The 57671-nt window shown below is 73.4% G+C and carries 47 protein-coding genes, 3 tRNA genes and 1 CRISPR repeat array (1 of these 51 running past the window's edge); of the genes, 39 read left to right on the forward strand and 11 right to left on the reverse strand.

Features of this window, described 5'->3' with window-relative positions; all coding sequences use genetic code 11:
* The 4 genes from C892_RS0119080 to C892_RS0119095 all read left to right on the forward strand — a co-directional run.
* The coding region (locus C892_RS0119080; protein WP_017558483.1) for an LVIVD repeat-containing protein at positions 1-789 on the forward strand (789 nt) is incomplete at its 5' end.
* Between the two features lie 136 nt (positions 790-925).
* Positions 926-2332 carry an LVIVD repeat-containing protein gene (locus tag C892_RS0119085; RefSeq protein ID WP_017558484.1) on the forward strand — a complete coding sequence of 469 codons (1407 nt, stop codon included), beginning with the start codon at positions 926-928 and terminating at the stop codon, positions 2330-2332.
* 177 nt (positions 2333-2509) lie between these two features.
* Positions 2510-3859 carry a bifunctional folylpolyglutamate synthase/dihydrofolate synthase gene (locus C892_RS0119090; protein WP_017558485.1) on the forward strand — a complete coding sequence of 450 codons (1350 nt, stop codon included), beginning with the start codon at positions 2510-2512 and terminating at the stop codon, positions 3857-3859.
* Positions 3859-4236: a DUF4233 domain-containing protein gene (locus C892_RS0119095; protein WP_017541507.1), complete on the forward strand. Its 378-nt coding sequence runs from the start codon at positions 3859-3861 to the stop codon at positions 4234-4236. Before C892_RS0119090 ends, C892_RS0119095 begins: the two co-directional genes overlap by 1 nt.
* A gap of 110 nt (positions 4237-4346) precedes the next feature.
* Here the strand turns inward: C892_RS0119095 and C892_RS0119100 are convergent, their stop codons facing one another.
* The 3 genes from C892_RS0119100 to C892_RS0119110 form a co-directional block, all read right to left on the reverse strand.
* Positions 4347-4766: a PIN domain nuclease gene (locus tag C892_RS0119100; RefSeq protein WP_239647444.1), complete on the reverse strand. Its 420-nt coding sequence runs from the start codon at positions 4764-4766 to the stop codon at positions 4347-4349.
* Positions 4766-5020 (reverse strand): type II toxin-antitoxin system VapB family antitoxin, encoded by a 255-nt coding sequence (locus C892_RS0119105; RefSeq protein WP_017541509.1) that lies wholly within the window; start codon positions 5018-5020, stop codon positions 4766-4768. The genes C892_RS0119100 and C892_RS0119105 overlap by 1 nt, the downstream gene beginning before the upstream one ends.
* Positions 5021-5161: 141 nt before the next feature.
* Positions 5162-6616, reverse strand: a complete 1455-nt coding sequence (locus C892_RS0119110; protein ID WP_017558487.1) for an aminotransferase-like domain-containing protein — start codon at positions 6614-6616, stop codon at positions 5162-5164.
* Between the two features lie 246 nt (positions 6617-6862).
* On the opposite strand from C892_RS0119110, the gene C892_RS31620 reads away from it, so the two are divergent.
* The gene (locus C892_RS31620) at positions 6863-8734 is read left to right on the forward strand and encodes a protein kinase domain-containing protein (RefSeq protein WP_017558488.1); all 1872 of its coding nucleotides are present in this window, start codon (positions 6863-6865) and stop codon (positions 8732-8734) included.
* Between the two features lie 77 nt (positions 8735-8811).
* Here C892_RS31620 and C892_RS0119120 read toward each other — a convergent pair whose 3' ends face one another.
* A complete protein-coding gene (locus C892_RS0119120; protein WP_017558489.1) occupies positions 8812-9219 on the reverse strand; it encodes a RidA family protein in 408 nt (135 codons plus the stop codon).
* Positions 9220-9321: 102 nt separating this feature from the next.
* Here C892_RS0119120 and C892_RS0119125 point away from each other — a divergent pair, with 102 nt between their 5' ends.
* From C892_RS0119125 to C892_RS0119200, 16 genes are all read left to right on the forward strand, one after another.
* Positions 9322-9699, forward strand: a complete 378-nt coding sequence (locus C892_RS0119125; RefSeq protein WP_239647445.1) for a winged helix-turn-helix transcriptional regulator — start codon at positions 9322-9324, stop codon at positions 9697-9699.
* Between the two features lie 253 nt (positions 9700-9952).
* A complete protein-coding gene (gene ndk, locus C892_RS0119130) occupies positions 9953-10363 on the forward strand; it encodes a nucleoside-diphosphate kinase (protein ID WP_017541515.1) in 411 nt (136 codons plus the stop codon).
* A 191-nt stretch (positions 10364-10554) separates the two neighbouring features.
* A complete protein-coding gene (locus C892_RS0119135; RefSeq protein WP_026124486.1) occupies positions 10555-11589 on the forward strand; it encodes a rod shape-determining protein in 1035 nt (344 codons plus the stop codon).
* A gap of 1 nt (position 11590) precedes the next feature.
* Positions 11591-12511, forward strand: coding sequence for a rod shape-determining protein MreC (gene mreC / locus C892_RS0119140; protein WP_017558491.1), 921 nt, complete (start codon positions 11591-11593; stop codon positions 12509-12511).
* Complete coding sequence (gene mreD, locus C892_RS0119145; RefSeq protein WP_026124487.1) at positions 12508-13074, forward strand: rod shape-determining protein MreD; 567 nt, start codon at positions 12508-12510, stop codon at positions 13072-13074. The genes mreC and mreD overlap by 4 nt, the downstream gene beginning before the upstream one ends.
* Positions 13062-15251, forward strand: coding sequence for a penicillin-binding protein 2 (mrdA, locus tag C892_RS0119150; protein WP_017558493.1), 2190 nt, complete (start codon positions 13062-13064; stop codon positions 15249-15251). The genes mreD and mrdA overlap by 13 nt, the downstream gene beginning before the upstream one ends.
* 8 nt (positions 15252-15259) lie before the next feature.
* Positions 15260-16441, forward strand: coding sequence for a rod shape-determining protein RodA (rodA, locus tag C892_RS0119155; RefSeq protein WP_017558494.1), 1182 nt, complete (start codon positions 15260-15262; stop codon positions 16439-16441).
* A 57-nt stretch (positions 16442-16498) separates the two neighbouring features.
* Complete coding sequence (locus tag C892_RS0119160; RefSeq protein ID WP_026124488.1) at positions 16499-18448, forward strand: TIGR03960 family B12-binding radical SAM protein; 1950 nt, start codon at positions 16499-16501, stop codon at positions 18446-18448.
* Positions 18449-19011: 563 nt separating this feature from the next.
* The gene (locus C892_RS0119165) at positions 19012-19749 is read left to right on the forward strand and encodes a TIGR03936 family radical SAM-associated protein (protein ID WP_026124489.1); all 738 of its coding nucleotides are present in this window, start codon (positions 19012-19014) and stop codon (positions 19747-19749) included.
* Positions 19750-19869: 120 nt separating this feature from the next.
* Entirely contained in the window at positions 19870-23238 is a 3369-nt protein-coding gene (locus C892_RS0119170; RefSeq protein WP_017558496.1) for an Rne/Rng family ribonuclease, read from the forward strand.
* A gap of 253 nt (positions 23239-23491) precedes the next feature.
* Positions 23492-23800, forward strand: coding sequence for a 50S ribosomal protein L21 (rplU, locus tag C892_RS0119175; RefSeq protein WP_017541524.1), 309 nt, complete (start codon positions 23492-23494; stop codon positions 23798-23800).
* Positions 23801-23814: 14 nt separating this feature from the next.
* Complete coding sequence (gene rpmA, locus C892_RS0119180; protein WP_017541525.1) at positions 23815-24075, forward strand: 50S ribosomal protein L27; 261 nt, start codon at positions 23815-23817, stop codon at positions 24073-24075.
* A 174-nt stretch (positions 24076-24249) separates the two neighbouring features.
* A CRISPR array of direct repeats spans positions 24250-24888; the repeat unit is 29 nt; unit sequence CTGCTCCCCGCGCACGCGGGGATGGACCC.
* A gap of 388 nt (positions 24889-25276) precedes the next feature.
* On the forward strand, positions 25277-26647 hold the full coding sequence (gene obgE, locus C892_RS0119185; protein ID WP_017541526.1) for a GTPase ObgE: 1371 nt from the start codon (positions 25277-25279) through the stop codon (positions 26645-26647).
* 137 nt (positions 26648-26784) lie between these two features.
* The gene (proB, locus tag C892_RS0119190) at positions 26785-27996 is read left to right on the forward strand and encodes a glutamate 5-kinase (RefSeq protein WP_239647451.1); all 1212 of its coding nucleotides are present in this window, start codon (positions 26785-26787) and stop codon (positions 27994-27996) included.
* A 1153-nt stretch (positions 27997-29149) separates the two neighbouring features.
* Positions 29150-30406 carry a glutamate-5-semialdehyde dehydrogenase gene (locus C892_RS0119195; RefSeq protein WP_026124490.1) on the forward strand — a complete coding sequence of 419 codons (1257 nt, stop codon included), beginning with the start codon at positions 29150-29152 and terminating at the stop codon, positions 30404-30406.
* A gap of 220 nt (positions 30407-30626) precedes the next feature.
* On the forward strand, positions 30627-31442 hold the full coding sequence (locus C892_RS0119200) for an SAM-dependent methyltransferase (RefSeq protein ID WP_017558499.1): 816 nt from the start codon (positions 30627-30629) through the stop codon (positions 31440-31442).
* 68 nt (positions 31443-31510) lie between these two features.
* Here C892_RS0119200 and C892_RS0119205 read toward each other — a convergent pair whose 3' ends face one another.
* A complete protein-coding gene (locus C892_RS0119205; protein WP_017542099.1) occupies positions 31511-32572 on the reverse strand; it encodes a M48 family metallopeptidase in 1062 nt (353 codons plus the stop codon).
* Positions 32573-32806: 234 nt separating this feature from the next.
* Between C892_RS0119205 and nadD the strand changes: the two genes are divergently transcribed.
* The 4 genes from nadD to C892_RS0119225 all read left to right on the forward strand — a co-directional run bounded on the left by nadD (position 32807) and on the right by C892_RS0119225 (position 34717).
* Positions 32807-33472: a nicotinate-nucleotide adenylyltransferase gene (gene nadD, locus C892_RS0119210; RefSeq protein WP_017558500.1), complete on the forward strand. Its 666-nt coding sequence runs from the start codon at positions 32807-32809 to the stop codon at positions 33470-33472.
* The gene (gene rsfS, locus C892_RS0119215; protein WP_017558501.1) at positions 33469-33861 is read left to right on the forward strand and encodes a ribosome silencing factor; all 393 of its coding nucleotides are present in this window, start codon (positions 33469-33471) and stop codon (positions 33859-33861) included. The genes nadD and rsfS overlap by 4 nt, the downstream gene beginning before the upstream one ends.
* A 38-nt stretch (positions 33862-33899) precedes the next feature.
* A complete protein-coding gene (locus C892_RS0119220; RefSeq protein ID WP_017558502.1) occupies positions 33900-34526 on the forward strand; it encodes a histidine phosphatase family protein in 627 nt (208 codons plus the stop codon).
* Between the two features lie 118 nt (positions 34527-34644).
* A tRNA-Ala gene (locus C892_RS0119225) sits at positions 34645-34717 on the forward strand.
* A gap of 371 nt (positions 34718-35088) precedes the next feature.
* On the opposite strand, the gene C892_RS0119230 is transcribed toward C892_RS0119225, so the two are convergent.
* Positions 35089-35382 (reverse strand): GroES family chaperonin, encoded by a 294-nt coding sequence (locus C892_RS0119230; RefSeq protein ID WP_017542128.1) that lies wholly within the window; start codon positions 35380-35382, stop codon positions 35089-35091.
* Between the two features lie 250 nt (positions 35383-35632).
* Here C892_RS0119230 and C892_RS0119235 point away from each other — a divergent pair.
* A tRNA-Ala gene (locus tag C892_RS0119235) sits at positions 35633-35705 on the forward strand.
* 71 nt (positions 35706-35776) lie between these two features.
* Here C892_RS0119235 and C892_RS0119240 read toward each other — a convergent pair.
* Positions 35777-36814 (reverse strand): LacI family DNA-binding transcriptional regulator, encoded by a 1038-nt coding sequence (locus C892_RS0119240; RefSeq protein ID WP_239647446.1) that lies wholly within the window; start codon positions 36812-36814, stop codon positions 35777-35779.
* 151 nt (positions 36815-36965) lie between these two features.
* On the opposite strand from C892_RS0119240, the gene C892_RS0119245 reads away from it, so the two are divergent.
* The 8 genes from C892_RS0119245 to C892_RS0119280 all read left to right on the forward strand — a co-directional run bounded on the left by C892_RS0119245 (position 36966) and on the right by C892_RS0119280 (position 47351).
* The gene (locus C892_RS0119245) at positions 36966-38609 is read left to right on the forward strand and encodes an HAD-IA family hydrolase (RefSeq protein ID WP_017558504.1); all 1644 of its coding nucleotides are present in this window, start codon (positions 36966-36968) and stop codon (positions 38607-38609) included.
* A 65-nt stretch (positions 38610-38674) separates the two neighbouring features.
* Entirely contained in the window at positions 38675-39613 is a 939-nt protein-coding gene (locus C892_RS0119250) for a DUF8171 family membrane protein (protein ID WP_017558505.1), read from the forward strand.
* Positions 39610-41349, forward strand: coding sequence for an ABC transporter ATP-binding protein (locus C892_RS29225; RefSeq protein ID WP_017558506.1), 1740 nt, complete (start codon positions 39610-39612; stop codon positions 41347-41349). Before C892_RS0119250 ends, C892_RS29225 begins: the two co-directional genes overlap by 4 nt.
* Positions 41333-42163 carry an energy-coupling factor transporter transmembrane component T family protein gene (locus C892_RS0119260; protein WP_017558507.1) on the forward strand — a complete coding sequence of 277 codons (831 nt, stop codon included), beginning with the start codon at positions 41333-41335 and terminating at the stop codon, positions 42161-42163. The genes C892_RS29225 and C892_RS0119260 overlap by 17 nt, the downstream gene beginning before the upstream one ends.
* A gap of 87 nt (positions 42164-42250) precedes the next feature.
* Positions 42251-42323, forward strand: a tRNA-Ala gene (locus C892_RS0119265).
* Positions 42324-42638: 315 nt separating this feature from the next.
* Positions 42639-44126: a hypothetical protein gene (locus C892_RS30090; RefSeq protein WP_152513430.1), complete on the forward strand. Its 1488-nt coding sequence runs from the start codon at positions 42639-42641 to the stop codon at positions 44124-44126.
* Between the two features lie 197 nt (positions 44127-44323).
* On the forward strand, positions 44324-45121 hold the full coding sequence (locus C892_RS0119275; RefSeq protein WP_239647447.1) for a DUF427 domain-containing protein: 798 nt from the start codon (positions 44324-44326) through the stop codon (positions 45119-45121).
* Positions 45122-45290: 169 nt separating this feature from the next.
* Positions 45291-47351, forward strand: a complete 2061-nt coding sequence (locus C892_RS0119280) for an ATP-dependent DNA helicase (RefSeq protein ID WP_017558509.1) — start codon at positions 45291-45293, stop codon at positions 47349-47351.
* Between the two features lie 450 nt (positions 47352-47801).
* Here the strand turns inward: C892_RS0119280 and C892_RS0119285 are convergent, their stop codons facing one another.
* From C892_RS0119285 to C892_RS0119295, 3 genes are all read right to left on the reverse strand, one after another.
* Entirely contained in the window at positions 47802-48329 is a 528-nt protein-coding gene (locus C892_RS0119285; protein WP_017539275.1) for a DUF6315 family protein, read from the reverse strand.
* Positions 48330-48434: 105 nt separating this feature from the next.
* Positions 48435-49730, reverse strand: coding sequence for an AI-2E family transporter (locus C892_RS0119290; protein WP_017558510.1), 1296 nt, complete (start codon positions 49728-49730; stop codon positions 48435-48437).
* Between the two features lie 72 nt (positions 49731-49802).
* Positions 49803-50150 (reverse strand): hypothetical protein, encoded by a 348-nt coding sequence (locus tag C892_RS0119295; RefSeq protein ID WP_017558511.1) that lies wholly within the window; start codon positions 50148-50150, stop codon positions 49803-49805.
* Positions 50151-50322: 172 nt separating this feature from the next.
* Here C892_RS0119295 and C892_RS0119300 point away from each other — a divergent pair, with 172 nt between their 5' ends.
* Positions 50323-51786, forward strand: coding sequence for a hypothetical protein (locus tag C892_RS0119300; protein ID WP_017558512.1), 1464 nt, complete (start codon positions 50323-50325; stop codon positions 51784-51786).
* A gap of 536 nt (positions 51787-52322) precedes the next feature.
* Here C892_RS0119300 and C892_RS0119305 read toward each other — a convergent pair.
* Positions 52323-53075, reverse strand: a complete 753-nt coding sequence (locus tag C892_RS0119305) for a glutamate racemase (RefSeq protein WP_017558513.1) — start codon at positions 53073-53075, stop codon at positions 52323-52325.
* A 468-nt stretch (positions 53076-53543) separates the two neighbouring features.
* Between C892_RS0119305 and C892_RS0119310 the strand changes: the two genes are divergently transcribed.
* The 4 genes from C892_RS0119310 to C892_RS0119325 all read left to right on the forward strand — a co-directional run.
* Entirely contained in the window at positions 53544-54965 is a 1422-nt protein-coding gene (locus tag C892_RS0119310) for an FAD-binding oxidoreductase (RefSeq protein WP_017558514.1), read from the forward strand.
* An 80-nt stretch (positions 54966-55045) separates the two neighbouring features.
* On the forward strand, positions 55046-56305 hold the full coding sequence (locus C892_RS0119315; protein ID WP_017539280.1) for an SAM-dependent methyltransferase: 1260 nt from the start codon (positions 55046-55048) through the stop codon (positions 56303-56305).
* A gap of 85 nt (positions 56306-56390) precedes the next feature.
* Complete coding sequence (locus C892_RS0119320) at positions 56391-56897, forward strand: hypothetical protein (protein WP_017558515.1); 507 nt, start codon at positions 56391-56393, stop codon at positions 56895-56897.
* A gap of 59 nt (positions 56898-56956) precedes the next feature.
* On the forward strand, positions 56957-57671 hold the 5' portion of the coding sequence (locus C892_RS0119325) for a cytochrome P450 (protein ID WP_017558516.1). It continues 542 nt past the right edge of the window; the window shows 715 of its 1257 coding nt (coding positions 1-715); it begins with the start codon at positions 56957-56959; its stop codon lies beyond the right edge, outside the window.

The raw sequence follows: 57671 nt of genomic DNA on the forward strand, positions 1-57671 counted from the left end.
ATCTCGGTCATCGAGGTGCCCAAGGACGACCCGCAGGACGCGTCGGTCGTGTCCGAGCCGGTGCTCTTCCCCGACGGCGGGAACCCTCCGGGCACGCCGACCCGGGAGACCTCCGGGTGCCACGACATCACCGTCTACGCCGAGAGGGACATCGCCGCCGGGGCCTGCATGGGCGACGGCGTCGTCATGGACATCAGTGACCCGGTGAACCCCGAGGTGATCGAGACGGTGCGGGATGAGAACTTCGCGTTCTGGCACTCGGCGACGTTCACCAACAAGGGCGACGCGGTGATCTTCACCGATGAGCTCGGCGGCGGCGCCGGTGCCACCTGCAACCCCGAAATCGGCCCCGAGCGCGGCGCCGACGCGATCTACGAGCTGAAGGTGAAGAAGGGCAAGGGGGGCGGGCCCGCCCGAGCGGACCTGGCCTTCCAGAGCTACTTCAAGATCGACCGCCACCAGGAGGACACCGAGAACTGCGTGGCGCACAACGGCTCGCTGATTCCGGTCAAGGGCAAGAACTACTTCGTGCAGGCCTGGTACCAGGGCGGGGTGTCGGTCATCGACTTCAACGACCTGGAGGACCCGAAGGAGATCGCCTACTTCGACCGCGGCCCCTTCGAGGAGGACCTGAGCGGCTCGTGGTCCGCCTACTACTACAACGGCCACATCTACTCCTCCGAGATCCAGCAGGGGTTCGACGTCCTGAAGGTGGACGACAAGCGCCTGAAGCGCGCCGAGAAGGTGCGCTTCGACGAGCTGAACCCGCAGAACCAGCCCCGCTACTGACGGACCCGCACCACCGATCCCCACCTCCCGCCGTCCGCCCGCCCCGCGACCCGGGGCGGGCGGCGCACGAACGGGGCCGGGCGGGCCCGCACGCGTCCGCACGGCCCCTCATCTCCCACGGAACGAGGAGTTCTGCATGTCGCTATCCCCCAAGCGCAGACGGTTCGGGCGCCTCGGCGCCGCCGTCGCCGGCGCCGCGGGCCTGGCGCTGAGCCTGGCCCTGGCGCCTCCCGCCGCGGCGGACACCCCGCCGGCCGACGCGGTCACCAGTGACAACGTCGAGCACGTGGCGCACCTGCCCAAACCCGCGGGCCTGGAGAGCACCAACTCGGACCTGGCCTTCACCGGCGACTACGCCATCGGGGGCAACTACAACGGGTTCGCCATCTACGACATCTCCGAGCCGGAGGAGCCCGAGATCGTCAGCACGGTGCTGTGCCCGGGCGGGCAGGGCGACGTGTCGGTCAGCGGGGACCTGCTCTACTTCTCGGTGGACTACCCGCGCGAGAGCGAGGACTGCGGCGCGGCCGCGAGCACCCCGGCCGACGCCGACGCCTTCGAGGGCATCCGGGTCTTCGACATCTCCGACAAGGAGGAGCCGCGGTACGTCTCGGCCGTGGCCACGGCGTGCGGGTCGCACACCAACTCCCTGATCCAGGGCGAGGAGACCGACTACATCTACGTGTCGTCGTACTCGCCGAGCGACCGGTACCCGAACTGTGAGCCGCCGCACGACCAGCTCTCGGTCATCGAGGTCCCCAAGGACGCGCCCGAGGACGCCAACCTGGCCAGTGAGCCGGTCGTCTTCCCCGAGGGCGGCAACCACGACCAGGACGGCCTGCTGCTGCCCACCACCGGGTGCCACGACATCACGGTGTGGGCCGAGAAGGACATCGCCGCCGGGGCCTGCATGGGCGACGGCGTGATCATGGACATCAGCGACCCGCTCCAGCCCGAGGTGATCGAGACGGTGCGGGATGAGAACTTCGCGTTCTGGCACTCGGCGACGTTCACCAACAAGGGCGACGGGGTGATCTTCACCGACGAGCTGGGCGGCGGCGGCGCGCCGACCTGCACGCCCGAGGTCGGCCCGGAGCGCGGCGCCGATGCGATCTTCAAGCTGAACGCCAAGGAGGCCAAGGGCGACAAGCCGGCCAAGGCCAAGCTGAAGTTCCGCAGCTACTACAAGATCGACCGGCACCAGGGCGACGAGCAGAACTGTGTGGCGCACAACGGCTCGCTGATCCCGGTCAAGGGCAAGAACTACTTCGTGCAGTCCTGGTACCAGGGCGGCGTGTCGATCATCGACTTCAACAACCTCAAGAAGCCCGAGGAGATCGGCTACTTCGACGCCGACGACCGGGTCGACGGGGAGGTCGAGGTCAACACGAACACGTGGTCGACGTACTACTACAACGGATACATCTACTCCTCCGACATCAGCCGGGGCTTCGACGTCCTGAAGGTGGACGACAAGCGCCTTGAGAAGGCGGAGGACGTCGAGATGGACGAGTTCAACCCGCAGAACCAGCCGCAGTACTAGCGGTACCCACCCACCGGGATACCGGTGGGACGTGAGGAAACGAAGGGCCGCCGCCCCGCCGGGGCGGCGGCTCGCCGCGGTTCTCCGCCCCGGGGTGTCACCCGCGGGGTGAACCGGGCCACGGGTCGGCGTCTTCTACGCTGGGCCTGTGAGCATCCCGACCCCAATCACCGCGCCATGAGCAGCAAGCAGAGCGTCCACGACCGCTACACCCGGATCATCGCCGAGATCATGGGACGGCGCGTCGAAACCGACATCGACCCGACCACGGAGCGGGTGCGGGAGGTCCTCGACCTCATCGGCGACCCGCAGCGCAGCTACCGGGTCATCCACCTGACCGGGACCAACGGCAAGACGTCCACGGCCCGGATGATCGACGCGCTGCTGCGCGAGCGCCACCTGCGGGTGGGCCGCTACACCAGCCCGCACCTGCGGACCGCCCGCGAGCGGATCGTGCTGGACGGGGACGCCGTCTCCGAGGAGGCGTTCATCGACGCCTACGAGGACGTCATCCCCTATATCCGCATGATCGACGAGCGCTCCGAGGTGCCGCTGTCCTTCTTCGAGGTCATGACGGTCATGGCCTTCGCCGTGTTCGCCGACGCCCCGGTGGACGTCGCGGTGGTCGAGGTCGGCCTCGGCGGCACCTGGGACGCCACCAACGTCGCCGACGGCGACGTCGCCGTGGTCACCCCGATCGGCATCGACCACACCGACTTCCTCCCGGACACCGTCGAGGGCATCGCCGAGGAGAAGTCGGGCATCATCAAGCCCGGGTCCATCGCGGTCCTGGCCCAGCAGCAGCTCCCCGCCGCCGAGGTGCTCATGCGCCGGGCGGCCGAGGTGGGCGCGACCGTGGCCCGGGAGGGCCTGGAGTTCGGCGTCACCCACCGCGACGTGGCCATGGGCGGGCAGATGGTCAGCGTCAAGGGGCTGCGCGGGGGCTATGAGAACCTCTTCCTGCCGCTCTACGGCGAGCACCAGGCGAGCAACGCCGCGGTGGCCGTCGCGGCCGTGGAGGCGTTCGCCGCCCCGGCCGAGGGCGACGACGAGCTCGACCCGGAGATGATCGGGCAGGCGCTGGCGGGGGTGGAGTCCCCGGGGCGCATGGAGGTGGTGCGGCGCGGGCCGACGGTGATCGTCGACGCGGCGCACAACCCGGCCGGCATGACCGCCTCGGTCGCCGCCGTCGAGGAGTCGTTCGGCTTCACCCGGCTGATCGGCGTGCTGGCGGTGATGGAGGACAAGGACGTCGAGGGCATCCTCGAACCGCTGGAGCCGCTGGTGACCGAGGTGGTGGTCACCCGCAACTCCTCGCCGCGCTCGCTGACGGCCGAGGACCTGGGCGACATCGCCGAGGGGATCTTCGGCAGCGAGCGGGTGCACGTGGCCTCCCGCCTGGACGACGCCATCGACCGGGCCATCGCCCTGGCCGAGGACACCGCGGAGTTCTCCGGGACGGGCGTGCTGATCACCGGGTCGGTGGTGACGGCGGGCGACGCCGGCCACCTGCTGAAGGGGGACTGATGCGGACCATCTGCGCGGTGGTGCTCGCCTTCGAGGTGATCGTGATCGGGCTCGCCGTGCCGGTCGCCATCCAGCTCAGCGGCTTCTCCCCGGCGGTGGCCGGCGCGGTGTGGGGCGGACAGGCCCTGGCCGCGCTGGTCCTGGCGGCCCTGCAGCGCTTCACCTGGGCGCACTGGGCCGGGTGGGTCCTGCAGGGCACCCTGGTGGCCACCGGGTTCCTGGTGCCGGGCCTGTGGGTGCTGGGCATCATCTTCGGCGGCCTGTGGGTGGCCGGGGTGATGCTCGGCAGGAAGACCGACGCGATGAAGGCACGGGCCCAGGCCGCAGCAGAGGCGAACGGTGCAGGCGGACCCGCAGGAGCCGCCGAGGCGGGCTGAGCCCGGCGGCCGTGACCACGAAGGCGGGGGCGGTGCCGACCAGGGCACCGCCCCCGCCTTCACGCATGTACCACCGCCTCCGGCCCTCCGAGGCGAGGACGGGGAGCCGTTCAGATGCTGCCCTTGGGGGCCGCCCACTCCACCGGCTGCCCTGTGACTTCCGCGATCCGGTCGTAGTCGGCGTCATAGTGCAGGACGACCGCGCCGTTCTCCTCTGCCGTCGCGGCGATGACCAGGTCCGGGAGCCGGAAGTTCCGGTGGCGGCTGTAGGCCGCCAGTTCGCGGTGGACGTCCATGGCGCGGTCCATGGCCGTGCGTGTCACGTCCATCCAGCGCTGAGAGTGCAGTGCGTCCCATAGGGTCTCGTACGCCTTGGGGTCCGGAGCGTTGTTGAGGTACTCCAGAGCGACCATCTGGCAGGCGGCCAACCGACCGCTCAGCATCAGGTCGTCGAACCGCCTCTTCACCCCGGCATGGCGTGCCCGGAGAACATAGACCGAGGTGTCAGCGAGGTACACGGTCCCCGCCATCACCCGGCTTTCCTCTCGCGAGCCTCCTCTGCAAGGCGGGACAGATCGCGTCCACCTCCATATCCGAAGGAAGCCGACGACCCCTCGAAGTCCATGTCGACCTCGTCGAAGGCCTCGATCGCGGCCTTCGCCTTCCTGCGATCGGCAAAGCTCGCAAGGGCCGCGTTGATCGTGGCGACCTTCGTGCCGGTCCCCAACTCCTCGCGAGCGGCCTCCAGCCACTCATCGTTGACATCGATCGTGATCCGAGTCATGCACCAATTCTAAGGGGGGGAGGTGGAGGTTCTGGTGACAGATTGGCGCTGAAGTTGGTGTCACCAGTGTTGTCGGCGAGGCACCAATGGTTGGTCCGAGGTATTCGTTCGGGAGTGCCCCCCGCTGTGCGGACGCCCCCCTCATACGACCACCGCGCCCAGGGACATCGGGCGGGGGGCTCCCCGCGGGGCCGTGTAGGCGTTCCAGGCCTCGGCCAGGCGCCGTACGCCTTCGGTCAGGCGTTCCGGTGCGGGCGAGAACGGGAGCCGCAGCCGGTCCCCGCTGCCGCCCGAGGCGTCGATGGCCGGGCCGGGCAGGACCGCTACCCCGTGGCCGATCGCCACCTGGGCGAAGGAGGCGGCGTCGCCGCGCGGCAGGCGCACCCACAGGGTCTGCCCGCCCTGCACCGGCGGGCACTCCCACTCCGGCAGCAGCCGCCCCAGCTCGGCCCGGAGCAGGTCGTGGCGCTCGCGCAGTACCCCGGTGCGCCGCAGCCGCACCCGGTCGAAGTCCTCCAGCAGCCGCATCGCCGCCAGCTGCGAGGCCACGTCCCCGCCGAGGTCCCGCATCGACTTCAGCCGCGCCAGCCGCAGCACCAGCTCCTCGCGGGCCCGCAGCCAGCCCACGCGCAGGCCGCCCCACACCGACTTGCTCAGCGAGCCGACCTCCACGGCCTCACCGTAGGCCGCCAGCGACGGAGGGGCGGGGGAGCCGTCCAGCGCCAGGTCGGCCGCGACCCCGTCGTCCACCAGCACCGTCCCGTACCGGGCCGCCGCCCGGACCAGCCGGCGCGCCGCCGCCGGCGGCAGCACCGAGCCCGTCGGGTTCTGGTGGCGCGGCACCGTGTAGGCCAGCGCCGGGCGGTGCTCGGCCATCAGCCGCTCCGCCCGGTCCACGTCCAGCCCCTCCGGGCCGGAGGCCACCGGCAGCACCGACGCCCCCGCCGCCCGGAGGACGTCCAAGGCCCCGGCGTAGGTGGGCGCCTCCACCACGACCCCGTCGCCCGGCGCCACCAGGTGCTCGACCAGCAGCGACAGGGCCTGCTGGGCCCCGTTGGTGACGAGTACCTGCCCCGGCTCCGTCGGCAGCCCCTGGTCGGTGTAGCGCGCGGCCACCGCCTCCCGGAGCCGGGCCAGCCCCGCCGGGTGGTAGCCCAGATCGACCGGGCCGGGGAAGGCGAGGCCCGTATAGGCCCGCTCCACCTCGGGCGGGGGCTCCTCCGGGGCCGCGCAGCTCAGCACGATCGTGCCGTCCTGCGGCTCCAGCAGGTGCAGGAACATCGGGTTCTCGGGGCCGCCGTCCGCCGCCGGGGGCAGCGGCACGGCCTGGGCCACCCGGGTCCCGCTGCCCTGGCGCCGCTCGATCCGCCCCTCTCCGCGCAGCTCCTCGTAGGCGGCCACCACGGTGGTGCGCCCCACCGCCAGCGCCGCGGCCAGCGCCCGGTCCGGCGGCAGGACCGTCCCGGCCCGCAGCGTCCCCTCCTCGATCAGCCGCCGCAGCCGCCCCGACAGCAGCAGGTACAGCGGCCCCCGCCCCGCCGACCAGCGGCCCAGCAGCGCCGCCAGCCTCCGCGCGTCCACCTTCTCGGCTCCCATGGCGAACCATTGTGCCTTGATTGGCCCTGTACCGGCGGACCAATACGCGGTGGCATGGAGGCATGGAGCCCGCCGACACCGCAGGCCCCCGGCGCCGTCTGACCGAGGGGCGGCCGATGGCGCCCCGGGGCGCCGCCGGGGCCGGGAACGCCTGCGTGGCAGGGGATGCGGAGGCTGGTCAACGATCGGCCCGTTTGCCATGATGCACAGACCCCCGGCCCTTGGGCCCGACGTGGTGGAGGTCTCGTGCTCGGTCCCCTGCGTGACAGTGATCCGCGCCGGATCGGTCCCTACCGCATCCGTGCGCGCCTGGGCGCCGGCGGGATGGGGGAGGTGTTCCTGGGGCGCTCCAAGGGCGGCCGGCCGGTCGCGGTCAAGGTCGTCCGCGACGAACTCGCCGACGACCGCGGGTTCCTGCGGCGGTTCGGGCGGGAGGTGGAGGCCGCCCGCCGTGTCGGCGGCCACTACACCGCCCAGGTGGTCGACGCCGACACCGGCGGCACCCCGCCGTGGTTCGCCACGGCCTACATCGCGGGCCCGTCCCTGCAGTGGGCCGTCGACCGGCACGGCCCGCTGCCGGCGGGGTCGGTGACCGCCCTGGGGGCGGGCCTGGCGGAGGGGCTGGCCACCGTGCACGCCAAAGGCCTGGTGCACCGCGACCTCAAACCCGGCAACGTCATCCTGGCCGGGGACGGGCCCCGGCTGATCGACTTCGGCATCGCGCGGGCGATGGACTCCACGAGCTACACGCAGTCGCGGAGCGTGCTGGGCACGCCGGCGTTCATGTCGCCCGAGCAGGCGCGCGGGGAGGAGACCGGTCCCGCCAGCGACGTGTTCTCCCTGGGGAGCGTGCTGGCCTACGCCGTCACAGGCACCGGTCCGTTCGGGGCGGGTGCGCCGCACGCGGTCACCTACCGCATCGTGCACGAGCCCCCGGTCCTGGACGGCGTGCCCGGCGCCCTCGGCGCACTGGTGAGGTCCTGCCTCGAAAAGAGACCGGAGGGCAGGCCCTCCACGGACGAGGTGCTGGACGCGCTCTCCTCATCGGGCGAGGCCGGACAGGAGTGGGCGGACGGGCAGTGGGTGCCCGAGGCCGTTACCGAGGTCATCACCTTGGAGGCGACGAGGGCCCTGACGCTGGTCGGGGCCGGTCCGTCCAAAGCCGGCCCGAAGGGCGGCAAGCAGGGGAGGCAAGGGCCGAAGCCGCAGCGCGATGCGGAACCGAAGAGGGAGCGGGCGCCGGAGCGAAAGGCGGCGCCACCGCCAGGCTCCAAGAGCGCGAAGAAGCCGATCTCCCTCGGGGCGACGAAGGTGAACTGGGGCTTCACGGCCGTGAACTTCCGGGGACGCCACTACGAGCGGTTCACCGCGACGTTCCCGCCCGGAGGCACCAAGGGCGGGGGGAAGGTCAAGGGCACCTCCGTCTACACCGACGACTCCTCGGTGGGCCATGCCGCGGTCCATGCAGGGCTGATCACCCTGAAGCACGGAGGAACGGTCACTTTCGAGATCCGGCCGGGCGAAGAGGCCTATGCCGGTTCTCTGCAGCACGGTGTCGTGTCGGGCAAGGCCGGCCGCTCGCCGGGAAGCTTCGTGTTCCCCAAGGCGAAAAAGCAGGTGGCGGGCCAGAGGCCTCCCTCGTCCGTGGCCTCGAGCGCCCCCAAGGCCGCCACGGCGCCGAGCACCTCCGGCAGTGGCACGGCCGAAGGAACGGCCTCCCAGAACCAGTCGTCCAACGGCGGCTGGTGGCTGGCGGCGGGAGCGGCCGTGCTGGCGGTTCTCCTCTACGGGTACCACCCCGGCTTCTCCGGCTGGGCCAACCAGTGGGTCAACAGCGGCACCGACGACATACAGGTGGGCGACTGCATCGACCGCCTCTCTTCCACCACCCTGGTCGAAGTGCCCTGCTTCTCCGCCGCGGCCTCGCTCCGGGTCGCCGCCCTTCGCCCGATGAGCCAGGACAGCCTCTCTCCGGAGTACACCCCGGTCAGGTTCCAGGGCAGCACCATCGGGAGGAGGCATGTCTGCCAAGGCGTCGACGGTTGGACGGAGGGGGTGGACTCCGACTCGACGATCCGCCTCACCGACACCGTCGCGTGCGTGGTGCTCGACTTGTGACGGGGTGACCGAGGGGACCTCGCGAATCCGCCTTCCAGCGGACCCTGAGGCGTGCCTCCCCCTCCGCAGACCCCCGTTCAGTCGGTGACCGCCGTGGCCTCGATCTCGACCAGGTGGTCGGGGACGTCCAGCGCGGCGACGCCGATGACCGAGACCGGCGGCACCGGGGCCGACCCCAGCGCCTTCGCGGCGCGTTCGACGCCCTCCTGGAACGCCGGCATCAGGTCGGGCGACCAGTCCACGACGAACACCCGCAGCCGCGCGACGTCGTCGAAGCCCGCCCCCGCCTCGGCCAGGCCGGCGGCCACGTTCCGGTAGCACTGCTCGATCTGCGCGGCGAGGTCGCCCCGGCCGACGGTGGCCTGGTCGGCGTCCCAGGACACCTGCCCGGCCACGGAGACGATCCTCGACCCGGTGGCCACCGACACCTGGCGGTACAGGCCGATCTTCGGCAGGGCTTCGGGGGACAGCAGCGTGACGGCCATGTCGGTCCTCTCGTCTTCACTCTCTTGCGGTTACCCGGGAACCGTAAGAGAGTGAGCGGCGACATGGAAGAACGCACTTTCCAGTGACGGAGGAACCCGGTGGTGACCGAGCAGTACAGCGGCTCCGAGGGCGATGCGGACCTGCGCCGGGCGGACTCCCTGGCGCGCGAGATCTTCTCCGACGTCGCCAACAAGTGGGCCCTGCTGATCATCGAGGCGCTGGGGGAGCGGACCCTGCGCTTCAGCGAGCTGCGCACGGAGGTCGAGGGCATCAGCCACAAGATGCTCACCCAGAACCTGCGCATGCTGGAGCGCAACGGCCTGGCCGAGCGGACGGTCCACCCCACCGTCCCGCCGCGCGTCGACTACGCCCTCACCGGCCCGGGGCGCGCCCTGCGGGAGACGGTCGACATGTTCTGCGACTGGACCCGCGCCCACCTCGCCCACATCGAGGACTCCCGGACGCGGTTCGACGCGTGAGGGCGCGGCCCTCCCCGGGCGCGGTGCGGCGCCGGGTTCCGGCGACGGGTTCCGGCCCCGGGTTCCGGGGCCGGCACCCGGGGCCGGCATTACGGGCCGCCCCGAACCGGCCTCGGGAGCCCCGGCGCGCCGGTAAAGTTGCGCTCACCGGGGCCGACGGCGCACCCCCGGCCCGGGCCGACCGCCCGCCGAACGGTGCGAACCGAAACCGCCGGCCGCGCCGCATGACGCCTACACCCCTGAGGAGTACCACGTGGAGCGCACCCTTGTCCTGATCAAGCCCGACGGCGTGCGGCGGAGCATCATCGGCGAGGTCATCTCCCGGATCGAGCGCCGCGGCCTGAAGATCGCCGCGATGGACCTGCGCACGCTGGACGAAGAGACCGCCAAGACCCACTACGAGGAGCACGCCGAGCGCCCGTTCTTCCCCTCGCTGGTCGAGTTCATCACCGGCGGCCCGCTGGTGGCCATGGTCGTCGAGGGCGAGCGCGCCGTGGAGGCCTTCCGCGCCCTGGCCGGCGCCACCGACCCGGTCTCGGCCGCCCCCGGCACCATCCGCGGCGACTTCGCCCTGGAGGTCCAGGCCAACATCGTGCACGGCTCGGACTCGACCTACTCGGCCGAGCGGGAGATCAAGCTCTTCTTCCCCGAGCTGCAGGACTGACACCTCTCGGCCCTGCGGGCCGACGTCCCCGCCGCGCGCGTCCTCAGCGTTGCAACGATTCGGTGTGTTTGCGTAACGAGGCAACTCCCCAGCGTTACGATACGGGTGCTGGATCCACATCCGTGCTGGAACGAGACCCTATTGCCCGCCCCGTGCGCGACGCGCCGATTCGGTGCCGCTGAGGACGATTCATGACCACAAATCTCGCCTTTCTCGGCCGCGACATGGCGGTCGATCTCGGTACCGCCAACACGCTCGTCTACGTGCGCGGCCGGGGCATCGTGCTCAATGAGCCCTCCGTCGTCGCGCTCAACACCTCGACGGGCAAGATCGTCGCGGTCGGCGTCGAGGCCAAGCAGATGATCGGCCGGACCCCCTCCAACATCACCGCGGTCCGGCCCCTCAAGGACGGCGTGATCGCCGACTTCGAGATCACCGAGCGCATGCTGCGCTACTTCATCCAGAAGATCCACCGCCGCCGCCACTTCGCCAAACCGCGCGTGGTCGTGGCCGTGCCCAGCGGCATCACCTCGGTCGAGCACCGCGCCGTCAAGGAGGCCGGCTACCAGGCCGGCGCCCGGCGGGTGCACATCGTCGAGGAGCCCATGGCCGCCGCGATCGGCGCCGGGCTGCCGGTGCACGAGCCCACCGGCAACATGGTCGTCGACATCGGGGGCGGTACCACCGAGGTCGCGGTGATCTCCATGGGCGGCATCGTCACCTCCCAGTCCATCCGCGTCGGCGGGGACGAGCTCGACCAGGCGGTCATGACCTCGGTCAAGAAGGAGTTCTCCCTGATGATCGGGGAGCGCACCGCCGAGGAGCTCAAGTTCGCCATCGGCTCGGCCTACCCGACCGGCGCCGAGGAGCTGCACGCCGAGGTGCGCGGCCGCGACCTGGTCACCGGGCTGCCCAAGACGGTGGTGCTCTCGGCCGCCGACGTGCGCCAGGCCATCGAGGAGCCGGTGACCTCCATCATCGACGCCGTGCGCACCACCCTGGACAAGTGCCCGCCGGAGCTGTCCGGCGACATCATGGACCGCGGCATCGCCGTCACCGGCGGCGGCGCCCTGCTGCGCGGCCTGGACGACCGGCTGCGCCACGAGACCGGCATGCCCATCCACCTGGCCGAGAACGCGCTCGACTCGGTCGCCATCGGCTCGGGCACCTGCGTGGAGAACTACGAGCGCCTGAACCAGGTCCTCGTCCCCGAACGGCGGCGCTGAGATGCGGCGCGACGGCCCCCGCCCGCGCCTGGTGCTGGTCCTGCTGGTGGCGGCGTCCATCGCGCTGATGGTGCTGGACGGCCGCCCGGGGACCGACCCGGTCACCGCCGCAGGCCGCGCCGCGGCCGGCGCCGCCTTCGGCCCGGTCGCCGGGGCGGTGTCGGCCGCCGCCCGGCCCGTCGCCGACGGCTACCGCGCGCTCGCCGCCGCGCCCGGCGCCCAGGAGCGGATCGAGGAGCTGGAGGCGCGCAACCGGCGGCTGTCGGCCGAGCTCGACGCCGCCGAACAGGACGGGGTCCGCTCCGAGCGCCTCGCCGATCTGCTGCACCTGTCCGGGCTGGGCGGGTACGAGGTCGTCCCCGCCCAGGCGGTGACCCGGATGGGGTCGGGCGGCTACGCCGAGACCGTCACCCTGGACGTGGGCGCCCGCGACGGCGTCGCCCCCGACATGACCGTGGTCGACGGCCACGGCCTGGTCGGGCGGGTGATCCGGGCCTCGCACGCCACCTCCACCGTGCTGCTGTTCACCGACGGCGCCTCCTCGGTGGGCGCCCGCATGGAGGGCTCCCGGGAGATCGGCGCCGTGCACGGCAAGGCGCACGAGCTCGACGGGCGCGCCCCGGCCGTGCTGGAGCTCATGCAGGCCGACGCCCGCATCGAGGAGGGCGACCGGGTGGTGACCATGGGCTCGCACAACGACGCCCCCTTCGTGCCCGGCGTCCCGCTGGGCACGGTGACCCGGGTGCGCGACACCCCGGGGGCGCTCAGCCGCACCGCCGAGCTGCGCCCCGCCGCCGACCTGGGCGCCCTGGACGTGGTCGGGGTGGTCGTGGCCGGCCCGGCCGAGGACCCGCGCGACTCGGTGCTGCCGGAGAAGCCGGACGGCGACGCCGCCCGTGCGCCCCGGGAGGTGGGCCGATGAAGGGCGTGGTGACCGCGCTGCTGGTGGCGGCGGTGGTCCTGGTCCAGGCGGCGGTGGTCAACCGGCTCCCGCTCCCCTGGGGGGTGGGGCCCGACCTGGTGGTGCTGGCAGTGGCCGCCGTCGCGCTGCGCACCGGCCCCGCAGGGGCGGCCGCCACCGGGTTCTGCGCCGGACTGGCGGTGGACCTGCTGCCGCCGGCCGACCACGAGGCGGGCCGCTACGCGCTGCTGTACTGCCTGGCCGGGTACCTGGTCAGCCGCTACGGATGGGTGGAGGGCCGCGGGCGCGCCCGGGTCTACGGCACGGCCGCCGTGGCCGCGCTGGGCACCGCCGCCGGGTTCGCGCTGCTGGGCACCGTGCTGGGCGACCCCCGGGTGAGCCTGGCGGCGGCCGCGTTCGCGGTGCCGGTCTCGGCGCTGGAGACGGTGGTGGTCGGCCCCCTGGTGCTGGCCCCGATGGGGCGGATCCTGCGGGCGGTCTCCCCGGACGCCTACGTCGGCGCCTACCCCGACCTGCCCGCACCGGTCAGAAGCGGCGGAGGGATCGGCGGATGGCGCGGATGAGGCGGCGGCCGGGCGGACGCCCCGGGCGGCGCACGGCCCCGGGGGCGCCGGGCGGGGCCCCGGCCCCGCGCGCGGCGCCCGGCAGGGCCGGGCTGATCCTGGCCCAGGTGCTGGTGGTGGCGCTGTTCGCGGTGCTCGGCGCGCGGCTGTGGTACCTGCAGGTGCCCATGGGCGAGCACTTCGCCCGGCTGGCCGCCGCCGACCGCACCCAGGAGCTGGTGGTGCCCGCGACCCGCGGGCAGATCCTCGACCAGTCCGGCCGCCCGCTGGTGCGCAACCGCACCGCGCTGGTGGTCTCGGCCGACTGGCACGCCCTGCAGGCCATGCCCGACCAGGGCGCCGACGTGCTGGCGCGGGTCGCCGAGGCGGTGGGCGAGCCCGTAGAGGAGATCCGCGCGCGCACCCGGCTGTGCGGGCCGGAGGTGAGCCGGCCCTGCTGGCCCGGCTCCCCCTACCAGCCGGTCACCCTGGCCGACGACGTCGACGCCAGGGCCGCGCTGCAGATCCTGGAGCGCCGCGAGGACTTCCCCGGCATCTCCGCCCAGCAGCTGGCGGTGCGCGACTACCCGCACGGCGAGCTGGCCGCCCAGGCGCTGGGCTACCTGCAGCCGGTCACCCAGGAGGAGCTGGAGGCCCGCGAGGAGCTGCGCAAGCAGTTCAGCGGGGTGGACCAGGTGGGCCGGGACGGCCTGGAGGCCACCTACGACGCCGAGCTGCGCGGCACCGCCGGGGTGCGCACCCTGGCGGTGAACAACCGGGGCGAGGTGACCGGGGTGGTCGACGAGCAGCGCCCCGAGCCCGGGATGCACCTGGTCTCCACCATCGACCAGCGGGTGCAGAAGACCGTGGAGGACGCGCTGCGGCGCGGCATCGACCGGGCGCGCAAGGCGGGCCACCCGGCCTCCTCGGCGGCCGGGGTGGTGATGGACGTGCGCACCGGCGGACTGGTGGCCATGGCGAGCCTGCCGAGCTACGACCCCTCGGTCTGGCAGGGCGGCATCGACCAGGAGACCTTCGACGAGCTGCTCAGCGAGAAGGCGGGGGAGCCGCTGAACTCCCGGGTGATGCAGGGCCAGTACCCGCCGGCCTCCACCTTCAAGGTCTCCTCACTGGCGGCGGGCGTGCGCGGCGGGAAGCCGCTGCGCGGCACCTACTCCTGCCCCTCCTCCATCTCGGTGGGCAACCGCTCCTTCGAGAACTATGAGGGCTCCTCGCACGGCTCCCTGAGCCTGCACCGGGCCATCGTCGTCTCCTGCAACACGGTCTTCTACCAGATGGCCTACGACGAGTGGCGCTCCGACGAGCGCAAGAAGAAACCGGACGACGTCTTCGCCCGCACCGCCGAGGACTTCGGCTTCGGCGCGCCCACCGGCATCGACCTCCCGCACGAGGCCGCCGGCCGCATCCCCACCCGCGAGTGGAAGAGGGAGCTGTGGGAGGCCACCAAGGAGGAGAGCTGCGAACGCGCCGAGAGCGGCTACCCCGGTGTGGCCGAGGACGACCCCGGGCGCGCGTCCTACCTGAAGAAGGTCGCCGAGGAGAACTGCACCGACGGCTACCGGTGGCGCGCCGGCGACGCGGTGAACTTCGCCATCGGGCAGGGCGACGTGCTGGTGACCCCGCTGCAGCTGGTGCGCGCCTACGCCGCGGTCGCCAACGGCGGCACCCTGTGGGAGCCGCGCGTGGGCAAGGCGCTGGTCTCCGCCGACGGCGAGCGGGTCGAGGAGATCGAGCCGCAGAAGGCCGGTGACCTGGAGGTCGACGGCGAGGTGGTGTCCTACCTGCAGAAGGCGCTGACCGCGGTGCCCGAGCAGGGCACCGCCTCGGGGGCCTTCGGCGGGTTCCCCCAGGACCAGGTGTCCATCGCCGGCAAGACGGGGTCCGGATCGGCCCTCGACAGCGACTCCACCGCCTGGTTCGCCTCTTATGCCCCGGCCGACGACCCCGACCTGGCCGTGGTCGTGGTGGTGCCCAAGGGCGGCACCGGCGGCGAGACCGCCGCCCCCATCGTCCGGGAGATCTACGAGGGGGTCTACGGCTTCACCCGGGACGAGGAGGACGCCGGCGGCAAGAGCGTCGAGGGCGGCGATCCGGACCTTCCCGGCGGGGAGCCCCGCCGGGGGGAGCTGCCCCAGGTGCGGCCCGACGGCACCGTCGACCTGGCGGCGGGGGAGTGAGCGCGGCGATGTCCACCACGCACACCGCGCCCGAACCGCTGGGTCCGGGCCCCGCCGGCCGGGTGGCGCGCGCCGTCGCCGGGGCGCGACGGCGACGGCTGGACTGGGTGCTGGTCGGCACGGTGCTGGCGCTGACCGGGATCGGCGCGCTGCTGCTGGCCGCCGCCACCTACGAGCCCGGCCACCCGGAGAGCCCGCTGGCCTATCTGGAGCGCCACCTGCTGCACGTGGCGGTGGCGGTCGCCGTCGGGGCGGCGGTGGCCTTCGTGGACCACCGCAAGCCGCGTGCCTACGCCCCGGTCGTGTTCGCGCTCTCGGCCGTCCTGCTGGCGCTGGTGCTCAGCCCGCTGGGCCAGGTGGTCAACGGCTCGCGCTCGTGGGTCGCGCTCGGCCCGGTCCAGCTCCAGCCCTCGGAGTTCGCCAAGGGCGCGCTGGTGCTGATGATCGCCGTGCTGCTGGGCGAGCCGCGCGACGGCGAGACGGCGCCCACCAGCCGCGACGTGCTGTTCAGCCTGGCCGCCCTGGCGGTGCCGCTGGGGCTGGTGATGCTCCAGCCCGACCTGGGCACGGGCATGGTGGTGGGCACCACCTACCTGGCGATGCTGGCGCTGTCGGGGGCGCCGCTGCGGTGGATCCTGGCGCTGCTGGGCTGCGGGGCGGCCGCGGGCTTCTCGGTGTGGTGGTTCGGCCTGCTCAAGTCCTACCAGCTGGCGCGCTTCACCAGCTTCCTGGACCCCTCCGCCGACCCGCGCGGCACGGGCTACAACGCCACCCAGGCGATGAACGCGGTCGGCTCGGGCGGGATCAGCGGCTCCGGGCTCTTCCAGGGCCAGCTGACGGCCGGGCGGTTCGTGCCCGAGCAGCACACCGACTTCATCTTCACCGTGGCCGGGGAGGAGCTGGGCTTCGTCGGAGGCATCGCCGTCATCGGGCTCCTGGCGCTGATGCTGCTGCGGATCCTGCGCATCGCCGCCGGGTGCGAACAGCCCTACGGCCGGCTGGTGTGCGTGGGGGTGGCCGCCTGGTTCGCCTTCCAGAGCTTCATCAACATCGGGATGACCCTGGGCATCACGCCGATCACCGGGATCCCGCTGCCCTTCGTGTCCTACGGTGGCAGTGCCACCATCGCCAACATGGCGGCGGTGGGGCTCGTCCTGGGCGTGAACGCGCGCGACCGGGGCTTCGAGTAGGACGGCATACCCTGAGAGGGCACGTGCCGCACATCCGACCCCGGAGGCGACAGACCCATGTCCTTCACTGCCGGTGAGAGCGTCCTTCCACGTCTGGAGCCCTTTCTGCCCCAGGTGCAGAAGCCGGTCCAGTACGTCGGCGGCGAACTCAACTCCGTCGCCAAGGACTGGGAGGGCGCCGAAGTGCGCTGGGCCCTGATGTACCCGGACGCCTACGAGGTGGGCGTGCCGAACCAGGGCGTGCAGATCCTCTACGAGGTCCTCAACGAGCGCGAGGGGGTGCTCGCCGAGCGCACCTACGCGGTCTGGCCGGACCTGGAGGAGGTCATGCGGGAGCACGGCATCCCGCAGTTCACCGTGGACGCCCACCGCCCGGTCGGCGGCTTCGACGTGCTCGGGGTCAGCTTCGCCAGCGAGATGGGCTACACCAACCTGCTCACCGGGCTGGACCTGGCCGGGATCCCGCTGCACGCGGCGGACCGCACCGGCGACCACCCGGTGGTGCTGGGCGGCGGGCACGCCGCGTTCAACCCCGAGCCCGTCGCCGACTTCCTGGACGCCGCGGTGCTCGGCGACGGCGAGGAGATCGCCCTGGCGATCACCGAGGTCGTGCGGGAGTGGAAGCGCGAGGGGCGCCCGGGCGGCCGCGACGGGCTGCTGGAGCGGCTGGCGGCCGGGGGAGGGGTGTACGTCCCGCGCTTCTACGACGTGGAGTACCGCCCCGACGGCCGGATCGCCGGCTACCGGCCCAACCGCCCGGGGGTCCCGTGGCAGGTGCAGAAGCACACCGTCATGGACCTGGACTCCTGGCCCTACCCCAAGGCGCCGATCGTGCCCGTGGCCGAGTCGGTGCACGAACGCTACAGCGTGGAGATCTTCCGCGGCTGCACCCGGGGCTGCCGGTTCTGCCAGGCGGGCATGATCACCCGCCCGGTGCGCGAGCGCAGCAAGGAGACCGTGCAGTCCATGGTCGACGAGGGCGTGCGCAACACCGGCTTCCAGGAGGTCGGGCTGCTCTCGCTGTCCAGCGCCGACCACACCGAGATCGGCGGCATCGCCAAGGGGCTGGCCGACGCCTATGAGGGCACCAACACCGGCCTGTCGCTGCCCTCGACCCGGGTGGACGCCTTCAACATCGACCTGGCCAACGAGCTGACCCGCAACGGGCGGCGCTCGGGCCTGACGTTCGCGCCCGAGGGCGGGAGCGAGCGGATGCGGCGGGTGATCAACAAGATGGTCACCGAAGAGGACCTGATCCGCACCGTCACCGCCGCCTACGAGGCCGGGTGGCGCCAGGTCAAGCTGTACTTCATGTGCGGGCTGCCCACCGAGGAGGACGAGGACGTCCTGGCCATCGCCGACCTGGCCAAGGAGGTCGTGCGGACCGGGCGGGAGGTCACCGGGCGCAAGGACATCCGGTGCACCGTGTCCATCGGCGGGTTCGTGCCCAAGCCGCAGACGCCCTTCCAGTGGGCGGGCCAGATCCCGGCCGAGACCGTGGACGCCCGGCTTCGCAAGCTCCGGGACGCGCTGCGCGGCGACAAGCGCTACGGCAAGTCGGTGGGGCTGCGCTACCACGAGGGTAGCCCGTCCATCATCGAGGGCCTGCTCTCGCGCGGTGACCGCCGCGTGGGCGCCGTCGTCGAGCGGGTCTGGCGCGAGGGCGGCCGGTTCGACGGCTGGAGCGAGCGCTTCTCCTACGAGCGGTGGGTGCGCTGCGCCGAGGAGGCGCTGGCGGGCGAGCCGGTCGACGTGGACTGGTTCACCGTGCGCGAGCGCGACGAGGACGAGGTGCTGCCCTGGGACCACCTGGACGCCGGGCTGGACCGGTCCTGGCTGTGGCAGGACTGGCAGGACGCCCAGCACGGCGAGGAGTCGGTGGAGGTCGACGACTGCCGCTGGAACCCCTGCTACGACTGCGGGGTGTGCCCCAGCATGGGCACCGAGATCCAGATCGGCGTGGCGCCCGCCGACCGCTCCAAGCTGCTTCCGCTGAGCGTGGTCTGACGGCGTCCCCGGCCGGGCGCCGTCCGACGGGAGCCGTCGGAGGCGGGGCGCCGGGATGTGAGGTATGGCCCGGTGCCCCGCTCGCACCGGGCCATACGCGTAGTAGGACGGACGTCGGCCCCCGATGGTTTGCACGATCGGCGAAAAATCTCGAAGAAACTTTTGAGAGCGGCGTCTTCGCAGCCCATGGCGGTGGAGTCGGGGTGGTGCGGGCATGGTGCGCCAGGGCCGGAGGGCGCCGGCGGGGGGCGTGTCCGCTTTTCAACCGGTGTCGGCCTGGGAAGAGCACGGGTGTGCCCTGACCGCGTCGGCGGCCGCCAGGCCCCGTTTCGTCGGGTGATGGGCGCTCGGCCCGGGGCGGTGGCGCGCTCCGCCTCCCGCGGGCCGTACGCTGAATGGGACGTGAATTCCCCAGGTGGGTGTGTCGTGGAGGTATCGGCACCCTGCCAGGGGGGTCGACGAGGAAAGGAGTTCCGCTGCCCCCCGCACCTGAGGGCACCGCTTCGCCCGCCGACGAACGACCCGCACCCAAGCTGCGCGTGCGCTATGCCAAGCGCGGCCGGATGCGCTTCGCCAGCCATCGCGACATCGCGCGAGCGCTGGAGAGGGCGATCCGCAAGGCGGGGGTTCCCGTGGCGTACTCGGCGGGGTTCAACCCCCATCCGAAGATCTCCTACACCGGCGCCGCCCCCACCGGGGTGGCCAGCGAGGCGGAGTACTTCGAGATGGCGCTCGCCGAGCCCGTACCGTCGGCGCAGGTGTGCGCCGGCCTCGACGCCGCCCTGCCCGAGGGGTTGGACGTCGTGGAGGCCGTCCAGGCGGGACCGGGAGGGCTGGCCGACCGGCTGCAGGCCTCGCGGTGGCGGGTGGAGCTGCCCGGCGTCGCCCCCGACGGCGCCGAGAGTGCGGTGGCCGCCTTCATGGCGGCCGAGAGCGTCGAGGTCGAGCGGCTCACCAAGAAGGGCCGCCGGCGCTTCGACACCCGAGCGGCGGTCGTCCGACTGGAGTCGGACTGGCGCGCCGTAAGGGAACAAGACGCGACATATGCCATACTTCAGATGGTCGTCCGGCATACCGCACCTGCCGTACGGCCGGACGACGTGGTGACCGGCCTCCGTCACGCGGCCGGCCTGGCGCCGCCGTCATCGCCGATGATGACCCGGCTGGCGCAGGGGCCGTTGGACGAGGGCTCCGGAGGGATCGCCGACCCGTTCGCGACGGATCGACGGGGCGCGACCCCCGGACCCGCGGAGGGGGAGCGGCAGGCGCCGTCCCCTTCGGGGAGCGCGGGCCCGACATGAGGACTTTGCCCCGGCGGCGGGAGGCCGCCGGGCGCCGAAACAGCGACGACAGCTCTCGCGAGCCGCGGCCGGGCAAGCAGCCGGAGCCGCGCCCGAGGGCTCTGACGGGAGACCGCCCGGATGCTCGAGAACGAGCCCAACGGCGGTGCCGAGGGCACCGCGGGAACAACTGAAACAGCAGCGACCGACGCCGAGGTCAGGGTGAGCGCGCCGACCGGGCGCTCCGGGGCCGTACGGGCCGCGGGACCGCCGCCCGAGCCGGAACCGGAGGGGAGTACCGCCCCCTCCGCGCCGCTCACGCGGCCGGCCGGGGTGGTGGACGACGACGCCCACCAGGTCGTGGTCTCCGCGCCCAAGAGCGCGGGGGCGGCCCGCAGGGTGATCACCCCTGAGGATCCGCCGGCCCCTGCCGCGACCGCGCGGCGCACTCTCACCGCGGCCGACGCCGCCGGGGAGGACGCCGTCGACGAGGCGCAGGACGCGCCCGATGCGACCGGGAAGCAGGAGAAGGCCGACAAGCCGCGCAGTCGGACCCGTACGCGCAGCCGCGCAGACAAGGCCGACAAGGCTGAGAAGAAGGACGTGGTCGACAAGGCGGACGCGGCAGCCGAGTCCGGCGAGGCCGGAGCGGCGGAGGAGCCCGCCGGCGGCGAGGCCGCCGAGGAGCGGCCCGCCAAGGCCGGGAAGAAGGCGTCCGGCAGGAGGACCGCGGGCAGGAAGAGCGCGCCCGCCGCCGAGCCGGAGCCTGCCTCCGGCGCTGAGGCCGGGTCCGAGGCCGCCCCTGAGGAGCCCGCCGCCGAGGCGTCGACCTCCGTCGCCTTCCAGTCGCCCATGGTGCTGTTCCAGCCGCCGGTCGCCCCGCCCGCCGGTGCGCCCGCCGCGGCGTCCAACGGCACGCACGCGCCCGCCGCCGAAGAGGCGGAGGAGGCCGTCGAGGGCGAGGAGGAGGCCGAGGGCGAGGCCGACGACACCGACGTCGACGACACCGACGTCGACGACGCCGATGCCTCCGCCGAGGACCGCCCCCTGCGCCGGCGCCGCCGCCGGGGCGGCCGCGGCCGCGGCCGGTCCCGCTCGGCCGAGGACCAGGCCGACGACGAGGGCGCCGAGGACGGGGACTCCGCCGAGTCCGGCTCCGAGGCCGCCGAGGGCGGCCGGGACCGCTCCCGGCAGGGCGACGCCGACGACGACGGAGGCTCGGCGGGGACCCGCCGGCGCCGCCGGCGCCGGCGGCGGGGCTCCGGCGACGGCGGGGGCGAGGAGACGCCCACCAAGGACGACCCGCCCAACACCGTGGTCAAGGTGCGCGAGCCGCGCCAGGCCGGCGACGCACAGAACGAGGTCCAGGCGGTCCGCGGCTCCACCCGGCTGGAGGCCAAGAAGCAGCGCCGCCGCGAGGGCCGCGAGCAGGGCCGCCGCCGGGCGCCGATCATCACCGAGTCGGAGTTCCTGGCCCGCCGCGAGTCGGTCAAGCGCGACCTGGTCATCCGGCGCATCGAGGACCGCACCCAGATCGCGGTGCTGGAGGACGACGTCCTCGTCGAGCACTACGTGGACCGCGCCACCCACCGCTCCTACGTCGGCAACGTGTACCTGGGCCGGGTGCAGAACGTGCTGCCGTCGATGGAGGCCGCCTTCGTCGACATCGGCAAGGGCCGCAACGCGGTGCTGTACGCGGGCGAGGTCAACTGGGACGCCTCCGGGATGGAGGGCCAGCCCAAGCGCATCGAGTCGGTGCTCAAGTCCGGCCAGTCGGTCCTGGTCCAGGTCACCAAGGACCCGCTGGGCCACAAGGGCGCGCGGCTCACCAGCCAGATCAGCCTGCCCGGCCGGTACCTGGTGTACGTGCCGGACGGCTCCATGACCGGCATCAGCCGCAAGCTCCCCGACAAGGAGCGGGCGCGCCTCAAGCAGATCCTCAAGAAGGTCATGCCCGCCAACGCCGGGGTGATCGTGCGCACCGCGGCCGAGGGCGCCAGCGAGGAGGAGCTGGAGCGGGACATCTCCCGCCTGGCCTCGCAGTGGGAGTCGATCAAGCGCAAGTCCAAGTCGGCGTCGGCGCCCTCGCTGCTCAACAGCGAGCCGGACCTGACCGTCAAGGTCGTCCGGGACGTGTTCAACGAGGACTTCTCCAGCTTGGTGGTCTCCAGCGACGAGGCGTGGGACACGGTCCGCGAGTACGTCGACTACGTGGCCCCGCACCTGTCGGAGCGGGTGAGCCGCTGGGAGGGCGACCGGGACGTCTTCGAGGCCTACCGGATCGACGAGCAGATCACCAAGGCGCTGGAGCGCAAGGTGTGGCTGCCCAGCGGCGGGTCGCTGATCATCGACCGCACCGAGGCGATGACCGTGGTCGACGTGAACACCGGAAAGTTCACCGGCCAGGGCGGCAACCTCGAGGAGACGGTCACCAAGAACAACCTCGAGGCGGCCGAGGAGATCGTGCGCCAGCTGCGGCTGCGCGACATCGGCGGCATCATCGTGATCGACTTCATCGACATGGTGCTGGAGAGCAACCGCGACCTGGTGCTGCGGCGGCTACTGGAGTGCCTGTCCCGGGACCGCACCAAGCACCAGGTGGCCGAGGTCACCTCGCTCGGCCTGGTGCAGATGACCCGCAAGCGGGTCGGCCAGGGGCTGCTGGAGGCGTTCTCGCACACGTGCGAGCACTGCAACGGCCGCGGCCTGATGATGTCCAGCGAGCCCGTCGAGGGCAAGGGCGGCTCCGGCGGAGGCGGCCGGAAGAAGAAGGGCAAGAACGGCTCCGAGAAGGGGGCCGCGGACAAGAACGGTGACAAGGCCGCCGCCGAGGACAAGGGCGGCAAGGAGGCCAGGGACGCCAAGGACGCCGACAAGGCCGAGCAGGAGGCCGGGGACGCGTCCAAGGGGTCCGCGGGATCCGCAAGGTCCAAGGGCAAGGCGGCCAAGGCCGCGAAGGCCGAGGAGCCCGCCCCTGAGGAGGCCGCTGCGGCCGCCCCTGCGGCCCAGGAGCCCGGCACCGGGGGCGGGGATGCCCAGGAGGCCCAGGACGCGCCGGAGGAGGAGGCGCCGAAGAAGACCCGGCGCACCTCCACCAGGACTGCGACGAAGTCCACCTCCAAGTCCGGGTCCAAGTCGGCCAAGAGCACGTCCAAGACCGGGGCCAAGGCGGAGGAGGCGGCCGAGAAGGCCGACGAGCCCGCCGCGAAGACCGGGGCGAAGACGACCAGGGCCAAGTCGTCCACGCGCCGCACCAAGAAGGCGGAGGAGGCGGCCGAGGCCGCCGGTGACGCCGACGCGGAGGCGGACGCACCCAAGAAGGCTTCCGCGGAGCCCTCGGGCACCGCGGCGGCGGAGCCGGAGGAGGCCGCGCCCGACAGCGCGCAGGCCCCGGCCGACTCCGCCGAGGCCGGGGAGGCCGACGGCGGGGCCGAGCGCCCGCGCCGCCGCCGCACCCGGCGCACCAAGGCCGGCGGCACCCCCTCGGAGTCGGCGGTCGTCGAAGCCTGACGGGCGAGGGGCCGGACCGCGGTGCTGTGCGCTGCGGTCCGGCCCCCGACCGGGCGTGCCGGGCCCCGACCGGGCGGTGGTAACCTAAAGGTCGGTGCGTCGGCGCGCCCCTATCGTTCGCGCGCCCGAGACCCGACTTCGATTCCCACGCCCCCTAGCGGGAGCCCGGTGGGTATGGGGCTGCGGTCAACAGCAGCGCATTTCACTCCCCGCCTCGGCGGGGATTGTCCACGAGCAGGAAGAGAGTTCCCCGGTGTACGCGATCGTGCGAGCGGGCGGCCGACAGGAGAAGGTGTCTGTCGATGACGTCTTGAACATCGACAGGGTCTCCGATGAGGCCGGTTCGACGGTGACGTGGGAGCCGCTGCTGGTCGTCGACGACGGCAACGTCGTCAGCGACTCCAGCGAGCTGAGCACCTACAAGGTCACCGCTGAGGTCCTGGGCGAGGCCAAGGGCCCGAAGATCAACATGATCAAATACAAGAACAAGACCGGTTACAAGAAGCGCCTGGGTCACCGCCAGAAGTACACCCGGGTCCGCGTCACCGGCATCGCCAAGTAGAGGAGGGCTCCCCGATGGCACACAAGAAGGGCGCATCGTCCAGCCGTAACGGGCGCGACTCCAACGCTAAGCGGCTCGGTGTCAAGCGCTTCGGCGGTCAGTCCGTCAAGGCCGGCGAGATCCTGATCCGCCAGCGCGGGACGAAGTTCCACCCGGGCGACAATGTCGGCCGCGGTGGCGACGACACTCTGTTCGCGCTGGTCGAGGGCACCGTCGAGTTCGGTAACCGTCGCGGCCGCAAGGCCGTGAACATCGTCCCGGTCGCCGCCCAGTAGCAGGCGCCGAGCGACGGCAACACCCCGCCGAAGGGCGGGCCGGGAACACCACCCGGCCCGCCCTTCGCGTATACGGGGGTGTGGAGCGACGCAGGGGCTGGACGGAAGGAGGGCCGAGCATGCAAAGTTGCGTGAGAAGGCGTCTCCCCGGAGGAAAGCCCCAGCTCAACGAGACTGCTCCCCGTGCACGCGGGGATGGACCCCCCATCGGCCTGATCATCATCGCGATCGCCGCCTGCTCCCCGTGCACGCGGGGATGGACCCATCATGTTCCGTCGCAACCCCGTAATGAGCATCTGCTCCCCGCGCACGCGGGGATGGACCCGCCCTCTTCTCCGGCGACATCACCGGTAGTGACTGCTCCCCGCGCACGCGGGGATGGACCCCAGGACACGGAGCTGTTCTACGACGACCCGGTCTGCTCCCCGCGCACGCGGGGATGGACCCGGAGACACCCATGCCTGAGCCCACCACCGCCGCTGCTCCCCGCGCACGCGGGGATGGACCCGATGGGGTGCAGGACTACGCCAGGTGCGAGCTCTGCTCCCCGCGCACGCGGGGATGGACCCACCCGCTGACAGAGGAGGGGCGCCCTAATGAGCTGCTCCCCGTGCACGCGGGGATGGACCCGACGAACGACCCGTCCATCCCACTGTGAGGCCCTGCTCCCCGTGCACGCGGGGATGGACCCGGCACCGCGGTCGCCCCTTCCTCCTCTTCTAGCTGCTCCCCGCGCACGCGGGGATGGACCCCTGTGCGCGTCCCTGCCCGCGACCCCGCCGGGCTGCTCCCCGCGCACCCGGGGCGGGGCCGCCGATCGCGCCGCAGCGGTCGCACCGCTCAGATGGACGCGGCCGAAAGTTCCACCGCTCCAGCGGACACGACCCCAGTGGGCGGCTTCAAGGGCGTCTTGGGCGTAGGGCGGTGAGTCATCTTCGGGCCGCGCCCGGCCTCTGGGACAGCTCCCGTACAGGCGGGCGGCGCTGGGCCGCTCCTGTGGTCGTGGAGCCGTCTTCCCGGTGCGATCGGTCTCGCTGCCGTCCAAGACTTCGCCGTGGTTTGGTGCGACCGTCTAGAGTATTGGGCGGTGGATCTTTCCTCCCCGTCCGCATCGGAGCGGCGGGTCGAGGGTTTCCACGCGGCAGATTTTCCGCGCGCCGAAGTGCGCGCCGGCGCGACTCGCACGGGGAGAACCAGGCACATGCCCGATTTCGTCGATGAAGCGGTCTTGCATGTCAAGGCCGGTGACGGCGGGCACGGCTGTGCCTCCATCCACCGGGAGAAGTTCAAGCCCCTCGGCGGCCCCGACGGCGGCAACGGCGGGCGCGGCGGCGACGTCGTCCTGGAGGTCGACCCCAACGTCGCCACCCTCCTGGAGTACCAGCGCCGCCCCCACCGCCGGGCCGGGAACGGCACCCCCGGCAAGGGCGGGAACCGCAACGGCGCCAACGGCGACGAGCTCGTCCTGGCCGTGCCGGACGGAACGGTCGTCACCGGTGAGGACGGCGAGGTCATCGCCGACCTCGTCGGCGCCGGGACGCGCCTGGTGCTGGCCGACGGAGGCGCCGGAGGCCTCGGCAACGCCGCCTTGGCCTCGCCCAAGCGCAAGGCCCCCGGTTTCGCCCTCAAGGGTGAAGAGGGCGTCTCGGTCGACGTGCGCCTGGAGATCAAGACCATCGCCGACGTCGGCCTGGTCGGCTTCCCCAGCGCAGGCAAGTCCTCCCTCATCGCGTCCCTGTCGGCGGCCAAGCCCAAGATCGCCGACTACCCCTTCACCACCCTGATCCCGAACCTGGGCGTGGTCGACGCGGGCGAGGTGCAGTACGTCGTCGCCGACGTGCCCGGTCTCATCCCCGAGGCCAGCCAGGGCCGGGGCCTGGGCATGAACTTCCTCCGGCACATCGAGCGCTGCTCCACCATGGTGCACGTGCTGGACTGCGTCACCGCGACCTACGACCCCGACCGGGACCCGGTCCGCGACCTCGACGCCCTGGAGGACGAGCTGGCCGCCTACGGCGAGCTGATGGACGTCGACCTGTCCGACCGCCCCCGCCTGGTGGTCCTCAACAAGATCGACGTGCCCGACGCGCGCGAGCTGGCCGAGATCGTCCGCCCCATGCTCGAAGAGCGCGGCCTGAAGGTGCTGGAAGTGTCGGCCGCCACCCGCGAGGGCCTGCGCGAGCTGGCCTTCGCCATGGGCGAGGAGGTCGCCCGGGCCCGCGCCGACCGCCCCGAGCCCGAGCCCACCCGCGTGGTGCTGCGCCCGCGCGAGCTCGGCGAGGCGTCCTTCGAGGTCGTCAAGCTCGGCGACAACGTCTTCCGGGTGCGCGGAACCAAGCCCGAGCGGTGGGTCCGCCAGACCGACTTCTCCAACGAGGAGGCCGTCGGCTACCTCGGCGAGCGGCTGAACCGCCTCGGTATCGAGGAGGCCCTCGCCAAGGCCGGAGCCACCGAGGGCGCCGAGGTCTACATCGGCAGCGAGGAGAACTCCGTGGTCTTCGACTGGGCACCCGGCGTCGACACCGACCAGGCCCCGATCGGCCCGCGCGGCACCGACTCCCGGCTGGGCTGACGCCGCGCGGGCGAGGTGGCAGGCGCCCGGCCGCTTCGACGATCGACACAGATGGGAAGTCGTCCGCCGTGCACCAGGAAGGCACAGCAGGGCAGAAGGGGAACACCGACGGCGCCTCCGGCGCCGCCCGGGGGGAGCTGCGCGCGGCGCGGCGCGTGGTGGTCAAGGTCGGGTCCTCCTCGCTGACCACCCCGGACGGGCACATCGACACCGACCGCATCGCCGAGCTGACCGACGTGCTGGCGCGCCGCCGGGCGGACGGGACGGAGCTGGTGCTGGTCTCCTCCGGGGCGGTCGCCGCGGGCATGGGGCCGCTCGGGCAGGCCGCCCGCCCCCGCGACCTGGCCACCCAGCAGGCGTCGGCCAGCGTCGGCCAGGGGCTGCTTGTGGCCCACTACACCGGCGCCTTCGCGCGCCACGGCCTGACCGCCGCGCAGGTGCTGCTCACCGTCGAGGACTTGATGCGCCGGGTGCAGTACCGCAACGCCCAGCGCACCCTGCGGCGGCTGCTCGACATGGGCGCCGTGCCCATCGTCAACGAGAACGACACCGTCGCCACGCACGAGATCCGCTTCGGTGACAACGACCGCCTCGCGGCCCTGGTCGCGCACCTGCTGCGGGCCGAGGCGCTGCTGCTGCTCTCCGACGTCGACGCGCTCTACGACGGGAACCCGGCCAAGCCGGGGACTCGGCGCATCCCGCGGGTGAGCGGCGCGGCGGACCTGGCCGGGGTGGACGTCGGGGGCACCGGCGGGCGCGGTGTCGGGACCGGCGGGATGGTGACGAAGCTGGAGTCGGCGCGCATCGCCACTGAGGCGGGGGTGCCGACGGTGCTCACGTCGGCGGCCAACGCGGGTGCGGCCCTGGCGGGGGAGTCGGTGGGCACGCTGTTCACGGCGGCGGCCACCCGCCGGCCGACGGCGCGGCAGCTCTGGCTGGCCCACGCCACGTCCGGGCGCGGCACGGTGGTGCTCGACCCGGGGGCGGTGCGCGCGGTGGCCGCCGAGCACGCTTCGCTGCTTCCTGCGGGGGTCGTCAAGGTCGAGGGCGAGTTCAGCGCGGGGGACCCGGTCGACCTGTGCGACGAGGACGGCCGGAGGGTCGCCCGCGGCCTGGTCAATTACGACGCGGCGGAGATCCCCATGCTCATGGGGCGGTCCACCCGCTGGCTGGCCCGCGAGATGGGGCCCGAGTACGAGCGCGAGATCGTGCACCGCGACGACATGGTGCTGCTGAACCGCGACCGGCGAGCGGCCGAAGGCGGGGGAGAGGACGAACGGGCGCGCGGCAGCGCGCCGGACGGCCCCTCCCCGAAGGCACCGGCCCAGGCGGGCGGCCCATCCGTGTAGCGGCTCCGGCCTGGCCGGACCGCCCGGACGCTTCACCTGGACTGCCCCTCCACCCGCACCCCTCCGCGGACACGTGCCACGGGCCCTTCCGGCGCTGCTGTCGGGCAACGGGACTTGGGGCGCCAGGGGGACGGCGACGAGAAGGCAGGCCGGTTCCCCGGTGCTGCCGGTGGTCCGGGGAAGGCGGCGACGGCGCAGCTGGCGCCCCGCTCCCGCCTGCTTGCCGGGGTGTCGGGGGTTCGCTGGTCCGGGGCGAGCGGCGGTCGTATCCGCCGGGGTGGCGTCGCTCCGCCGGTCCAGCGCCCCTCCTTGTTGTTGATCTCGGGAAAGTCGGCCTTGTACCGGCCGGTACAAGGCCAGCTTTCCCGAGATCAACGCGGATTCGGGCCGGAAGCGGCGACGGCGCAGCGGGGCGGTTCCCCGGCCCCGGCTGTCGGCCGCCGGGGCCGCTGGCTCGCAGCGGCCCCGGTAGCACCATCATCCACCAACAGATCTCGGGTAAGCCAGGGAACCGCCTCGCCCCGTTCCGTCGTCGCCGCCCTTCGCCCCGCACCCCGACGACCCGCCACTCGGCAGGCTGCCCGGAGCGGGGTACCTGCCGTGCCGCGTCGGCGCTGCCGTTCCCGGACCTCGAGAGGCCCGGCGGCCGACCGCGGCCCCGCCGCGCCCTTTCGTCGCTGCCGATCTCCCTACACCCCGGCGGCCCGATACCCGGCGAGCAGGCGTGAGCGGGGTTCCTGCTGTTCCGTCGCCGCCTTCTCGGCGGACCGTCCGCGCGTCTGGCGCTCGGCGGCGGCGCCACGGCAATGGCTGACGGTCCTCACCACGGTCCGGCTCCGGGCGCCGGAGGCCGCCCGGAGCGACGCCGCCCCACGCTTTCCCGCCCGCTCCAGGAGGCACGACGATGGGAGGACCCCGCCGATTCCGCGAGGTGCGCGGCCCCTCGGAGGATCGCTCATCCTGGTGCGAGCACCCTCGCCGCATCCGAGCAGCACCGGGCCGTTCCCGGCCGGGAGCGTGTGAACCGCGCCCCGGCCGTCGGCCCCGCGGGCGGCGGTCGCCCCATCCCGGCGGCCCCGCCGCGAATAAGCTGGGCCCACACCCACCCACTCCGTCCACGACCATGACACTTCCCGAGCCGATGGGACCCCTGATGAGCAACACCGAACGCGAGGTGCACGACGCCGCCCGCAGGGCCAAGGACGCCGCGGCCGACCTCGCGCCGATGACCAGGGCGGACAAGGACCAGGCGCTCCTGGCGGTCGCCGACGCGCTGGTCGCCGAGGCCGCCTCGATCGTCGCCGCCAACGCCGAGGACCTCGACCGGGCGCGCGCCGACGGCCGGCCCGAGTCCTACCTGGACCGGCTCGCCCTCACCGAGGAGCGCGTGTCCTCCATCGCCGACGCGGTCCGCGACATCGCCGAGCTGCCCGACCCCGTCGGAGAGGTGGTCTACGGCTCGAGCCTGCCCAACGGCCTTGAGCTGCGCCAGATCCGGGTGCCCATGGGGGTCATCGGCATCATCTACGAGGGCCGCCCCAACGTCACCGCCGACGCCGCGGTCCTGTGCCTCAAGAGCGGCAACGCCGCCCTGCTGCGCGGCTCCTCCAGCGCCCACTCCTCCAACACCCGCATCGTCGAGGTGATCCGCGGCGCCCTGGACAAGAGCGGCGTGCCGGTCGACGCCGTGCAGCTGGTGCCCGGCTCGGGGCGCGGCTCCGCGCAGGCGCTGATGCGCGCCCGGGGCCTGGTCGACCTGCTCATCCCGCGCGGCGGCGCCGACCTCATCCAGACCGTCGTGCGCGAGTCCACCGTCCCCGTCATCGAGACCGGGGCCGGCAACTGCCACGTCTACATCGACGAGCACGCCGACCTGGACAAGGCGGTGGCCATCGCGGTGAACGCCAAGGCCCAGCGGGTGTCGGTGTGCAACTCGGCCGAGACGCTGCTGGTGCACGACGGCATCGCCGACCGCTTCCTGCCCCGCTTCCTGCGCGAGATCACCGACCTGGGCGTGACCGTGCACGGCGACGACCGGGTGCTGGCCTACGACGACCGCGCCGTGCCCGCCACCGAGGACGACTGGGCCACCGAGTACCTGTCCATGGACCTGGCGGTGAAGGTGGTCGGGGACATGGACGAGGCGATGGCGCACATCCGCGCCTACTCCACCGGCCACACCGAGGCCATCGTGACCGACTCCCAGTCGGCCGCGCGCCGCTTCTCCTCGCGTGTGGACTCGGCGGCGGTCATGGTGAACGCCTCGACCCGCTTCACCGACGGCGGGGAGTTCGGCTTCGGCGCCGAGATCGGCATCTCCACCCAGAAGCTGCACGCCCGCGGGCCGATGGGCCTGCGGGAGATGACCTCCACCAAGTACATCGTCACCGGTGACGGCCAGGTGCGCTGAGCGCCCCGGACGGAGGATCCGCGGGGAGTCCGCGTCGTCCGCGCATGCCCCGGACGCCTCTTCGGGCCCGGCCGAAGAGGCGTCCGGCGCCCGAGCGGGGAGTGGCGTGCGCGGCGCGGAATCCCCTGGGCGGCCGGGCTTCCCGCCAAGCGCCCCCGGGGCCCCGGAAGGTACTACGATGCCGAAACGGCAGGAGTTTTCACGTTTCCGGGAGCCCCCCATGACCACCGACCAGCACCCGCCGTCCGGATCGACGTTCGACAGCGGGGTGCCCACGGCCGCCCGCGTCTACGACGTCATGCTCGACGGCAAGGACAACTACTCCATCGACCGCCAGGTGGCCCAGGCCAGCCTGGAGGTCATGCCCGAGCTCAAGGAGATCGCCCGGCACAACCGGGAGATCCTGCACCGGGCCGTCCGCCACATCGCCGGAGAGCAGGGCATCGACCAGTTCCTCGACCTGGGGTCGGGGCTGCCCACCGCGCGCAACACCCACGAGGTCGCCCAGGAGGCCGACCCGGCCGCCCGGGTGGTCTACGTGGACATCGACCCGCTGGTCTCCGCGCACGGCCACGCCCTGCTGGCCGAGAACGCCCACACCCGCGTCGTCACCGCCGACATCCGTGAGCCCCGCACCGTGATCGACCACCCGGAGGTGCGCGAGCTCATCGACTTCGACCGGCCGGTGTGCGTGATGCTGTGCGGCATCCTGCACCACATCCTCGACGAGGAGGACCCCGACGGCATCGTGGCGGCCTTCCGCGACGCGGCCGCGTCCGGCTCCTACTTCTTCATCACCAACTTCACGCGCCTGGGCGACGCCCCGGAGAGCGTCGAGCTGGAGCGCGTGCTGCTGAGCCAGCTGGGCACCGGCCGGGTGCGCACCCCCGACGAGCTCCTGGGCTACTTCGCGGGCATGGAGCTGCTCGCCCCCGGGCTGGTCCCGCTGCCGCTGTGGCGGCCGGACGGCATCGTCAAGGACAGCACCTCCGTCGCCGCCCGGTTCATGACCGGGGGAGTGGCGCGCAAGAACTGAGCGCGCGGCGGGGCGCGGGACCGGCCGGCCTGCGCCCCGTTCCGCACCGGCGGACGGGAGGCGCCCCGTCAGGACCGCTCGGAGCCGCCGGAGCCCCCGCCGCGGCTCCCGGCGGTCTTCCACCGCTCGGCCACGGTGTCGAAGATCTTCCCGCCGGCGTTGGCCGCGGTCCCCGCCACGTCGCGCACCATGCCCACCAGCGGGTCCGAGGAGCGCTCCCAGGACTGCTTGTAGGAGTCGGCGGCGCTGCGCGCCTCCTCGCCGACCGAGGCGTCCTTGTCGCCGGACCGGCGCGGGTAGTCCCCGGCCAGGATGGTGCGGTAGGAGCCCTCCTCGATCCAGCGGTGCAGCTCGGCGGTGCGCACCACGGCGAACGGGTGCGTGGTGCCGATCAGGCTCATGAGCTTGAGGAGGCTGTCGCGCGCGTCGCCGCCCTCGTCGTACTCCTTGGCCTGCTCCAGGAAGGCGTCGGTGTTCATCTCGGCCAGGCGCGAGCCGCCGGCCATCTTCATCAGCGCGCGCTTGGCGGCGTCGGGGTCCTGCGCGGCCAGCAGGCCCGCGCGGTCGCAGGAGAGCTCGGACTTGCGGTACCACTCCTCGAGGGCGGCGACGATGGCGCGCAGGCCGATGTAGCCCAGCGGGATCCACGCCACGCGCGCGGCCAGGTTGATCAGCGCCAGCAGCATGGTCCGGTAGACCGCGTGGCCGGAGAGGATGTGCCCCACCTCGTGGCCGACCACGAAGCGCTGCTCCTCGGCGTCGAGCAGGTCGAACAGCCCGGAGGTCATGACGATGAACGGCCGCTGGCTGCCGATCGCCATCGCGTTGGGCTTGGGGTCCATCTTGATGTAGAGCTCGGGCACCTCTTTGAGGTCGAGCACGTAGGCGGCGTCGCGCACGTAGTCGTGCACCTCGGGGAACTGGCGCTCGCCGACGCGCACCGCCCCGGACAGGAACATCAGGCGCAGGGCGCGCTCGTTGAACAGGCCCGAGAGCCTGCGGAAGACCTCGTCGAAGCCGCGGAGCGAGCGCAGGGCGACCAGGGCGCCGCGGTCGGCCGGGTGCTCGTAGGCACGGGAGGAGATGTCGTCGAGTCGGACGCGGGCGCGGTCTGGTGTGTTGGTGGCCATGTCGGCATGCTATGCGCGGCTCCCCCGCCGACGCCACGATTTCGGGCAACGAGATATGACGTGAATCGCGGCCCGCCGCGGGCGGCCTCCGGGGCGGTGCGCGGGCCCCGCCGACGAGGGATCGGGCGGGCGGCGGCGGGCGGTGCGCGGCCGGGGCGGTGGACGCCTTCGGTTAGTCTCGGCGGCGGCTGGATAAACCGCTGTAAAGGGAGCGATGAGGTGGCGAACGGAGCGATGGGCGCGGCGGAGGCCGGACGGAGGCCGGACGGCCCCAGGCGCGTGGGCGTCATGGGCGGCACCTTCGACCCGATCCACCACGGGCACCTCGTCGCGGCCAGCGAGGTGGCGCACCTGTACCACCTGGACGAGGTCCTCTTCGTCCCGGCCGGGCAGCCCTACCAGAAGGACCTGGACAAGGTGGCCCCGGCGGAGGACCGCTACCTCATGACGGTCATCGCCACCGCCGAGAACCCGCGGTTCAAGGTCAGCCGGATCGAGGTCGACCGGGAGGGCCCCACCTACACCATCGACACGCTGCGGCAGCTGCGCCGGGGGTACGGGCCCGAGGTCCGGCTCTTCTTCATCACCGGGGCCGACGCCCTTGGCGCTATCCTGAGCTGGCAGAACGTGGACGAACTCTTCGATCTCGCGCATTTCGTGGGCTGCAACCGGCCCGGGCACCGGCTGACCGACACCGGACTGCCCGACGGCAAGGTCAGCCTGGTGGAGATCCCGGCCCTGGCGATCTCCTCCACCGAGTGCCGCGAGCGGGTGCGCAAGGGCGAACCGATCTGGTACCTGGTCCCCGACGGGATCGTCCGCTACATCAACAAGACCGGGCTCTACCTCGACGACCCGTCGCCGGGGCGGACCCCAGGGGAGGCAGCTACTTCATCGTGACCGCTACGGACAGGGCCGTCGAGCTCGTGAACATCGCCGCCGAGGCGGCTTCGGACAAACTGGCCCAGGAGGTCGTCGCCTTCGATGTGAGCGACCAGCTCGTCATCACCGACGCCTTCCTGCTGTGCTCCGCGCCCAACGACCGGCAGGTGCGGTCCATCGTCGACGAGGTGGAGGACCGGCTGCGCGACGCCGGCGTCAAGCCGGTGCGCCGGGAAGGGGAGCGCGACGGGCGCTGGGTGCTGCTGGACTACGTCGACATCGTGGTCCACGTGCAGCACGAGGAGGAGCGCGGCACCTACGGCCTGGAGCGGCTGTGGAAGGATTGCCCCGCGATCCCCCTGCCCGAGGCCGCGCAGGGGCGCGAGCGCACCCAGGACGGCGCCTGAGGACCCGTCCGCCGTCGACCCGCACTGGAGTTGAGTCCATGGCCGAATCCCGTCGTGTCCTGTGCTGGCGCCACGGACAGACGCAGTGGAACGCCGAGAAGCGCTTCCAGGGGCAGTCCGACATCCCGCTCGACGACGTCGGGCGGGAGCAGGCGCGACGGGCGGCCCGGCTGCTGGCCGCACTGCGGCCGGACGCGATCGTCGCCTCGGACCTGCGCCGGGCTGCGGACACGGCGGGGTTCCTGGCCGAGGCCACGGGCCTGCAGGTGCACTCCGACAAGGGGCTGCGGGAGCGCTTCGGCGGGCCGTGGGAGGGGCTGACGACCGCGGAGATCCGTGAGCGCTGGCCGGAGGAGAACGCCCGCATGGAGATCCCCGGCGGCGAGCCCGTCGAGGAGGTGGGCGAGCGGGTCGCCGATGCGGTCGGCCGCGGTCTGGACCTGGTGCCCGAGGGCGGGCTCCTGGTGGCCGTGGGGCACGGTGCGGCGCTGCGCGCGGGCATCAACCGGATGCTCGGGCTCCCGCAGGAGATCCGCCAGGCCCTGGGTCCGCTGGGCAACTGCTCGTGGTCGGTGCTGGGGCCGCTGCGCACGGGCGGCTGGCGGCTGCTGGAGCACAACGCCTCCAGCCTGCCCGAGGAGCGGGTCCTCGGCGACGACCGCTGACGGCCGCTCAGGCGGCGGCCCCCGGGCCGCCGCAGGGAACCGTTTCGACTAATCGAGCGGGATCCGCTAAGGTTCAGGGTGTCGGCAGGGCGGAGATCCCCGCCCGGGCCGGACCCACGGGGCTATGGCGCAGTTGGTAGCGCGCCTCCATGGCATGGAGGAGGTCTGGGGTTCGAATCCCCATAGCTCCACAGAGAGACGGCACGTTTCCGGTTTCCGATCGGGAACGTGCCGTTTTCGTGTGCGCGCTGGGGGCGTCACCGAGCTCCCCGCCACGGCCGTCCTGAGGTTCTTCCCGGTGCCGCTGTGGGCGGCCTGGGCCGCGGGGTTCCGGCCGCTCCGCGCTCCGGCCCTGGGGCCCTCGGTCGCGGGGCGGCGGGCGCGTGACGGGCACTGCCGGCGCGCTCCTACCGCTCCGGCCGACCGACGGCGCGACGGGCGCGTGGGCCCCGGCCCCGCGCCGTTCAGTTCGTGTGCGCTGCTCCGGCGCCTCCCGTCCCCGTGGCGGACCGGAGGCGGGCCGGGTACGCGTGCCGGGGCCGGGGCCGGGGCCGGGGTGGGATCAGAGGTACAGGCCGGTGCCCTGCTGCGGCGACTCGTTGGCGACGGCGTGCACGTCGCGTTCGCGCAGCACCAGGTACCGCTCGGCCTGGAGTTCGACCTCCAGCTGGTCCTCGGGGTTGAACAGGACCCGGTCACCGGTCTTCACGTGCCGCGCGCTGGTGCCCGCGCCGCAGACCTCGCCCCAGACGAGGCGGGTCGCCATCTTCACGGTGTCCGGGATGACCAGCCCGCCCGAGCTGCGGCGCTCCCCCTTCTCGGGGAGAAGCCGCACGAGCAGCCGATCATGGAGCATCTGGATTTCGAGCTTTGTTTCGGGCACCCTGCCAGCTTATGGGGTTCCAGGACGTGACCGGGAGCGGTGGTCGGAAGGGGGATCGGCGGTCGGAGCAGGGGCACGGGCCCGGGGAGGGCTCCTGGAGTGTGATCGCAAGCGGGCCCGGGGGCGAACATCGGCGGAACGGCGTGAGCACTCCTCGGGATCCGGTAAGGTCGAGGTGTCGCCGCGGCGAGGCCGAACCACCGGCACGCAGGGGCGACGACCAGGGGCTATGGCGCAGTTGGTAGCGCGCCTCCATGGCATGGAGGAGGTCTGGGGTTCGAATCCCCATAGCTCCACCCGGTTTCGAAGGCGGCCGGGCACCCGACGCGGGTGCCCGGCCGCCTTCGTTTCGGCTCCGGGGCCGGACTCAGGGCGGATCCGCCGGCCGGTCCCCCTCCGGGGGCGGGCCCGTCGAGGCCCGCTCGACCAGGCGGGGCGCCAGGGTCGCGTGGCGGTCCTCGGTCCTGCCGCGCATGCGCTCCAGCGCCATCTCCACCGCCAGCCTCCCCATCACCGCGCGGGGCTGGTCCACGCTGGTCAGGCGGGGGCGCACGGTCTGGGCCAGGGCGGTGTTGTCGTAGCCCACCACCGACAGGCCGGCCGCGCGGCGCTCGTGGGCGGCGTCGAGCACCGCCAGCGCGGCCAGGTCGTTGACCGCGAACACCGCCGTGGGCCCCTCGTCGAGCAGCGCGGCGGCCGCGTCCGCGAACGTCCCCCCGCCCGGGCGCCGCACCAGGGTGTGCCGCTCCAGCCCCAGATCCCGCATCGTCTCCCGGTACCCCTGCAGGCGGGCGCGCGAGGCCGGGCGGTCCGACCCCGACAGGTGCGCCACCCGCTCGTGCCCGAGCCCGGCCAGGTGCCGCACGGCGGCCTCGGCGCCCGCGCGGTCGTCGTTGGCCACCGTGTCCACGCCCGGGGTGAACCGCTCGGGGCGCCCCACCATCACCACCGGGACCCGGCGGGCGGCTTCGGCGAGCGCGTCGGACTCCGGCCACGAGCTCACCGCGATCACGCCGTCCACGTTCAGCCGCAGCAGCGAGTCCAACCGGTCGGTCAGCCGGGCCCGGTCGCGGCGCCCGTGCGCGAGCAGGACGGTGAGCCCTTCGGCGTCCGCCGCCTCCTCCACCCCCGCGACGACCTCGGTGTGGTAGGGGTTGGCCAGGTCGGTCAGCAGGACGCCCAGGATCATGGTGCGCCCCTGGACCAGGCTGCGGGCCAGGGTGTTGGAGCGGTAGCCGAGCCGGCGCGCCTCGGCCAGGATGCGCGCCCCGGTCTCCGGGTTCACGCCGCTGCCGCCGCGCAGGGCCAGCGACACCAGCGACTTGGACACCCCCGCCGCCGCCGCGACGTCCACGATGGTGGGGCGCCGTCCGCGGGTGCCTCCCGCCTTGCCGTCTGCTTCCACCCCGCCATTGTGGCCCAGGAGCACCGGCCCGCGGCGGCGGATTTGGAACGTTCCAAACGCGTTCCCCGGCCGTCTACCGGGCATCCGCCCCCTGGTGCGGAGCCCTGCCTAGCGTCGTCGGTGAGCGAAGGCCCGGAAAGGCAGGAATTCAGTGGAACCCGTCACCCCCGCCCTGCGGCACCGTCCCGACGCCCTCCTTCTGGACTTCGGCGGCGTCGTCTTCCAGACGCGCAAGCGCCCCGAGGGGCGCGCGGACGCCGCCCGCCACCTGTGCGCGGTCCTGGCCCGCGCCGGCCACGAGGCGGACGCCGCCGCGGTGCGCGCGTCCCTCGACGCGGGGCTCGCCGCCCTCAAGGACTGGAAGAACGCGGCGAGCCGCCGCCGCGTCCCCCGGGAGCTGGACCACCGCACCATCTGGACCGACTTCCTCGCCTCCGACCTGGACGGGCCGGCCCGCGAGACCCTGGCCGGGAGCGGGGCCCGGCTCCTGGCCGAGATGTCCCCCCTGCTCTCCGAGCACGAGGTGCGCCCCGGCATCGCCGACCTCCTCGCGAGCGCCCACGCCCTGGGCGTGCGGGTCGGCATGGTCTCCAACGCCCACTCCGGCCGCTCCCACCGCGAGCTCGTGCGGAGCGCCGGGCTGGAGGGGTACTTCGGCGTGCAGGTGTACTCCGACGAGGTCGGCATCCGCAAACCCCACCCCGAGATGATCCGCCTGGCCGCCCGAGCCCTGGGCACCGTCCCCGAACGGTGCTGGTACGTCGGCGACACCTGGGACCGGGACGTGGTGGCCGGTCGGCGGGCGGGGGCGGGCGCCGCCGTCATCACCCGCCACCACTCCACCGACACCCCGCCCTACCCGGTCCGCGCCGCCGCCGACGCCGTCTACGACACCCCCGAGGGCCTGGTCGAACCGCTGCGGAGCAGCGTGCCGCGCGGGCCCGCCGACGCCGCACCGGCGCCCTCAGAACCGGGCCCCGCCGCCCGGCCCGCCGGCCGCCCCTCCCGCGCGCCCGCTGCGCTCCTCTTGGACCAGGGCGGTGTCATCGCCCTGTCCGAGCCCGCCCCCGACGCCCAGGCGGCCTTCGCCGAGAGCCTGGCCGAACGCCTGGACCGCGCCGGGTACTCCGCCTCGCCCGACGACGTCCTCGCCCTGGTCCTCGCCGGACGCGAGCGCTACCGGGCCTGGAAGGAGACCGCCGCCGAGGACGGCCGCGTCCCCGAGGTCACCCCGAGGGCCTTCTGGCACGACATGGTCGGCCGCGACCTGCCCCCGCACGCCCGGGCGTTCCTGTTCGCCGAGTCGGCCCAGCTCATGCTGGAGTACGCGCGCTCCAAGAGCCGTGCGCGGATGCGCAGCGGCGTGCGCGAGGTCCTGGAGGCCTGCGCCGGACGCGGTGTCCCGGTCGGCATCGTCTCCAACACGGTCTGCGGCCGCGCCGTGCGGGAGGAACTGGAGCGCTTCGGCATCGACGGCCTCATCGGCGCGCACGTCTACTCCGACGAGCTCGGGCGCCGCAAGCCCGACCCGCACACCGTCCGCACCGCCCTGGCCGCCCTGGACGCCGACCCCGCCACGTGCTGGTTCGTCGGGGACAAGCCCTGGCGCGACACCGCCGCCGCCCGCCGCGCCGGGGTCGGCACCTGCGTGGTCGTGCGCGGGGGATCGGCCTCCGACGAGCGGATCGACGCCGCCCTGGCCGGCCCCGCCGAGCAGCGCCCCGACCACGCCATCGACGAGATGGGCGACCTGCTCGGCCTGTGGGCGGACGCCGGTGCGCCCACAGGCTCCTGACACGGCCCCCTGATACGGCCCCCGGCCCCGCCCCGTCACATCACCGCGCGGAAAGGCACACACCCATGTCCGAACCGGCAGCCCCCGCCCGACGCCCCGCCCCCCGCACCCGATCCGGCCCGCCGCAGCTCAACCGCAGCCAGAAGCTGATGGTCTTCGTGCTGTCGATGACCCTCTTCGGCCTCGCCAACATCCTCACCGAGGTCCTGCCCGAGATCCGCATCGGGCCGGTGGAGCTGTCGGTCTCCTACCTGGCGTTCGTCCCGGTGGTGATGGCCTCCCTGTTCCACCCGCTCTACGCCGCGCTCGGCGCGCCGCTCGGCGAGATCGTCTTCGTCGACCTGCTCATGGGCGACTTCTCCGGGATCGGCGAGCTCGAGGGCTACCTCCAGCTCTTCCTCGGCCTGTACATCGCGGGCTGCCTGGTGCGGGACCCGCGCCGGCGCGGCCAGGTGTTCGCGGCCTCGGTCACCGCGGTCGCCGTCGACAAGCTCCTGTCCGCCGTGGTCGACATCGGCAAGGTCATGGTCGGGGTGGAGGACGCCGAGTACGTGGCCGGCCTGCCCGAGTCCATCCTGCTGCTGGAGGGCGTGGGCTTCACCACCGACCTGGTCATCAGCGGCGTCCTGTTCGGGGCACTGCCCGCCATGGCCATGGCGCCGCGCCTGTACGGCAAGGTCGAGCCGCTGCTGGGAATGGCCCCCCGCGACCCGGCCCGTCCGGCCCCGCTGGCCGAGCGCGGCACCGGGGCGTTCCTGCTGACCGCGCTGCTCCTGGCCTTCGTGTCGATGATCGCGGCCTTCACCTCCGGCATCGTGGACAACTTCGGGGTCTGGGAACCGGGGTTCATCGACCGGTACGGGCAGCGCTTCCTGTGGGTCGGGGTCTCGGCCGCCTGCCTCGTCCTCATCGCCCTGGTGGTGTCCGTGCGCTACCTGGTCCACGCGCGCCGCGAGCGCGCCGCCCAGGACGCCGGAGCGGGCCGAGGGGAGGGGCGGCGGTGAGCGCGGCCCCCGCGATCGAGGTCGACGGCCTGGCCTTCCGCTACCCCGGCGCCGCCGAGGACTCGCTCAGGGGCGTCGACCTGACCATCGAGCGCGGCGACTTCACCGCGGTCGTCGGCGGCAACGGCTCGGGCAAGACCACCCTGTGCAAGGCCTTCAACGGCCTGGTCCCGCACTACTGGTCGGGCGCCTTCGAGGGCGCGGTCCGGGTGATGGGCCGCGACACCCGCGACCTGTCCGTGGCGGCCCTGTCCCACCTGGTCGGCTACGTCTACCAGGACTTCGGCAACCAGCTGGTGCGGCCCACGGTCCGCGACGAGGTGGCCTTCGCCCCGGTCAACTTCGGCCTGCCCGACCACGCCCGGCGCGTCGACGAGGCGCTGGAGGCGCTCGGCATCGCGCACCTGGCGGACCGGTACACCTGGCAGCTCTCCGGAGGCCAGCAGCACCTGGTCGCGCTGGCCTCGGTGATGGCCCTGCGCCCCGCGGCGGTGGTGGTCGACGAGCCGGTGGCCGAGCTGGACCCCGCGCGCGCCACCGGGATCTACGAGGCACTGAGCGACCTCAACGCCCGGTGGGGCACCACCGTCGTCGTCATCGAGCACCATGCCGAGTTCGTCGCGCGGTACGCGCGCTCCGCGGTGCTGATGGCCGACGGCGCGCCGGTGTGGCACCTGCCCGTCCGGGAGGCCATGGAGCGCTCGGAGGACCTCGACCGGCACGGCGTCCCCGCACCGCAGATCGTGCGCGCGGTGCGGGAGCTCGCCCCCGGCGCGCCCGCGCCGCTGACCGTCGGTGAGGCCGCCGGCCTGCTGGGCGGCCGCGACGACCGGACGGCGCCGGCCACGGAGCCCGGGCCCGCGGCCGCGCCCACCGCGCCCACCGCGGCCGCACCGCCCGTCGCCGAGATGACCGCGGTGGGCCACGGGTACCGGGAGGTCGACGGGTCCCGGACCCGGGTGCTCGACGGCGTCGACCTCACGCTGCGCGAGGGCGAGCGCGTGGCCCTGGTGGGCGGGAACGGCGCCGGGAAGTCGACGCTGCTGCGCCTGCTCACCGGCATCACCGCCCCCGGCTCGGGCACGGTCGCGGTCGACGGCGCCGACACCCGGTCCGTGCGCCCGGCCGAGCTGGCCGACCGGGTGTGCCTGCTCTACCAGCGGCCCGAGCGGATGTTCCTCAAGGCGAGCGTGCGCGAGGACGTGGCCATGTTCCCGCTCGGGCGGGGCCGCGAGGGCGCGGACGCCGAGGTCGCCGAGGTGCTGGAACGGGTCCGGCTGGCCGCCGTGGCCGACCGCGACGGCCGGCTGCTCTCCGGGGGCCAGCAGCGCCGCGCCACCCTGGCGATCGGACTGGCCACGCGCCCGGCCCTGCTCCTGCTGGACGAGCCCACCTCCAGCCTCGACACGGCCAGCCGCGACGCCGTCGTGGCGATGCTGGACGCGCTGGCCGGGACCATCCGGTGCACCGTGGTGGCCACCCACGACATGCACCTGGTCGCCGAGTGGGCCCAGCGCGTGGTGGTGCTCGACGGCGGCGGGATCGCGGCCGACACCGACCCGGCCGGGCTGTTCGGCGACCGGGCGCTGATGGACGCCGTCGGCCTGGTGCCGCCGCAGATCGTCCGGCTCGGCCTGGAGATGGGGCTCCTGCCGCCGCCGCTGTCGGTCGAGGAACTGGTGGAACGGGAGCGGGGCGCACTCGCCGGAAAGGGGGGCCATGAGCACGCGACGTGAAGCGCTGACGGTGGAGTGGGTGAAGCTGGAGCTCCTCCGCACCGCCTACGCCACTCGGGGCGGGATGCTGGCCCGGCGCGACCCCCGCTTCGTCATCGGCTGGTACCTGGTGTTCGCGGTGGTGCCCTGGCTGACCCACAACATCACGGTGCTCCTGGGCCTGTTCGCGGTCTGCGCCGCAGCGGTGGTCCTCAGCAGGGTGGGGCCGCTCGTGCTCGGCCTGTTCCTCCTCGGGTTCGTCCTGGAGAGCCTGTACGTCCTGTTCGCCGCGTGGTTCTTCGACGGAGACGCGGCGACCGCTCTGGCCCTGGCCGAGCTCACCCTCAAACTGGCGACCGTCAGCCTGGCCAGCATGGCGGCCTTCGTGTCGCTGGACCCGGAGCGGCTGTCCGACGCGCTGCTGAGCCTGCACGCCCCGGCGATGCTGAGCTTCGGCGTCAGCTACGGCTTCCGGATGCTCCCGGTGCTCATGGAGGAGTTCCACACGGTCGTCGACGGCTACCGGCTGCGCGCCGCGCCGCCGGGACCGCGGGGCGTCCTCGGCTGGAGGGTCGTCGTCCGCACGGGGACGACGGTGGTCAACGCGTTCTACCCGCTCATCCTGAACACGGCCAAGCGCACGCGGACCACCGTCGAGGCGCTGGAGACCAAGGGGTTCACCTACGCGTCGGAGCACCCGGACGGGCGGCGCATCCGCCTGGCCTACCTCGCGGCCGACCGGTGGGACGTCCTGCTCATCGCCGTAACGCTGGCGCTGGTGGCGGCCTGCTTCGGCCTCGGCCACCACTGGCCGCTGTACGGGACGGCAGGCTAGGGCCCCGGGGCGCCCGGGGGCGGGGCGGCCGCCGGTCGTTCCACCCCCGGGAATCCGGTAGGATCGAAGCGTTGCCGCAAGGCACGCGGGGCTATGGCGCAGTTGGTAGCGCGCCTCCATGGCATGGAGGAGGTCTGGGGTTCGAATCCCCATAGCTCCACCCGATCGGCGAAGGCCCGGACTCCGAGTCCGGGCCTTCGCCGTTTTCCGCCCCTCCTCCCGCCACGGTCCCCTGCGTCACGTGCGCCCCGCGGGTCCCGGGCCGGGTGGCCGGTACCGGCCTGTGGGACGGAACGAGCAGGGGACCGGTGTCGCGCCGCCCGAATCCGGGGAACCGGGAGGCGAGGGCGATTCGTCTTCCGGACAGCGGCCGCCCCGGCGGGCCGGGCCCGCGCACCAGCGCGGACAGGGGCCTACTGAGGGCGTCGATCGGAATGTAGTTTCGTTGTCGTCACCCATTGAGCAGAGGATGACCGTGACACCGAATCCCCCCGACCGGTCCCGCCTCACCGTACGAACCCTCCTCGCGACCGCGGCCCTGGTGCTCGCCGCCTGCGCCGGCCCCGTGGCCGCCGACTCCGCGCGCCCGGACGCGCCCGGGACCGGAGGCGAGCACTTCGCCGGCGCGCGCATCGCCGCGGTCGACTGGTGCGGCACGGGTGTCATCGGCGACCTCAACAGCGACCGCTCCCGAGGCCCGGCGGCCGCCCGCTGGGCCCCCGGGGCGCACGGGGCGGACGGCCCCGGGGGCGTGGCGGGCGAGCAGCACTTCCCCGCGCCGCCGGACGCGGGGGTCAGCAAGGTCTCCGTAGGGCGGGACGCGCTGGTCTCCGAGGCATCGCTGAACGACGTGCACTTCTCCCCGTCCTGCGCGCGCCCGCAGGGCGAGGGCGACGAGGACCCGGAGGACGAGGACCCGGAGGGGGCCGGTCCGGAGGGCGCGCGGGACCTGGCGGGCCTCTTCGGCGCCGACGACCTGGTCGTGGTCGAGACCGTGGAGTCGCAGGCGCGGTGGACCCCCGAGCGGGGGGCGTCGGCCCGGATGGAGGTGCACGGCCTGCAGGTGCTCGGCCACGACGTCGACGTCGGCGCCGGGACCTACGAGCGCACGTTCACGGCCACGGGGCCGGACGGTCCGGTCGAGGTGGACTTCACGGCGCGCGCGTCGGTGACCGAGCTGCCCGACGGGCAGTCGGGGGCCACCACGGCCGCGGCCGGACTGGACATGGAATTCGGCGTCACGGGCCCGGCGGCCGAGGGGCGGGAGCCCGAGGAGCGTACCTACCGCCTGGAGCTGGCCGACGTCAGCGTGCACAGTGTCCGCCCCGTGCAGGGCGGGCCGGAGACGCAGCGGGAGCGGGACCCCGAGCCCGGTGACGACCTGTCGCCCGGCGTCCCGCCGAGCCCGGGCGGCGGAGAGGAGGACGGCGACCAGGACGGCTCGGACGGCGGGTCGGACGGTTCGCAGGGCTCGGGCGGCTCCGGTGACTCGGGTGACTCGGGCGGCTCCGATGGCCAGGACGGCGCGGGTGACGGGGACGAGCGCGGCTCCGACCCCGGAGAGCGCGGCTCGGACGACGGGCACGGCGGTCAGGACGGCCGGGACGGCCGGGACGACGAGGGCGGATCCGGCTCTTCGCAGGACGGCTCTCAGGACGGCGCGTCGGACGGCTCGCAGGACGACGGTTCGGGATCCGGCGCCGGGGACTCCGGTGGCCAGGAGGGGCGCGACGGAGGAGGCGACGGGGACCCGTCCTCCGACCCGGGCGCGGAATCGGGCTCCGAGCGCACGCCGGACCGCGACGATGTGGCCATCGACCCGCAGGGGAGCGATACGGGGAGCCTGCCGGTGACGGGTACGGCCATCCTCGGCATGGTGGCGGCCGGCCTGCTGTCCTTCGCCGCCGGAGCGGCCGCCCTCTTCCTGGGCCGCCCGAGGCGCTCATCGGCCCCGGAGGCCTGAGGGCGCACGACGGGACGCCCTGTGGGGCCAGGGCCGGACGGCAGGGCCGTGGCCGGGCCTGAGGCGCGGCCGTGAGACGCCCCCGATCTCGGAGGCGTCCTCCGGGACGGCGGTCGCCGACCCGTGCGCCCGGTAGAAGCCGCGACGACCTGGGCATAACCACCGCCGACGGTCGAAGCACCGGCGAAGAGGAGACCATGATGTCCTTGACCCTCGGCGGTGGGCCGCTCAGCAAGCACCCGCCGGACACCGTCAACTACACGATCGAGTCGCCGCACCACGCGCTCTTCATGCAGCCGTTCCCGCGCCGCGTCCGGGCGCGCCTGGCGGGCAGCACGGTCCTCGACTCCGGACAGGGCTACCTCGTCCACGAGACCGGCCTGCTCCCGCAGCTGTACGTGCCGACCGAGGACATCCCGAGTGCGCGCCTGACACCGAGCGAGACCACCACCCACTGCCCGTTCAAGGGCGACGCCGTCTACTGGAACCTGAAGGCGGGCGACCGCACCGTCCAGGACGCCGTGTGGGCCTATCCCGACCCGCTGCCCGGCGCGCACTGGCTGCGCGGCCTGAGCGCCATGTACTGGGGAGCCGCCGACTCCTGGATGGACGAAGAGGAGGAGGTCCACGGCCACCTGCGCGACCCCTTCCACCGGGTCGACGCCCGCATGTCCTCCACCCTGGTGCGGATCCGCCACGGCGACCAGGTGGTGGCGCTGACGAGCAAGCCCAAGATCGTGTCCGAGACCGGCCTGCCGAACCGCTACTACATCCCGCCGGACGATGTGCGCCGGGACCTGCTGGTGCCGAGCGAGACCACCGCCTACTGCCCCTACAAGGGCCAGGGCCGCTACTGGCACGTGCGCGCCGGCGACGGCGGCCGGGTGACCGACGCGGCCTGGAGCTATACGGAACCGCTCAAGGACGGGCACGCCATCCGCGACCACTACTGCTTCCTGCACGACGAGCTGGAGACCACGGTCGAGCGGGCCTGAGAGGCGGGTGACCGGGGGAGGCCCCCGCGTCCCGGCCGACCGTCCAGGTCGGCACAGGTCGGCGCAGGCCAGGGCCCGACGGGGCGGTGCCGGGAGTCCTCCGGAGCCGCCGTCCACCGGTTCCCGGCGGCGGCCGCACGCGTCACCGGGGCGCGGTACTGTCGCATGCGTGCCAGAACTCCCCGACGTCCCGACCCTGCTCCAGACCGCCGTCGACGCGCTCGGCGGCTCCCACCGCGAGGGCCAGTCCCGGATGGCCCGGGCGGTCGACTCCGCCGTCGGCGATGCCGAGCACCTGGTGGTCCAGGCCGGAACGGGCACCGGGAAGTCGCTCGGCTACCTCGTCCCGGCGATCCGGCACGCGGTCGCCGAGGACACCACCGTGGTGGTCTCCACCGCCACCCTGGCCCTGCAGCGCCAGCTGATCGAGCGCGACCTGCCCCGGCTGGCCGCGGCGCTGGCCCCGAGCCTGGGCCGCGAACCGACCTTCGCCATCCTCAAGGGCCGCGGCAACTACCTGTGCCGCCACAAGATGTCCGGCGCCGGGGACGACGCCGACGACGGGTCCGAGCTGTTCGACCCCCGCCAGCTGTCGGCGATGGGCCGCCAGGTCAAGCGGCTGCACGAGTGGGCCGAGGAGACGGACACCGGCGACCGCGACGACCTGGACACCGGGGTGGGCGACCTGGCCTGGCGGCAGGTCTCCGTTGCGGGCAACGAGTGCATCGGCGCCGCCGCCTGCCCCTTCGGGCAGGAGTGCTTCGCCGAGCTGGCCCGCGAGGACGCCGCGTCCGCCGACGTCGTCGTCACCAACCACGCGCTGCTGGCCATCGACGCCATGCAGGGCCGCCACCTGCTGCCCGAGCACGCGGTGCTGGTCGTGGACGAGGCGCACGAGCTGGTGGACCGGGTCACCTCGGTGGCCGCCGCCCAGCTGGGGGAGCGGGCGGTGACCACGGCCGCCAAGCGCGCGGGGCGGCTGGTGGAGCCCGACACCGCCGGGCGCCTGGAGGAGGCCGCCGACGGGCTTGCACTGATGGTCGCCGATGCCGAGCCCGGGCGCCTGGACCACCTGGACGAGGGTCTGGCCGGCGCCGTGGCGGTGGTGCGCGACGCCGCGCACGCCTGCATCACGGCGGTCAAGGGCGTCAAGACCGGCGGTGAGGACGACCCGGAGGGCACGGCGGCCCGCAAGCGCGCGCTGGCCGGGCTGGAGGAGGTGCACGACGCGGCCGAGCGCATCCTGGAGGCCGTGGAGCCGCCGCTGCGCGAACGCGGATCGGTGGTGTGGCTGGCCAAGGGGCCGCGCACCGCGCCGAGCCTGCACGTGGCTCCGCTCGGCGTGGGCGGCCTGCTGAGGGACAAGCTCTTCGGCGACCGGACCGCGATCCTCACCTCGGCCACGCTCGCCCTGGGCGGGACCTTCGATGCCCTGGCCGGCCAGTGGGGCCTGGGCAGGGAGACGGTCCTCAAGGACGACGTCCCCGACCCCGACCTCGCCCCGGACCCCGAAAGCGCCGACGGTGAGCCGCGCTGGCGCGCGCTCGACGTCGGCTCGCCGTTCGACCACGCCCGCAGCGGCATCCTGTACGTCGCCCGGCACCTGCCCCAGCCGGGGCGGGACGGCCTCGACGAGAGCTACCTGGAGGAGATCGCCGGGCTCATCGAGGCCGCGGGGGGACGCACCCTCGGCCTGTTCTCCTCCATGCGGGCGGCAGAGAAGGCCGCCGAGGAGATGCGCGAACGGCTCGACCTCCCGATCCTGTGCCAGGGGGAGGACTCCACCGGCCGCCTGGTCGAGCGGTTCGCCGCCGATGACGGCGCGTGCCTGTTCGGCACCCTCTCGCTCTGGCAGGGGGTGGACGTCCCGGGGCCGTCGCTGCAGCTGGTGATCGTGGACCGCATCCCCTTCCCCCGCCCCGACGACCCGCTGTCCTCGGCCCGGCAGCGCGCGGTCGGGGCGCACGGCGGAAACGGGTTCATGGCGGTGGCGGCCACGCACGCCGCGCTGCTGCTGGCCCAGGGCACCGGGCGCCTGCTCCGGTCGGTGGACGACCGCGGCGTGGTGGCGGTGCTGGACCCCCGCCTGGCGACGGCGCGCTACGCCGGGTTCCTCCGGTCGAGCCTGCCGCCGTACTGGGGCACCACCGACCCGGAGGTGGCACGGGCGGCGCTCAAGCGCCTGGACGCCGCGGCCCCGTCGGCGGCCCGCCAAGGGGCCGAGGCCTGAGCGGGAACGCCGCGAGCGTCGCGTGCAGGAGCCGAAGCACGGGGTGCGGGGCGCGCGGTCCCGGCTCGGCCGATCCGTCCCGGCGCCAGGTGCCCGGACCGGTGACGGGGGTCCGCTGAAACGCCTGTGGGCGGGGATGTAGGGCTCCAGCAGGCTTTCTGGGCTCTGCGATCCTCGCGCCGGATCAGGCGTCTCCCCATGCACGCATGCACGAAGCCGGACTCCGGTGCGCCCCGACCGGACCGCCGGGACGCACTGCCCGTAAAAAAGGGGGCCCAGTCGCCGCACGGCCCGGGGGAGGGGGTGCGCGACGCGGGCCGTGAGCCGACCGGGCCGGGGCTGAGGCGGCCCGTCGTCCCCAGGGGCGAGCGGACGGAAGGTTCCCGCGATGCGGACCGGCGGCCCGGGGCCGGCCGGAGCGGGTCAAGAGCGGTCCGGCGGCGGACGCGGTCAGCGGCGGACCCGGTAGCCGAACAGGCGGACCGCGTACTCCGGGCTCTCCCCGTCCTCGGAGGCCTGGATGTGCCAGCGGTCCTCGTGGCCCCCGATCACCAGCTCGTTCCAGACCAGGTCGATGAGTTTGAGCCGGGCGCTCACCGCCGACTCCGGGTCGAGCACCACCGAATAGGCGCGGTCCGACAGGCGCTGGGTGACCATCCCCACCGGCTGGCCGTCCCAGATCGCCGGGACCGGGGCGTGCCCGATGTCCACGTCGCACTGGCGGAGCTGCTCGATCTCCTCCTCCAGCGCCTCCGCGGCCATCGCATCGTCCAGCTGGAGGGCCTCCTCCAGCTCGTCGCGGTCGAGGTCGTCGCGCAGGTAGGCGTGGTCGGTGCGGCGCCCGCACGTGCCGCAGAGCCGGCGGACCACGCACCGGGCGACCCCGTGGGCGGACTGCGCCTCACCGGTGCCCTGACGGTCGCTCACCGTGCGGATCCGGCCGCACTCGCAGCACAGGGCCGTGAGATCCTGCTTCATCCTTCAGTCCCCCTCCCACGGCGAGTATGCGATGGGAGGGCAACGTTAGGGAACCGGTTCGCCGAAGGAGTTCCGTCAAACTTGTGCCGATCAATGACCAAAGAGTCATGGATCGCCCGAATCGCCCGGCCTTTCGTTCGGCCCTTCGTTCACCCCCTCGACCGGCGCGTTCACGACCTCCGCCGCGCCCTCCGCCGCGCCGTCCGCCCCGGGGGCCGCGGCCCGCCGCGCGGCCGCGGGCGGGGTCCGCCCACCGGCGGCGCCGCCCCCGGCCCCTCCGGCCGCGGACGAGGCCTCCGCCGCCTCCGCGTCCTGCTCCTCCTGAGAGCCGTCGAGCAGCGGGTGCCCGGCCACCTCGTAGCGCCGGATGTACACGCTCATGAACGCCTGCAGGCTGGCCCCGGCGGGCAGCGCCAGCAGGGCGCCGGGCGCGCCCAGCACCGCCGCCCCGGCCAGCACCGCGCCGAACGCCACCGCGGGGTGCATGTCCAGGGTGCGGGCGGTGATGCGCGGCTGCAGCACGTAGTTCTCGAACTGCTGGTAGACGGTGATGAACACGAGCATCCACACCGCCGGCCACACCCCGCCGATCAGCGCCACGACCACCGGCAGCGCCCCGCCGATGTAGGTGCCCACGGTCGGGATGAACTGGGACAGCACCCCCACCCACAGCGCCAGCGCGAAGGCGTAGTCCACGTCCAGCACCACCAGCGCCGCGAAGTGCGCCAGCGTGGACACCAGCGCCAGCAGCGCCCGGGAGTAGATGTAGCCGCCGGTCTTGGCGACCGCGATCTCCCAGGCGCGCAGCACCTCGCGCTGGGTCCGGGGCGGCAGCACCGAGCAGATGGTGCGCCGGAAGCGCGGGCCGTCCGCGGTCAGGTAATAGGTGAACAGCGCCACCGCCAGGCCGTTGAACAGCACCGACAGCACGGCGGTCCCGGCGCCCCAGGCGTTCTCGGCCGCGCTGGAGGCCCACCGGTTGAGCTGGCCGCTGACGTCGGTGATCTCCGCCAGCAGCAACTCGGGCTCGAAGTCGGTGTTGAACGTGGTGTTGACCCAGCTCAGCAGCGCGCGGCTCATCGCGGGGATCTGCGCGGCGAACTCCAGGACCTGGCCGATCAGCATCGACCCCAGCACCGACAGGAACGCCACCAGCGCGCCCAGCGCCGCCAGCATCACGGCGGCGGTGGCCAGCCCGCGCGGCCAGCGGTGCTGCTGCAGCCAGTTCACCGCCGGCTCCAGGGCCAGCGCGAGGAAGAGCGAGATCACCAGCAGCAGGAGCAGCCCGCGCAGCTGGAGGAAGAGCCAGCCTGCGACGGCGAAGCCGATGACCGTCCAGACCGCCAGGATCATCGCGCGCGGCAGCCACGCGGGCATGCCGCCCTTGTCGGAGTCGGTCATCGGGGTGGGTTCGCCATCTCTTGCTCTGCTCGGTGGGCGCTTCCGCCCGGGCGGGCGGCCGTGGGGCGGGGGTCAGTCGTCCAGCGACAGGCCGCGCTTGTTGCGCTGGGTCCAGTCGCGCATCCGCTGGGGATAGCCGACGATCTGGACATCGTAGACGGGGGCGGCCAGGTCCCGTGCGACCTTGCGGATCACGTCGGGCGAACCGACGCGCCGCCGGGTCCACTCCCCGTCGTGCGCGACCGCCACGGCGGTGGTCGAGGTCGCGAACGTCTCCGGCTCGACGAAGAACTCCACGCCCGTCCTGGACTTCGCGAACTCGATCAGGGTCTTGATGTCGGAGTCCTCGGCGGCTCGGTCGAAGCGGGCCTTCCCCTGCTTCCTGGCCTTGCGCAGTCCGAACCGGTCTCGCCATCCCATGTGCGTGTGCGCTCCCGTCGCCGTGCCGCCTGCGTGAGGGGCGTGTCGTCGTGCCGTGGGACCTACGCCACCGAGTCTATCCACCGGGGCCAGGGCGTTTTCGGCGTTCTCCCCGCGCAGGCGTGACGGCGCTGCTACGGTCGGTGCGCACGACTGCGAGGGAGAGTGTGGCGTGACGCTGTGGACCTGGGTCGCCGAGACGTCGCGGCGCCTCCGTGAGGAGGGGCGCACCGAGACCGCCGATGCGGTGGCACGGCTGCCGCAGTTGGCGGCCGAGGGGGAGGCGGCGCGGATCCGCGCCCTGCTGCCGTCGGCGCTGCGCGCCGCACGGGCCGACGCCGACGCGCTGCCCCCGTGGACCGAGGGCTACCTGAACCACTGGGGTCCGGCCGCGCGGGTGGGCCACCGCGGCGAGGGCACCGCCGTGCTGGACCTGGTGGAGGGCGCGCTGCGCACCGCGCACGGCGAGGAGGACGACGACGAGGACGCCTCGGCCTGCGGGCCGGCGGCCTGCGCCGCGCAGAACGTCCTGGACTGCTACGCCAACATCGACGGCCCGGGCCGCACGGTGGACCGCACCGCGCTGCTCGCCGAGGCGATGACCCACGGCGGGCCCGGTCGGCCGGCCTGGGAGGCCCTGGTGGTGGCGCACGCCGACATGCTCATCGACGACGAGCGCCCCGACGAGGCCGTGCGCGAACTGGACCTGCGCGCCGCCGAGATCCGCGAGGCCGGGGCCGAGGTGGGCATGGACTACGGCTTCGCCTATGTGCGGGCCCTGCGCTACCAGGAGCGCTACACCGACGCCCTGCTCACCCTGGACCGGCTGGAGGAGGGCGCCCTGCTCGCGGTCCCGGTGGGGGTGCCGCGCACGGCGGCGGCCCGGCGGATCCGGTTCGAGCGTGCGCGGCTGCTGGCGTGGCTGGCCCGGTCGGGGCTGAAGCCGCCGGAGGAGGCGCGGCAGGCGCTGCCCGAGACCTCCGAGGCCGACGCCCACCCGCGGCTGCGCAAGGCGTGGGTCGACGCCGCCGAGGACCTGGTGGCCCTGGGCGAGCTGCGCAACGACTGGCGCATCGGGGTGGCCCTGACGTCGTGGTCGCGCTACGCCGAGCGGGTGGGCGCGCACCGGCCGTGCGCCCACCTGTCCATGGCGGCGGCGCGACTGGCCGCGGCGCGCGACGCGCGGTGGGTCGCCGACTCCGCGATCCGCCGGGCCCAGCGGGCGCTGGGGCGGGTGCGCCGGGCGCAGGACCTGGAGATCGACCTGGACGAGGCGCACGCCATGGTGCGCTCGGTGCCCGCGGTGGTGCTCCCGGCCCCGGCGGAGGACCTGCTGGAGCGGTTGCGCGAGGAGCCGCGCGAGTCGGTGGACCCCGAGCGCCAGGCCGACCTGGTGGTGGCGGCGCGCGCCGAGCGCCCCGAGGACACCGCGCTGCTGAACGCGCTGGGACAGGTGGGGCGGACCCTCATGCTGGGCGACACGGCGGCCGAGCCCCAGTGGAACCACGTCCGGCGGGAGCCGACCGACCAGAAGGCGGCCCTGTCCCTGCTGGAGACGCTCCTCCACGACAACGACACCGCGGGCGTGCGCACCCTGGTGCGAACCCTGACCGAACCGGCCCCGGCACGGACCTGACCCCGCCGCCGAACGTTTCCAGGTCGGCTCCGGCGCCAGGTCGGCCACACCACCGCCCGAAGGCGGTCCGACCGTTACCGCGCCCGGGGGCCGGGCGGGCCGTTGCCGGGCCGCGTTGTTGATCTCGGGGAAGTCGGCCTTGTACCGGCCGGTACAAGGCCGACTTCCCCGAGATCAACAAGGGAAGAGGGAAAATGCGCCCGGTATGCCCGGAATGGGGAGCTTTTCCCTCCCTCTCGGAGGGGGAACGGCCCTGCGGGCGCGGTTCCAGGGCCGCTTTTCCGGGATCGGCACGGGAGCCGGCGGAAAGCGGCACCACGGCACCGGACACGGTCACGACCCCACGCCCCGCGCCCCGCCGCTCGGCCGGAGTCCGCGAGCGGGGTACCTGCCGCTCCGTCGTTGCCGCTGTTCGCCCGGACCGCGAGGGGCCGGGCGGCCGACGAGCAGGGCCGGGGAACCGCTCGGCTGTCCTCCTCGCCGCCGCCCCCGACCCTGGCGCGCTGTCGCCCGGACGGCGGGCCGGAACCGAACGCCTAGTCGGCCGATGGGCCCTTCGCCAGGTAGTCGCCGGCGGGGTAGGCCAGGGCCGCCTTCGGCAGGTCGGAGGGGCGGCCGCTGGACAGGACGCGCAGGGTGCCGGTGGGTTCGGCGTCCGGGGCGGGCTCGGCGCCGATCCGCCGGAGCGTCTGGGCGGCCACCGCGTGCGCGGCGGTGAACAGCCGCGGGCGCCCTCCCAGCGCCGCCGTGATCTCCTCGTCCACCAGGTCGTAGTGGGTGCACCCGAGCACAACGCCCCGGACGCCGGCCGGGGTGCGCTCGGCGGCGTAGGCCACGGCCGCGGCCACCCGGTCCGGGTCGGCCGACTCCACGGCCTCGGCCAGGCCGACGCAGGCCACCGGGGTCGCCCGGCCTTCGGGGGCGTAGCGCTCGATCAGGTCGCTCTGGTACCGGCTCGCCGTGGTGGCCACCGTCGCCCAGACCGCGATCGGGCCGCCGTTCTCGGCGGCCGGCTTGATCGGCGGCACCGTGCCGATCACCGGGACCTCCGGCTCGAACCGCGAGCGCAGCGGCACCAGGCTGTGCACCGAGGCGGTGTTGCACGGCACCACCACCGCGTCCGGCGCCCCGCCGGGCACCGTGTCGGCCGCCGCGACGGCGCCCGCGATGACCCGGGCGACCACGTCGTCGGGGCTGAGCGGGCCCCACGGCATGTGGTCGGGGTCCATGGACAGGATCAGGTCCGCGTCCGGCCGCGCGGCGCGCAGCACGGCGGCGGTGGAGAGCATTCCGATCCCGGAGTCGACGAGAGCAATGCGCACGGCATCCGATCATATGGCGCGCCGGATGGAGGGCGGGACACCAGGGCACATGCGGGGTCGCGGCGGAACCGCCCGGTGTGGCCGGGGCCGCCGGGGCCCTCGGGGGCGGCCGCGGCGGGCGAGGTGACACGAGCCGGGGGCGCCGCGGCGGGATGTCGGCGGGGTGGGGGAGGATGCCGGGCGGCCGTGGAAGTGCGGCGGGCCGGTGCGGTCGGCCGGTCCCGCCCGGGGTGCGGATGTCCGATTTCCGCCGACGGCACGACGGTCGCGGGGCGTGCACGCTTCGGTTCGGGACGTAATTCCGTTGCGCATTCCCGGTTGAGAGAGTGGCATGGGGAACAGTGTCGCCCGCGCCTCACTACCGCTTGGTAGGCGTAGGGTTGCCGAGGGCCAGTCCGTCGTCCGCGGCGCACCGGGTGCGCCGGAAGAAGGGGAGTGAGCGTGCACCGTCAGCCTCCGCAGCGGGACTTCGCCGACCACGTCGCCGCCGTTCAGCGGCTCCGTCGGGATTTCGCGAACCTGCCCGAGGGCGCGCCCGTGCGGCTCGCCAAGCCCACGTCCAACCTCTTCCGGTTCCGCGACGACGGCGACGCCCCCCGGCTGGACGTCTCCGCCTTCACCTCGGTCATCTCGGTCGACCCGGTGACCCGCACCGCCGAGGTGGGCGGCATGACCACCTACGAGGACCTGGTCGCCGCCACCCTGCCGCACCGGCTCATGCCCACCGTGGTGCCGCAGCTGCGCACCATCACCCTGGGCGGCGCCGTCACCGGCCTGGGCATCGAGTCCAGCTCCTTCCGCAGCGGCCTGCCGCACGAGGCGGTGGAGGAGATCGAGATCCTCACCCCCACCGGCGAGACCGTGGTGGCCCGGCGCGACAACGAGCACGCCGACCTGTTCTACGGCTTCCCCAACTCCTACGGCACCCTGGGCTACAGCCTGCGCCTGCGCATCCGGCTGGAGCCGGTGGAACCCTTCGTCCACCTGCGCCACCTGCGCTTCGGCAGCGCCAAGGAGGCCATGGACGCGATGGCCCGGATCGCCGCCGACTCCGAGCACGGCGGGGAGCGGGTGGACTTCCTCGACGGGGTGGCCTTCGGGCCCGACGAGGTCTATCTGACGCTGGCCTCCTTCACCGACAGCGCCCCCTGGACCAGCGACTACACCGGCCACGACATCTACTACCGGTCGATCCCCCGCTACGCGGGCACCGGGCCGGGCGACTACATGACGGTCGAGGACTACATCTGGCGCTGGGACACCGACTGGTTCTGGTGCTCGCGCGCCTTCGGGGTGCAGAACCCGACCGTGCGCCGGCTGTGGCCGCGCTCGCTCAAGCGCTCGGACGTCTACCGCAGACTGGTCGCGCTGGACCGGCGCACCGACTTCAGCCGGCTGCTCAACCACTACCGCGGACGCCCCCAGCAGGAGCCCCTCATCCAGGACATCGAGGTGGGCGTCGAGCGCGGCGCCGAGTTCCTCGACTTCTTCCACGACAGGATCGGGATGTCGCCGGTCTGGATCTGCCCGCTGCGCCTGAGCGAGAAGGGCACCCCCGGCGAGGGTGGCCACATCTGGCCGCTCTACCCGCTGAAGCAGGAGCGGCTCTATGTGAACTTCGGCTTCTGGGGCATGGTCCCGATGAAGCGCGGGCAGCGCCGCCACCACCACAATCTGCTGGTGGAGGAGGAGGTCACGCGCCTCGACGGCCACAAGTCCCTCTACTCCGACGCCTTCTACTCCGAAGAGGAGTTCTGGAGGCTCTACAACGGCGACGCCTACGACCGGCTCAAGCGGACGTACGACCCGCAGGGGCGGCTGCTGGACCTGTACGCCAAGTGCGTCGGCAACAGGTGAGGCATCCAGCGAGGACGAGGACGAGGTCACGCCTGCCCCGGGGGTAAAGGGGCCGACGTGCCGCGACGAAGGGAACGAACATGCGGCTTGCGGAGATCTTCGAACGCGTCGTCGGGCCCGACGCGCCCGTGGGGTTCCGCGCCTACGACGGCAGCACGGCGGGCGACCCGGACAGCGACACCACCCTGGTGGTCCGCAGTCCGGTGGCACTGAACTACATCGCCCAGGCGCCCGGCGCCCTGGGGCTGACCCGCGCTTACGTCTCCGGGCACCTGGACCTGGAGGGCGACATGTACACCGCCCTCAAGCGGATGAGCGACCTGGTCTTCGACGACGGCCTGCGCCTGTCGCCCCTGGAGCTCGCCCGGATCGCGGCGGGCATCGGGTGGGTCAAGTTCGTCAACCGCGTCCCGCCGCCCCCGCAGGAGATGCGCCGCACCCGCCTCTCCGGCCGGGGCGGCCGGCACAGCAAGGACCGGGACGCCGAGGTCATCCACCACCACTACGACGTGTCCAACGCCTTCTACGAGCTGGTGCTGGGCCCGTCGATGACCTACACCTGCGCGGTCTTCCCCAGCGAGGACGCGACCCTGGAGCAGGCGCAGTTCGACAAGTACGACCTGGTGGCCAGGAAGCTCGACCTGCGGCCGGGCATGCGCCTGCTGGACGTGGGCTGCGGCTGGGGCGGCATGGTGCGGCACGCCGCCAAGGAGTACGGGGTCAAGGCCCTGGGCGTGACCCTGTCCAAGGAGCAGGCCGAGTGGGCGAGCAAGCGCATCGCCCAGGAGGGCCTGTCCGACCTGGCCGAGGTCCGGCACATGGACTACCGGGACGTGCCCGACGAGTTCTACGACCGGGTCAGCTCGATCGGGCTCACCGAGCACATCGGCAAGAAGAACGTGCCCGACTACTTCGCCGGCCTGTACTCCAAGCTCAAGCCGGGCGGCCGGCTGCTCAACCACTGCATCACCCGCCCGCGCAACGACCTGCCGGCGATGGTGCCCGGCGGCGTGATCAACCGCTACGTCTTCCCCGACGGCGAGCTGGAGGGCCCGGGCTGGCTCCAGGCGCAGATGAACGACGCCGGGTTCGAGATCCGCCACCAGGAGAACCTGCGCGAGCACTACGCGCTGACCCTGCGCCACTGGTGCGCCAACCTGGAGCGCAACTGGGACGCCGCGGTGCGGGAGGTCGGCGAGGGCACCGCGCGGGTGTGGCGGCTGTACATGGCCGGGTGCGTCCTGGGCTTCGAGAAGGACGTCGTGCAGCTGCACCAGATCCTGGGCGTGAAGCTGGACGGCACCGACGCGCACATGCCGCTGCGCCCGTCCTTCACCTGAGGGCGCTCCCTCCTCTGAGGGAACGCGACACCCTCGCGCCCCCGGCCGTACTGCGCGGCCGGGGGCGTTGCGGGATCATGGGGTCATGCCGGAAGAAGCGAGCGAGGAGCGGCTGCGCGCCGCAGAGAACGCCGTCGTCCTGATCGATGCCTATGTCCGCTCCGACCGCGACGCCCTGTCGGAGGCGGCCGCCCGGATCCAGGAGGAGGGGGACACCGGGACGGTCACCTCCGAACTGCGGGTCTTCGCCGCCTTCCTGACCCGCCGGGTGCAGGAGACCGGGGTGTCCTACCGTCCCGCCGACTCCCGGGAGGCGGTGGCCCGGACGGTGGCCGACCTGCTCCCGCCGGAGCTGGAGTTCGCCGTGGTCACGGCCTGGGAGGCGCACTCGGTCGGCGAGGAGGAGGCCGCCGAGCGCCTGTCCAACGGCGACCCCATGGTGCAGGTGCACATGCTCGCCGCGTTCTGCGCGGGCGTGGGCCGGGCCGTGTACAAGCCCGCCGAACTGGTCTCCACGCTGCGGATCGCGGCGGGGATCGAGGGCGGCGGCGCCGCGGGCGGCGGAGGGGAGGACGGCGACCAGGACACTTGACACGCGGGTGGTGCGTGTAAAGAGTGTGGGGGAGCCCACCCCCGTCGGAAGGCCCCCGCATGCTCTCCACGACGCACCCGGCCGAGCCGGCCGACATCGACCTGTCCTCGATGAGGTTCTGGAGCGCTCCGCAGCACGAGCGGAACGCCGCCTTCGCGCGGCTGCGCGAGCGCCCTCCGGTCTTCTTCGCCGAGCCCGACGCCGGGCCGGTCCCCGCGGGCCCGGGGTACTACGCCCTGGTCCGGCACGCCGACGTGACCGAGGCCAGCCGCAACCCGGAGGTCTTCGCCTCCGAGCCCAGCGCCATCTCCATCCCCGACATGCCGGCCGAGTTCGCCGAGTACTTCGGGTCGATGATCAACATGGACGACCCGCGCCACGCCCGGCTGCGGCGGATCGTCTCGCGCGGGTTCACCCCGCGCATGCTCGCCCGGCTGGAGGACGACGTGCGGCGCCAGGCCGAGCTGATCGTCGACGACCTGCTGGAGAAGGGCCCCTGCGACTTCGTCTCCGAGGTCGCCGCGCGGCTGCCGCTGGCCATCATCTGCGACATGATGGGCATCCCGGAGAGCCGTCGCTCCATGGTCTTCGAGAACTCCAACGTGGTGCTCGCCGGCAACGACCCCGACTACCTGGGCGACGACGCCGAGACCGCGATGGCCCGGCTGCTCGACGCCGGGGCCGAGCTCAGCGGCCTGCTGGGCGAGCTGGCCGAGCTGCGCCGCCGCGAGCCCGCCGAGGACCTGACCACCGCCCTGGCCAACGCCAACATCG

Origin of the sequence: Nocardiopsis baichengensis YIM 90130 (genome assembly GCF_000341205.1) — a bacterium.
Taxonomy (GTDB): domain Bacteria; phylum Actinomycetota; class Actinomycetes; order Streptosporangiales; family Streptosporangiaceae; genus Nocardiopsis_A; species Nocardiopsis_A halophila.

Coding starts and splice junctions, on each gene's coding strand:
- C892_RS0119085 (WP_017558484.1), top strand. CDS start 926: ATGTCGCTATCCCCCAAGCGCAGACGGTTCGGGCGCCTCGGCGCCGCC.
- C892_RS0119090 (WP_017558485.1), top strand. CDS start 2,510: ATGAGCAGCAAGCAGAGCGTCCACGACCGCTACACCCGGATCATCGCC.
- C892_RS0119095 (WP_017541507.1), top strand. CDS start 3,859: ATGCGGACCATCTGCGCGGTGGTGCTCGCCTTCGAGGTGATCGTGATC.
- C892_RS0119100 (WP_239647444.1), bottom strand. CDS start 4,766: ATGGCGGGGACCGTGTACCTCGCTGACACCTCGGTCTATGTTCTCCGG.
- C892_RS0119105 (WP_017541509.1), bottom strand. CDS start 5,020: ATGACTCGGATCACGATCGATGTCAACGATGAGTGGCTGGAGGCCGCT.
- C892_RS0119110 (WP_017558487.1), bottom strand. CDS start 6,616: ATGGGAGCCGAGAAGGTGGACGCGCGGAGGCTGGCGGCGCTGCTGGGC.
- C892_RS0119120 (WP_017558489.1), bottom strand. CDS start 9,219: ATGGCCGTCACGCTGCTGTCCCCCGAAGCCCTGCCGAAGATCGGCCTG.
- C892_RS0119135 (WP_026124486.1), top strand. CDS start 10,555: ATGACCACAAATCTCGCCTTTCTCGGCCGCGACATGGCGGTCGATCTC.
- mreC (WP_017558491.1), top strand. CDS start 11,591: ATGCGGCGCGACGGCCCCCGCCCGCGCCTGGTGCTGGTCCTGCTGGTG.
- mreD (WP_026124487.1), top strand. CDS start 12,508: ATGAAGGGCGTGGTGACCGCGCTGCTGGTGGCGGCGGTGGTCCTGGTC.
- mrdA (WP_017558493.1), top strand. CDS start 13,062: ATGGCGCGGATGAGGCGGCGGCCGGGCGGACGCCCCGGGCGGCGCACG.
- rodA (WP_017558494.1), top strand. CDS start 15,260: ATGTCCACCACGCACACCGCGCCCGAACCGCTGGGTCCGGGCCCCGCC.
- C892_RS0119160 (WP_026124488.1), top strand. CDS start 16,499: ATGTCCTTCACTGCCGGTGAGAGCGTCCTTCCACGTCTGGAGCCCTTT.
- C892_RS0119165 (WP_026124489.1), top strand. CDS start 19,012: ATGCGCTTCGCCAGCCATCGCGACATCGCGCGAGCGCTGGAGAGGGCG.
- C892_RS0119170 (WP_017558496.1), top strand. CDS start 19,870: ATGCTCGAGAACGAGCCCAACGGCGGTGCCGAGGGCACCGCGGGAACA.
- rpmA (WP_017541525.1), top strand. CDS start 23,815: ATGGCACACAAGAAGGGCGCATCGTCCAGCCGTAACGGGCGCGACTCC.
- obgE (WP_017541526.1), top strand. CDS start 25,277: ATGCCCGATTTCGTCGATGAAGCGGTCTTGCATGTCAAGGCCGGTGAC.
- C892_RS0119195 (WP_026124490.1), top strand. CDS start 29,150: ATGAGCAACACCGAACGCGAGGTGCACGACGCCGCCCGCAGGGCCAAG.
- C892_RS0119200 (WP_017558499.1), top strand. CDS start 30,627: ATGACCACCGACCAGCACCCGCCGTCCGGATCGACGTTCGACAGCGGG.
- C892_RS0119205 (WP_017542099.1), bottom strand. CDS start 32,572: ATGGCCACCAACACACCAGACCGCGCCCGCGTCCGACTCGACGACATC.
- nadD (WP_017558500.1), top strand. CDS start 32,807: ATGGGCGCGGCGGAGGCCGGACGGAGGCCGGACGGCCCCAGGCGCGTG.
- C892_RS0119220 (WP_017558502.1), top strand. CDS start 33,900: ATGGCCGAATCCCGTCGTGTCCTGTGCTGGCGCCACGGACAGACGCAG.
- C892_RS0119230 (WP_017542128.1), bottom strand. CDS start 35,382: ATGCTCCATGATCGGCTGCTCGTGCGGCTTCTCCCCGAGAAGGGGGAG.
- C892_RS0119250 (WP_017558505.1), top strand. CDS start 38,675: ATGTCCGAACCGGCAGCCCCCGCCCGACGCCCCGCCCCCCGCACCCGA.
- C892_RS0119260 (WP_017558507.1), top strand. CDS start 41,333: ATGAGCACGCGACGTGAAGCGCTGACGGTGGAGTGGGTGAAGCTGGAG.
- C892_RS0119275 (WP_239647447.1), top strand. CDS start 44,324: ATGATGTCCTTGACCCTCGGCGGTGGGCCGCTCAGCAAGCACCCGCCG.
- C892_RS0119285 (WP_017539275.1), bottom strand. CDS start 48,329: ATGAAGCAGGATCTCACGGCCCTGTGCTGCGAGTGCGGCCGGATCCGC.
- C892_RS0119290 (WP_017558510.1), bottom strand. CDS start 49,730: ATGACCGACTCCGACAAGGGCGGCATGCCCGCGTGGCTGCCGCGCGCG.
- C892_RS0119295 (WP_017558511.1), bottom strand. CDS start 50,150: ATGGGATGGCGAGACCGGTTCGGACTGCGCAAGGCCAGGAAGCAGGGG.
- C892_RS0119305 (WP_017558513.1), bottom strand. CDS start 53,075: ATGCTCTCCACCGCCGCCGTGCTGCGCGCCGCGCGGCCGGACGCGGAC.
- C892_RS0119315 (WP_017539280.1), top strand. CDS start 55,046: ATGCGGCTTGCGGAGATCTTCGAACGCGTCGTCGGGCCCGACGCGCCC.
- C892_RS0119320 (WP_017558515.1), top strand. CDS start 56,391: ATGCCGGAAGAAGCGAGCGAGGAGCGGCTGCGCGCCGCAGAGAACGCC.